Origin of the sequence: Gemmobacter nectariphilus DSM 15620, from assembly GCF_000429765.1 — a bacterium.
Classification (GTDB): Bacteria; Pseudomonadota; Alphaproteobacteria; order Rhodobacterales; family Rhodobacteraceae; genus Wagnerdoeblera; species Wagnerdoeblera nectariphila.
The window spans coordinates 1-55,140 of record NZ_AUCM01000011.1; the positions used below are offsets into that span (position 1 = coordinate 1).

Annotated in this window: 56 protein-coding genes (1 of these 56 only partly in view); 30 read left to right on the forward strand and 26 right to left on the reverse strand. The window is 66.1% G+C overall.

From position 1 onward, the window contains the following. Window positions 1-32 precede the first annotated feature (32 nt). The 4 genes from tuf to rpsL form a co-directional block, all read right to left on the reverse strand. Window positions 33-1,208 carry an elongation factor Tu gene (tuf, locus tag G481_RS0112340; protein WP_028030312.1) on the reverse strand — a complete coding sequence of 392 codons (1,176 nt, stop codon included), beginning with the start codon at window positions 1,206-1,208 and terminating at the stop codon, window positions 33-35. 87 nt (window positions 1,209-1,295) lie between these two features. Next, on the reverse strand, window positions 1,296-3,413 hold the full coding sequence (fusA, locus tag G481_RS0112345; protein WP_028030313.1) for an elongation factor G: 2,118 nt from the start codon (window positions 3,411-3,413) through the stop codon (window positions 1,296-1,298). 9 nt (window positions 3,414-3,422) lie between these two features. Next, on the reverse strand, window positions 3,423-3,893 hold the full coding sequence (gene rpsG, locus G481_RS0112350) for a 30S ribosomal protein S7 (RefSeq protein WP_028030314.1): 471 nt from the start codon (window positions 3,891-3,893) through the stop codon (window positions 3,423-3,425). A gap of 11 nt (window positions 3,894-3,904) precedes the next feature. Further along, a complete protein-coding gene (rpsL, locus tag G481_RS0112355; RefSeq protein WP_028030315.1) occupies window positions 3,905-4,276 on the reverse strand; it encodes a 30S ribosomal protein S12 in 372 nt (123 codons plus the stop codon). A gap of 365 nt (window positions 4,277-4,641) precedes the next feature. Between rpsL and G481_RS0112360 the strand changes: the two genes are divergently transcribed. Beyond that, window positions 4,642-5,259 carry a LolA family protein gene (locus G481_RS0112360; protein ID WP_035025971.1) on the forward strand — a complete coding sequence of 206 codons (618 nt, stop codon included), beginning with the start codon at window positions 4,642-4,644 and terminating at the stop codon, window positions 5,257-5,259. On the opposite strand, the gene G481_RS23690 is transcribed toward G481_RS0112360, so the two are convergent. Further along, entirely contained in the window at window positions 5,256-6,206 is a 951-nt protein-coding gene (locus tag G481_RS23690; RefSeq protein ID WP_051294506.1) for a patatin-like phospholipase family protein, read from the reverse strand. The genes G481_RS0112360 and G481_RS23690 overlap by 4 nt on opposite strands. 95 nt (window positions 6,207-6,301) lie before the next feature. On the opposite strand from G481_RS23690, the gene G481_RS0112370 reads away from it, so the two are divergent. From G481_RS0112370 to G481_RS0112415, 10 genes are all read left to right on the forward strand, one after another. Further along, the gene (locus G481_RS0112370) at window positions 6,302-6,556 is read left to right on the forward strand and encodes a DUF167 domain-containing protein (RefSeq protein ID WP_028030317.1); all 255 of its coding nucleotides are present in this window, start codon (window positions 6,302-6,304) and stop codon (window positions 6,554-6,556) included. Between the two features lie 97 nt (window positions 6,557-6,653). Then, complete coding sequence (locus tag G481_RS0112375; protein ID WP_051294507.1) at window positions 6,654-7,184, forward strand: (2Fe-2S)-binding protein; 531 nt, start codon at window positions 6,654-6,656, stop codon at window positions 7,182-7,184. After that, window positions 7,181-10,561 carry a molybdopterin cofactor-binding domain-containing protein gene (locus tag G481_RS0112380; RefSeq protein ID WP_035025973.1) on the forward strand — a complete coding sequence of 1,127 codons (3,381 nt, stop codon included), beginning with the start codon at window positions 7,181-7,183 and terminating at the stop codon, window positions 10,559-10,561. Before G481_RS0112375 ends, G481_RS0112380 begins: the two co-directional genes overlap by 4 nt. Window positions 10,562-10,798: 237 nt before the next feature. Beyond that, window positions 10,799-12,292, forward strand: coding sequence for a hypothetical protein (locus tag G481_RS0112385; RefSeq protein WP_028030320.1), 1,494 nt, complete (start codon window positions 10,799-10,801; stop codon window positions 12,290-12,292). Next, on the forward strand, window positions 12,293-13,141 hold the full coding sequence (locus G481_RS0112390; RefSeq protein ID WP_028030321.1) for a UPF0280 family protein: 849 nt from the start codon (window positions 12,293-12,295) through the stop codon (window positions 13,139-13,141). After that, window positions 13,142-13,723: an amino acid synthesis family protein gene (locus tag G481_RS0112395; protein WP_028030322.1), complete on the forward strand. Its 582-nt coding sequence runs from the start codon at window positions 13,142-13,144 to the stop codon at window positions 13,721-13,723. Continuing rightward, window positions 13,720-14,304, forward strand: coding sequence for an amino acid synthesis family protein (locus G481_RS0112400; protein WP_028030323.1), 585 nt, complete (start codon window positions 13,720-13,722; stop codon window positions 14,302-14,304). The genes G481_RS0112395 and G481_RS0112400 overlap by 4 nt, the downstream gene beginning before the upstream one ends. A gap of 239 nt (window positions 14,305-14,543) precedes the next feature. Continuing rightward, complete coding sequence (gene rpiB / locus G481_RS0112405; protein ID WP_028030324.1) at window positions 14,544-14,993, forward strand: ribose 5-phosphate isomerase B; 450 nt, start codon at window positions 14,544-14,546, stop codon at window positions 14,991-14,993. A gap of 84 nt (window positions 14,994-15,077) precedes the next feature. Beyond that, a complete protein-coding gene (locus G481_RS0112410) occupies window positions 15,078-15,512 on the forward strand; it encodes a MarR family winged helix-turn-helix transcriptional regulator (protein ID WP_028030325.1) in 435 nt (144 codons plus the stop codon). 83 nt (window positions 15,513-15,595) lie between these two features. Then, window positions 15,596-16,774 carry an amidohydrolase family protein gene (locus G481_RS0112415; RefSeq protein WP_028030326.1) on the forward strand — a complete coding sequence of 393 codons (1,179 nt, stop codon included), beginning with the start codon at window positions 15,596-15,598 and terminating at the stop codon, window positions 16,772-16,774. Between the two features lie 144 nt (window positions 16,775-16,918). On the opposite strand, the gene G481_RS0112420 is transcribed toward G481_RS0112415, so the two are convergent. After that, window positions 16,919-17,632, reverse strand: coding sequence for an RNA methyltransferase (locus tag G481_RS0112420; RefSeq protein WP_035025976.1), 714 nt, complete (start codon window positions 17,630-17,632; stop codon window positions 16,919-16,921). Between the two features lie 73 nt (window positions 17,633-17,705). Here G481_RS0112420 and G481_RS0112425 point away from each other — a divergent pair, with 73 nt between their 5' ends. From G481_RS0112425 to G481_RS0112440, 4 genes are all read left to right on the forward strand, one after another. Next, on the forward strand, window positions 17,706-18,035 hold the full coding sequence (locus G481_RS0112425) for a TfoX/Sxy family protein (protein WP_028030328.1): 330 nt from the start codon (window positions 17,706-17,708) through the stop codon (window positions 18,033-18,035). A 52-nt stretch (window positions 18,036-18,087) separates the two neighbouring features. Then, window positions 18,088-18,711 (forward strand): thiamine phosphate synthase, encoded by a 624-nt coding sequence (locus tag G481_RS0112430; protein WP_028030329.1) that lies wholly within the window; start codon window positions 18,088-18,090, stop codon window positions 18,709-18,711. Beyond that, window positions 18,711-19,640 (forward strand): 2-hydroxyacid dehydrogenase, encoded by a 930-nt coding sequence (locus G481_RS0112435; protein WP_028030330.1) that lies wholly within the window; start codon window positions 18,711-18,713, stop codon window positions 19,638-19,640. Before G481_RS0112430 ends, G481_RS0112435 begins: the two co-directional genes overlap by 1 nt. Window positions 19,641-19,931: 291 nt before the next feature. Further along, window positions 19,932-20,153, forward strand: coding sequence for a DUF2798 domain-containing protein (locus G481_RS0112440; protein WP_028030331.1), 222 nt, complete (start codon window positions 19,932-19,934; stop codon window positions 20,151-20,153). Window positions 20,154-20,174: 21 nt separating this feature from the next. Here G481_RS0112440 and G481_RS23695 read toward each other — a convergent pair whose 3' ends face one another. From G481_RS23695 to G481_RS0112460, 4 genes are all read right to left on the reverse strand, one after another. Beyond that, on the reverse strand, window positions 20,175-21,854 hold the full coding sequence (locus G481_RS23695; RefSeq protein ID WP_051294508.1) for an ATP-binding protein: 1,680 nt from the start codon (window positions 21,852-21,854) through the stop codon (window positions 20,175-20,177). Beyond that, complete coding sequence (locus tag G481_RS0112450; protein WP_161630525.1) at window positions 21,854-22,222, reverse strand: hypothetical protein; 369 nt, start codon at window positions 22,220-22,222, stop codon at window positions 21,854-21,856. The genes G481_RS23695 and G481_RS0112450 overlap by 1 nt, the downstream gene beginning before the upstream one ends. A gap of 105 nt (window positions 22,223-22,327) precedes the next feature. Continuing rightward, window positions 22,328-23,485: an acetylornithine deacetylase gene (gene argE / locus G481_RS0112455; protein WP_028030333.1), complete on the reverse strand. Its 1,158-nt coding sequence runs from the start codon at window positions 23,483-23,485 to the stop codon at window positions 22,328-22,330. Between the two features lie 66 nt (window positions 23,486-23,551). Then, entirely contained in the window at window positions 23,552-25,120 is a 1,569-nt protein-coding gene (locus G481_RS0112460) for an ABC transporter substrate-binding protein (RefSeq protein ID WP_035025979.1), read from the reverse strand. A gap of 177 nt (window positions 25,121-25,297) precedes the next feature. Between G481_RS0112460 and G481_RS0112465 the strand changes: the two genes are divergently transcribed. From G481_RS0112465 to G481_RS0112480, 4 genes are read left to right on the forward strand one after another with little or no spacing between them, the layout of a single operon-like run. Continuing rightward, a complete protein-coding gene (locus G481_RS0112465) occupies window positions 25,298-26,275 on the forward strand; it encodes an ABC transporter permease (protein WP_028030335.1) in 978 nt (325 codons plus the stop codon). Continuing rightward, window positions 26,272-27,186, forward strand: coding sequence for an ABC transporter permease (locus tag G481_RS0112470; protein WP_028030336.1), 915 nt, complete (start codon window positions 26,272-26,274; stop codon window positions 27,184-27,186). The genes G481_RS0112465 and G481_RS0112470 overlap by 4 nt, the downstream gene beginning before the upstream one ends. 11 nt (window positions 27,187-27,197) lie before the next feature. Further along, the gene (locus G481_RS0112475) at window positions 27,198-28,193 is read left to right on the forward strand and encodes an ABC transporter ATP-binding protein (protein WP_028030337.1); all 996 of its coding nucleotides are present in this window, start codon (window positions 27,198-27,200) and stop codon (window positions 28,191-28,193) included. Window positions 28,194-28,209: 16 nt separating this feature from the next. Next, window positions 28,210-29,229, forward strand: coding sequence for an ABC transporter ATP-binding protein (locus G481_RS0112480; protein ID WP_028030338.1), 1,020 nt, complete (start codon window positions 28,210-28,212; stop codon window positions 29,227-29,229). 23 nt (window positions 29,230-29,252) lie between these two features. Here the strand turns inward: G481_RS0112480 and G481_RS0112485 are convergent, their stop codons facing one another. After that, the gene (locus G481_RS0112485) at window positions 29,253-30,488 is read right to left on the reverse strand and encodes an NAD(P)/FAD-dependent oxidoreductase (RefSeq protein WP_028030339.1); all 1,236 of its coding nucleotides are present in this window, start codon (window positions 30,486-30,488) and stop codon (window positions 29,253-29,255) included. Between the two features lie 105 nt (window positions 30,489-30,593). On the opposite strand from G481_RS0112485, the gene argE (G481_RS0112490) reads away from it, so the two are divergent. The 3 genes from argE (G481_RS0112490) (at window position 30,594) to G481_RS0112500 (ending at window position 34,177) form a co-directional block, all read left to right on the forward strand. After that, on the forward strand, window positions 30,594-31,748 hold the full coding sequence (argE, locus tag G481_RS0112490; protein ID WP_028030340.1) for an acetylornithine deacetylase: 1,155 nt from the start codon (window positions 30,594-30,596) through the stop codon (window positions 31,746-31,748). Between the two features lie 93 nt (window positions 31,749-31,841). Further along, on the forward strand, window positions 31,842-32,921 hold the full coding sequence (locus tag G481_RS23700) for an amidohydrolase family protein (protein WP_051294509.1): 1,080 nt from the start codon (window positions 31,842-31,844) through the stop codon (window positions 32,919-32,921). An 86-nt stretch (window positions 32,922-33,007) separates the two neighbouring features. Next, a complete protein-coding gene (locus tag G481_RS0112500; RefSeq protein ID WP_028030341.1) occupies window positions 33,008-34,177 on the forward strand; it encodes a pyridoxal phosphate-dependent aminotransferase in 1,170 nt (389 codons plus the stop codon). Between the two features lie 82 nt (window positions 34,178-34,259). On the opposite strand, the gene G481_RS0112505 is transcribed toward G481_RS0112500, so the two are convergent. From G481_RS0112505 to G481_RS0112515, 3 genes are all read right to left on the reverse strand, one after another. After that, window positions 34,260-35,360: an aminotransferase class V-fold PLP-dependent enzyme gene (locus G481_RS0112505; RefSeq protein WP_028030342.1), complete on the reverse strand. Its 1,101-nt coding sequence runs from the start codon at window positions 35,358-35,360 to the stop codon at window positions 34,260-34,262. Continuing rightward, window positions 35,357-36,733 carry a M20 family metallopeptidase gene (locus G481_RS0112510; protein ID WP_028030343.1) on the reverse strand — a complete coding sequence of 459 codons (1,377 nt, stop codon included), beginning with the start codon at window positions 36,731-36,733 and terminating at the stop codon, window positions 35,357-35,359. Before G481_RS0112510 ends, G481_RS0112505 begins: the two co-directional genes overlap by 4 nt. 95 nt (window positions 36,734-36,828) lie before the next feature. Next, window positions 36,829-37,497 carry a GntR family transcriptional regulator gene (locus G481_RS0112515; RefSeq protein WP_035025981.1) on the reverse strand — a complete coding sequence of 223 codons (669 nt, stop codon included), beginning with the start codon at window positions 37,495-37,497 and terminating at the stop codon, window positions 36,829-36,831. Between the two features lie 201 nt (window positions 37,498-37,698). On the opposite strand from G481_RS0112515, the gene G481_RS0112520 reads away from it, so the two are divergent. Together G481_RS0112520 and G481_RS23705 are read left to right on the forward strand one after the other, a co-directional pair. Then, complete coding sequence (locus tag G481_RS0112520) at window positions 37,699-39,123, forward strand: protein adenylyltransferase SelO (RefSeq protein ID WP_035025983.1); 1,425 nt, start codon at window positions 37,699-37,701, stop codon at window positions 39,121-39,123. A gap of 235 nt (window positions 39,124-39,358) precedes the next feature. Continuing rightward, window positions 39,359-39,805 (forward strand): bactofilin family protein, encoded by a 447-nt coding sequence (locus G481_RS23705; RefSeq protein ID WP_051294510.1) that lies wholly within the window; start codon window positions 39,359-39,361, stop codon window positions 39,803-39,805. 6 nt (window positions 39,806-39,811) lie between these two features. Here the strand turns inward: G481_RS23705 and G481_RS0112530 are convergent, their stop codons facing one another. Beyond that, window positions 39,812-40,234: a PaaI family thioesterase gene (locus tag G481_RS0112530; RefSeq protein WP_028030346.1), complete on the reverse strand. Its 423-nt coding sequence runs from the start codon at window positions 40,232-40,234 to the stop codon at window positions 39,812-39,814. A 56-nt stretch (window positions 40,235-40,290) separates the two neighbouring features. Between G481_RS0112530 and G481_RS0112535 the strand changes: the two genes are divergently transcribed. Next, complete coding sequence (locus G481_RS0112535) at window positions 40,291-41,079, forward strand: enoyl-CoA hydratase (RefSeq protein ID WP_028030347.1); 789 nt, start codon at window positions 40,291-40,293, stop codon at window positions 41,077-41,079. A gap of 79 nt (window positions 41,080-41,158) precedes the next feature. Then, complete coding sequence (locus G481_RS0112540) at window positions 41,159-41,521, forward strand: VanZ family protein (protein ID WP_035025984.1); 363 nt, start codon at window positions 41,159-41,161, stop codon at window positions 41,519-41,521. A gap of 3 nt (window positions 41,522-41,524) precedes the next feature. Here the strand turns inward: G481_RS0112540 and G481_RS0112545 are convergent, their stop codons facing one another. The 3 genes from G481_RS0112545 to G481_RS0112555 are packed head-to-tail and all read right to left on the reverse strand — an operon-like array spanning window position 41,525 to window position 43,404. Then, window positions 41,525-41,926: a hypothetical protein gene (locus tag G481_RS0112545; RefSeq protein ID WP_028030349.1), complete on the reverse strand. Its 402-nt coding sequence runs from the start codon at window positions 41,924-41,926 to the stop codon at window positions 41,525-41,527. 18 nt (window positions 41,927-41,944) lie between these two features. Then, entirely contained in the window at window positions 41,945-42,205 is a 261-nt protein-coding gene (locus tag G481_RS0112550) for a VOC family protein (protein ID WP_028030350.1), read from the reverse strand. Next, entirely contained in the window at window positions 42,202-43,404 is a 1,203-nt protein-coding gene (locus G481_RS0112555; RefSeq protein WP_028030351.1) for a pyridoxal phosphate-dependent aminotransferase, read from the reverse strand. The genes G481_RS0112550 and G481_RS0112555 overlap by 4 nt, the downstream gene beginning before the upstream one ends. A gap of 150 nt (window positions 43,405-43,554) precedes the next feature. Between G481_RS0112555 and G481_RS0112560 the strand changes: the two genes are divergently transcribed. Together G481_RS0112560 and G481_RS0112565 are read left to right on the forward strand one after the other, a co-directional pair. Further along, entirely contained in the window at window positions 43,555-43,830 is a 276-nt protein-coding gene (locus G481_RS0112560) for an FAD assembly factor SdhE (protein ID WP_028030352.1), read from the forward strand. An 80-nt stretch (window positions 43,831-43,910) separates the two neighbouring features. After that, window positions 43,911-44,408: a MarR family winged helix-turn-helix transcriptional regulator gene (locus G481_RS0112565; RefSeq protein ID WP_028030353.1), complete on the forward strand. Its 498-nt coding sequence runs from the start codon at window positions 43,911-43,913 to the stop codon at window positions 44,406-44,408. 281 nt (window positions 44,409-44,689) lie between these two features. On the opposite strand, the gene G481_RS0112570 is transcribed toward G481_RS0112565, so the two are convergent. Both G481_RS0112570 and G481_RS0112575 read right to left on the reverse strand, forming a co-directional pair. Further along, window positions 44,690-45,694 (reverse strand): NAD(P)H-quinone oxidoreductase, encoded by a 1,005-nt coding sequence (locus G481_RS0112570; RefSeq protein WP_245594964.1) that lies wholly within the window; start codon window positions 45,692-45,694, stop codon window positions 44,690-44,692. Further along, window positions 45,691-46,344, reverse strand: coding sequence for a COQ9 family protein (locus G481_RS0112575; protein ID WP_028030355.1), 654 nt, complete (start codon window positions 46,342-46,344; stop codon window positions 45,691-45,693). The genes G481_RS0112570 and G481_RS0112575 overlap by 4 nt, the downstream gene beginning before the upstream one ends. A 111-nt stretch (window positions 46,345-46,455) precedes the next feature. On the opposite strand from G481_RS0112575, the gene rpsU reads away from it, so the two are divergent. Together rpsU and G481_RS0112585 are read left to right on the forward strand one after the other, a co-directional pair. Next, on the forward strand, window positions 46,456-46,662 hold the full coding sequence (gene rpsU / locus G481_RS0112580; protein WP_028030356.1) for a 30S ribosomal protein S21: 207 nt from the start codon (window positions 46,456-46,458) through the stop codon (window positions 46,660-46,662). Window positions 46,663-46,971: 309 nt separating this feature from the next. Beyond that, on the forward strand, window positions 46,972-48,543 hold the full coding sequence (locus tag G481_RS0112585) for a 2-isopropylmalate synthase (RefSeq protein ID WP_028030357.1): 1,572 nt from the start codon (window positions 46,972-46,974) through the stop codon (window positions 48,541-48,543). 71 nt (window positions 48,544-48,614) lie between these two features. Here the strand turns inward: G481_RS0112585 and G481_RS0112590 are convergent, their stop codons facing one another. From G481_RS0112590 to G481_RS0112615, 6 genes are all read right to left on the reverse strand, one after another. Continuing rightward, complete coding sequence (locus G481_RS0112590; RefSeq protein WP_028030358.1) at window positions 48,615-49,577, reverse strand: ABC transporter ATP-binding protein; 963 nt, start codon at window positions 49,575-49,577, stop codon at window positions 48,615-48,617. Next, the gene (locus tag G481_RS0112595) at window positions 49,574-50,476 is read right to left on the reverse strand and encodes an ABC transporter ATP-binding protein (protein ID WP_028030359.1); all 903 of its coding nucleotides are present in this window, start codon (window positions 50,474-50,476) and stop codon (window positions 49,574-49,576) included. The genes G481_RS0112590 and G481_RS0112595 overlap by 4 nt, the downstream gene beginning before the upstream one ends. Continuing rightward, window positions 50,473-51,294, reverse strand: a complete 822-nt coding sequence (locus tag G481_RS0112600) for an ABC transporter permease (RefSeq protein WP_028030360.1) — start codon at window positions 51,292-51,294, stop codon at window positions 50,473-50,475. Before G481_RS0112600 ends, G481_RS0112595 begins: the two co-directional genes overlap by 4 nt. A 6-nt stretch (window positions 51,295-51,300) precedes the next feature. Beyond that, window positions 51,301-52,236: an ABC transporter permease gene (locus G481_RS0112605; RefSeq protein ID WP_028030361.1), complete on the reverse strand. Its 936-nt coding sequence runs from the start codon at window positions 52,234-52,236 to the stop codon at window positions 51,301-51,303. Between the two features lie 97 nt (window positions 52,237-52,333). Beyond that, entirely contained in the window at window positions 52,334-53,923 is a 1,590-nt protein-coding gene (locus G481_RS0112610; RefSeq protein WP_211235202.1) for an ABC transporter substrate-binding protein, read from the reverse strand. Window positions 53,924-54,022: 99 nt separating this feature from the next. After that, window positions 54,023-55,140: the 3' portion of an amidohydrolase gene (locus G481_RS0112615; RefSeq protein ID WP_028030363.1), read on the reverse strand. 508 nt of this gene lie beyond the right edge of the window; the window shows 1,118 of its 1,626 coding nt (coding positions 509-1,626); its start codon lies beyond the right edge, outside the window — the gene reads right to left on this strand; its stop codon occupies window positions 54,023-54,025.

The window sequence follows — 55,140 nt, forward strand, 5'->3', positions numbered from 1 at the left end:
GGGTGGGACCTTAATCCCACCCTACCGCGATATTACTTGAGGATTTTGGAGACGACGCCGGCGCCGACGGTGCGGCCGCCTTCACGGATGGCGAAGCGCAGCTTTTCTTCCATGGCGATCGGGGCGATCAGCTCGACCTCGAACTTCAGGTTGTCGCCCGGCATCACCATCTCGGTGCCTTCCGGCAGCTTCACGGTGCCGGTCACGTCCGTCGTGCGGAAGTAGAACTGCGGGCGGTAGTTCGCAAAGAACGGGGTGTGACGGCCGCCTTCTTCCTTGGTCAGGATGTAGGCTTCGGCTTCGAAGTGGGTGTGCGGCATCACCGATTTCGGCTTGCACAGCACCTGGCCACGTTCCACGCCTTCACGGTCGACGCCGCGCAGCAGCGCGCCGATGTTGTCGCCAGCCTCGCCGCGGTCCAGCAGCTTGCGGAACATTTCCACGCCGGTCACGGTCGACTTGGTGGTCGGGCGGATGCCGACGATCTCGACTTCGTCACCGACGTTGATCACGCCACGTTCCACACGGCCGGTCACCACGGTGCCACGGCCCGAGATCGAGAACACGTCTTCGATCGGCATCAGGAACGGCTGGTCGACAGCGCGCGCCGGGGTCGGGATGTATTCGTCGACAGCGGCCAGCAGCGCGCGGATCGAGTTCTCGCCGATTTCCGGATCACGGCCTTCCATCGCCGCCAGGGCCGAGCCCTTGACGATCGGAATGTCGTCGCCGGGGTAGTCGTACGACGACAGCAGCTCGCGCACTTCCATCTCGACCAGTTCCAGCAGTTCCGGGTCATCCACCTGGTCGACCTTGTTCAGGTAGACGACCATGTAGGGAATGCCGACCTGACGGCCCAGCAGGATGTGCTCGCGCGTTTGCGGCATCGGGCCGTCGGCAGCGTTCACCACCAGGATCGCGCCGTCCATCTGCGCGGCGCCGGTGATCATGTTCTTCACATAGTCGGCGTGGCCGGGGCAGTCGACGTGGGCGTAGTGACGCGCTTCGGTTTCGTATTCGACGTGGGCGGTCGAGATCGTGATCCCGCGAGCCCGCTCTTCCGGCGCGCCGTCGATCTGGTCGTAAGCCTTGAATTCGCCGAAGTATTTCGTGATCGCAGCCGTCAGCGTCGTCTTGCCGTGGTCAACGTGACCGATCGTCCCGATGTTCACGTGCGGTTTCGTACGTTCAAACTTTGCCTTCGCCATGATGGCAACTCCTGTTCTTTTGTCGGTGGCGGCGGGGTGAACCCCGCCCTACGGGGCGGTAGGGCGGGGTTCACCCCGCCACACCGGTCAAGCGTATTTCTTCTGGATCTCGTCCGAGATGTTCTGCGGCACGGCGTCGTAGTGATCGAACAGCATCGTGAACACCGCGCGGCCCGAGGACATCGAGCGCAGGTTGTTGATGTAGCCGAACATGTTCGCCAGCGGCACCATCGCGTTGATCACGTTGGCGTTGCCGCGGGTGTCCTGACCCTGAACCATGCCGCGACGGCTGGTCAGATCGCCAATGATCGAGCCGGTGTATTCTTCCGGGGTGACCACTTCGACCTTCATGATCGGTTCCAGCAGCTTCGCGCCGGCCTTCTTCAGACCTTCACGCATGGCGGCACGCGCGGCGATCTCGAAGGCGAGGACCGACGAGTCGACATCGTGGAACGCACCGTCGATCAGCGCGACCTTGAAGTCGATCACCGGGAAGCCTGCCAGCGGACCCGAGTCCATGACCGACTTGATGCCCTTTTCGACGCCCGGGATGTATTCCTTCGGAACCGTCCCGCCCACGATCTTCGATTCGAACGAATAGCCTTCGCCCGGCTCGGTCGGGGTGATCGTCAGCTTCACGCGCGCGAACTGGCCGGTACCACCGGTCTGCTTCTTGTGCGTGTAGTCGATCTCGGCCGAGGTCGAGATGGTTTCGCGGTAGGCCACCTGCGGAGCACCGATGTTCGCCTCGACCTTGAACTCGCGACGCATACGGTCGACGAGGATGTCGAGGTGAAGTTCGCCCATGCCCTTCATGATGGTCTGGCCGGATTCGAAGTTGGTCTCGACGCGGAACGACGGATCCTCGGCGGCCAGACGTGCCAGCGCGATACCCATCTTTTCCTGGTCGGCCTTCGATTTCGGCTCGACGGCGATCTCGATCACCGGCTCGGGGAAGGTCATGGTTTCCAGAACCACCGGCTTGGCCGGGTCACACAGCGTGTCGCCCGTGGTGGTTTCCTTCAGACCCGCCAGCGCGATGATGTCGCCCGCGAAGGCTTCTTCGATTTCCTCGCGGTTGATGGCGTGCATCATCATCATGCGGCCGACGCGCTCGCGCTTGCCCTTGGTCGCGTTCATCATCGAATCGCCCTTTTTCAGGACGCCCGAGTAGATGCGGGTAAAGGTCAGCGAACCGACGAAGGGGTCGTTCATGATCTTGAACGCCAGCGCCGAGAACGGCTCCGCATCATCGGCGTGACGCTCGATGTTACGGGTTTCGGTCTCGTCGCCCGGAGCGAAGCCGACATAGGCCGGAACGTCCAGCGGGCTGGGCAGATAGTCGATGACCGAGTTCAGGACCAGCTGAACGCCCTTGTTCTTGAACGACGAACCGGCGGTGACCGGAACGAAGGCCATCGACAGGGTGCCCTTGCGGATCAGCGCGCGCAGCTCGTCGATCGACGGCTCGGTGCCTTCCAGGTAGGCTTCCATCGCGGCATCGTCTTGCTCGACGGCCAGTTCGATGAGCTTGCCGCGCCATTCGTCGGCGACATCCTTCAGATCTTCGCGGATCTCGCGGATTTCCCACGAGGCGCCCAGATCTTCACCCAGGTAGACCCATTCCTTCATGGTCACCAGGTCGACGACGCCTTCCAGCTTGTCCTCGGCACCGATCGGCAGGGCGATCGGGCACGGGGTCGCGCCGGTGCGGTCCTTGATCATCTGCACGCACTTGAAGAAGTCCGCGCCGATCTTGTCCATCTTGTTGACGTAGACGATCCGCGGAACCTTGTAGCGGTCAGCCTGACGCCACACGGTTTCGGTCTGCGGCTCGACACCGGCGTTGGCGTCCAGCAGGCAGACTGCACCGTCGAGAACCGCCAACGAACGCTCGACTTCGATGGTGAAGTCGACGTGGCCGGGGGTGTCGATGATGTTGAAGCGGTGCTTCGGCGAAATCGCCGTTTTGCCGTCCTCGGTCTTTTCCCAGAAGGTCGTGGTCGCAGCCGAGGTGATGGTGATCCCCCGCTCCTGCTCCTGCTCCATCCAGTCCATGGTCGCGGCGCCGTCATGGACTTCGCCGATCTTGTGGGACTTGCCGGTGTAGTACAGGATGCGCTCGGTCGTCGTGGTCTTACCCGCGTCGATGTGCGCCATGATCCCGAAGTTGCGGTAGAGGTTCAGCGGATACTCGCGTGCCATGATGCCCTCTTACCAGCGATAATGGCTGAACGCTTTGTTCGCGTCGGCCATCTTGTGGGTGTCTTCGCGCTTTTTCACGGCGGTACCACGGTTGTTCACGGCATCCGAAAGCTCGGCGGCCAGACGCTCTTCCATGGTGTTCTCGTTGCGCTTGCGCGCAGCGGTGATCAGCCAGCGGATCGCCAGCGCCTCGCGGCGCGACGGGCGGACTTCAACCGGAACCTGGTAGGTCGCACCACCAACGCGGCGGCTGCGGACCTCGACGGCCGGTTTCACGTTGTCCAGAGCCTCGTGGAAGGCTTCGATGGGCGAACGCTTCAGACGCTTCTCGACGCGATCGAGAGCGTTGTAGACGATCGATTCGGCAACCGATTTCTTGCCGTCGATCATCAGGTTGTTCATGAACTTGGTCACAACCCGATCGCCATACTTGGCATCGGGAAGGACTTCGCGTTTTTCGGCTGCGTGACGACGCGACATTTCTCAGTTCCTCACTTCGGACGCTTCGCGCCGTATTTCGAGCGGCGCTGACGACGATCTTTGACGCCCTGGGTATCCAGCACACCGCGCAGGATGTGATAACGGACACCCGGAAGGTCTTTCACACGGCCGCCGCGGATCAGCACGACAGAGTGCTCTTGCAGGTTGTGCTTTTCGCCGGGGATATAGCTGATCACCTCGAAGCCGTTGGTCAGGCGCACCTTGGCAACCTTACGCATAGCGGAGTTCGGCTTCTTCGGAGTCGTGGTATACACGCGGGTGCAGACGCCACGCTTTTGGGGGCACTGCTGGAGGTGCTGCGACTTGGAGCGCGTCACCTTGGGCTGCCGCGGTTTGCGGATCAGCTGCTGGATCGTCGGCATATCTCTCGCCTTCTCTTGCAACCCGTTCGTCCTCTGTGCGTCCACAGGGCGTCCGGGGGCAGTCCGTCATTTGGTGCCTTGCGCGTCCGCAAAACACATTTACCGCAGACGCCCATAGACAAGGCGACGCGGTGGAATTCCAGAGGATCGGGGCCCAGGGCCCGGATCATGACCACTTCATTCGTGCAACCCGCACCAAGGGCCTTGGCCCCCGATACAGGTAAGCGGCGTATAAGGGGAGTCGCGGCCCTTGTCAACAAGGCTTGCAGGGGTCTGCCAGGGGCGCCCGGCCCTCACGCAGGGTTGTGAACATCGTGCGCGATCGGGGGATGCGATAGCACCATGCGCGTCCTATATTCAACCGCATGACCCTTTTTCGCGCCCTTGCCGCCCCGCTCGCCGTCCTTGCCCTTGCGCTGCCTGCACAGGCAGACAAGCTGCCGCTTGCCGAACTGTCGCGCTATCTGAACGCGCTGACGACGGCCGAGGCAGAGTTCACCCAGATCAATGCCGATGGCACCATCGCCACGGGCACGATTCGCATCAGCCGGCCAGGCAAGGTGCGCTTTGAATATGCGCCCCCGGACCGCTCGCTGGTCATGTCGGACGGGCAGCAGGTGGCGATCTTCGATCCCAAATCGAACCAGCCCCCCGAACAGTATCCGCTGCGCCGCACGCCGCTGAACCTGATCCTGGCCCCCAAGGTCGATCTGGACACCGCCAAGATGGTCGTGGCCCACCGCGAGGATGGCCCGGCAACCCGCGTGACCGCCCAGGATCCCGAGCATCCCGAATATGGCAGCATCGACATGGTGTTCACCGCCGATCCGACAGAACTGCGCCAGTGGGTCATCACCGATGACAGCGGCAACCAGACAACGCTGATCCTGGGCGAGATGCGCAAGGGCGGCCAGTTCGCGGGCAACCAGTTCGACATCGTCGTCGAGGCAAAGCGGCGCGGCGTGCCTGTGGCCGACCGCTAGGGCTCGCCAGGGACGCCATCTTCGGCGGGGGGTGGGGTGTCCCGCACCCAGTCTGCAAGCAAAGCCGCATGGGCCCGGGCAATCCGCCGGCCTTCGGCGATGGCCTGTTCGGCCTTGTGAAAATCCAGCACCGACATGTCGCTGAGCTTGGCATTCATCAGCAGATCGGGCGCATCGCCAGCCAGACGGCTGCGGCGCAACTGGTCCGTCATGATGTCGATCGTGGTCGTCACCAGATGGACATAGGCCGGGGGGACCGGGCGATCCTCTGCGCTTGTCCTGAAGCGGGCGGGCAAGGCGGCCGGAAGCAGGCCCGACAGCCGCGGGCCACGCGCGGGGCCGGGCGTCCAGAAATTGCCACCGCTGCGCGAGGCAGGGTTCACGGCCAGCACCACATCGGCCCCAAGCGCTCGCGCGGCCGAGACCGGCACAGGGTTCGTCACGCCACCATCAATCAGCCACCGCCCGTCAATTTCCTTTGGTGCGATCACGCCTGGCATGGCGATCGAGGCGCGCACGGCATCATCCAGCTTGCCCTTGCTCAGCCAGACCTCGCGGCCGGTCGAAATATCGGTCGCGATGGCGATGAAGGGCAGCGGCATGTCCTCGATTCGCCCGCTCAGGCCGACACGGTCCAAGAGGCCCAGAATTCCGGCCCCCCCGATCAGCCCGCCACCGGAAAAGCGCACGTCCAGCATCCGCAAGACCCGCGTCCAGGTCATGCTTTGCGCGATGTCCTCCAGCGCATCCAGCTGGCCGACGGCCCAGACGGCCCCGACCAGGGCGCCCATGGAACAGCCCGCAACCACGTCAGGGCGCAGGCCCATCGCCTCCAGTTCGCGCAACACACCGATGTGGCACCACCCGCGCGCGCCGCCCGATCCCAGCGCAAGGCCGATCCTTGGGCGCGGCGGGGTTGGTGACGCCTTGTTGCCTGACCGTGCCATTGCGACCCTCCTCGCCTTGGGCCAGCCTGCCGCCCCGCGCCGGCCTTCGCAAGCCCCGCTTGCCATGCCCCGCCCCCCGGCGCATCCTGCGGCGCATGAGCTCACCCGACCTGTCCCATCTTGCCACCCCCGGAACGGAAATCGCCCTGCGTGTCACGCCGCGGGGCGGGCGCGATGCGCTGGAGCTGACCGACGGCGCCCTGCGCGCCCGCGTCACCGCCCCGCCCGAGGATGGCAAGGCGAACAAGGCGGTGCAAAAGCTGCTGGCCCGCGCGCTTGGCATTGCCCCAAGCCGCCTTGACCTGATCCGGGGCGCAACCGCGCGCGACAAGGTGTTCCGCGTGCTCTGACCCGCGCCGCAGTCGTTATCACGCAAACATGTGGACAGGTGCGGGGTTTTCGGAAACGATGCCCCAAGGGACGAATGTCTGAAGACGGAAGCCGCGCGTGACGACCGACAGGACAACCCGGCAGACCTCGTCTGGGGCAGCGCCGCCACAGGCCCTGACGCTTGACGTCAACGGGCAAACGCACCGGATCGCGGACCCGGGCAACCGAACGCTTCTGGACGTGCTGCGCGGGACGCTTGGGCTGACGGGGCCGAAATACGGCTGCGGCATGGCCCAGTGCGGGGCCTGCACCGTGCTGATCGACGGCGCCCCGGCCCGCGCCTGTGTCATCCGGGCGGTCAAGGCCGCAGGGCACCGGATCGTCACCATCGAAGGGCTGGCCGATCCGCAGACCGGCGCCCTGCACCCCGTGCAACAGGCGTTTCTGGACTGTCAGGGCGCGCAATGCGGCTATTGCCTGAACGGCATGGTGATGACCACCGTGGCGTTGCTGGACCGCGATCCCTCGCCCTCTCGGGCCACCATCCGCGACGTGCTGCGCCATAACCTGTGCCGCTGTGGCAGCCACCTCGAGATCATGGCCTCGGTCGAACGCGCAGCCATGCTGCGACGCCCTGCCGAGCCATGACCGCTCCCGCCGCGCTGACCATCGTTTGCGATGCGGCGGCCGGCTCTGCCACCCTTCTGGCACTTGACCCGCAGGGCAAGGCCACCGCCTGTTGCGGCCATGTCGATCTGGGCACCGGGATCGAGGTCGCGTTGGCGCAGATCGTGGCCGAGGAACTGGACCTGCCGCTGGGCGATGTGCGCGTGGTGCTGGGGGATACGGCCCTGACACCCGATCAGGGGCCGACCATCGCCTCCGAGACGATCCAGATTACCGCCCGCCCCTTGCGCCTTGCCGCCGCACAGGCGCGAATGGAGCTGTTGCGCCTGGGCGGGCAGCGCCTGAACACCGACCCGGCCAGCCTGCGCACCCAGGATGGCGTGGTCCATGGCCCCGATGGCGCGGTGCCCTATGCCGATCTGCTGGCGGGCCGGGGCATCCGGCTGCACCTCGATCCCGACACGCCGCTCAAGGATCCTGCGGCCTACCGCATTGTCGGCCGCCCCCATGGCCGGCGCGACCTGACCGCCAAGCTGACGGGGGACTACCGCTATATCCAGGATATCGCCCTGCCCGGCATGGTGCATGGCCATGTCATCCGCCCGCCCTGTGCCGGGCGCGACAGCGGCGATTTCATCGGGCACAGCCTGATCCGCTTCGACCCGGACTCGGTCGCGCATCTGCCAGGGCTGATCGACATTGTCAGGATTGGCGACTTTCTGGGCGTGGTGGCCGAACAGGACCATCAGGCCCGCGCCATTGCCCAGGCCCTGCACGTCGACTGGCGCCTGCCCCCGCCGCAACCCGACCTGAGCGATCTGCGCGGCACGATCCGCCAGCAACCCGCGACCCCGCGCCGGCTGGCCGAGGAGGGCGATTTCGACACCGCCTATGCCCGGTCCGGCCGGCGGCTCGACCGGCACTATGTCTGGCCCTATCACCTGCATGGCTCCATCGGCCCCTCTTGTGCGGTGGCCGACTGGCAGGGCGGGCGGCCCATCGTCTGGTCGGGCAGCCAGAACCCCCACATGCTGCGCGCCGATCTGGCGGTTCTGGTCGGCCTTGACCCCGAGCAGATCGAGATCCGCCGCTATCAGGCGGCCGGCTGCTATGGCCGCAACTGCGCCGATGATGTGTGCGGCGATGCGCTGCTGCTGGCGCGCGCCGTCGGGCGGCCGGTGCGGGTGCAGCTGACCCGCGCCCAGGAACACCAGTGGGAGCCGCGCGGCGCCGCGCAGGTGATGGACGTGCGCGGGGCACTGGACCGGGGTGGCATGGTCAGCGCCTACAGCTTTGACACATGGTATCCCTCGAACCGCGGGCCGAACCTTGCGCTGCTGCTGACCGGACGCATCACGCCCGAGCCGCGCCCCTCGGACATGGGCGACCGCACGATTATTCCGCCCTATCGCATCCCGAACACCCGCATCACCGTGCATGACATGGCGCCCATCGTGCGCGCCGCCTGGATGCGCGGGGTCTCGGCCCTGCCCAACACCTTTGCCCACGAATGCTTCTTCGACGAAATGGCGCATGAGGCAGGCGCCGATCCGGTCGCCTTTCGCCTGCGCCATATCGACAATCCCCGGCTGGCCGATCTGGTCCGCCGCACCGCCGACGCGGCAGGCTGGACCGAACGCACGGGCCCCCGCCTGCGGCGTGACGGGCGGATGGCCTATGGCCAGGGCTTTGCGGTGGCGACCTATGTGCACGGCACCTTTCCCGGCGTCGCTGCCGCCTCGGCGGCCTGGGTCGTCGATGTCTCGGTCGATCTCGACACGGGCGAAGTCTCGCTGCACCGCGTCTTTGTCGGGCAAGATCAGGGGCTGGTCATCAACCCCGATGGCGTGCGCCAGCAGATCCACGGCAATGTCATCCAGACCGCCAGCCGGGTGCTGGCCGAGGAAGTCACCTTCGACGAGATCACCCTTGGCCCGAAAAGCTGGGCCGCCTACCCGATCCAGACCTTTCCGGCCGTTCCCGAAATCGACACCCTGCTGATCGAACGCCCTGGCGATCCGCCGCTGGGCGTGGGCGAAAGCGCCGCCGTGCCCAGCGCCGCCGCCATAGCCAGCGCGATTTTCGACGCGACCGGCGTGCGGATGCGCGAGGTGCCCTTTACCCCCGAACGGATGCGCGCCGCGCTGGGGATTGCCAGCCCCGCCGCGCCGCCCCCTTGGCAGCGCCGCAAGCGGCTGGCCACACTTGCCGGCGCCTTTGGCGGGGCGCTGATGTTCGGCGCGGTCGGCCTGCCGCTTGCCCGCGCAATCCCGCCCAGCCCCGCCCCTTCGGCCAGCCTCTACAGCGCCGGGACCATCGAGCAAGGCCGGCAGATCTTTGCCCTTGGCGGCTGCCGGTCCTGCCATACCGCCGAGGGCGGCGCGCCCAATGCCGGGGGTCGCCCGATCCAGACCCCCTTTGGCACCGTCCATTCCACCAACCTGACACCCGACCCGGACACCGGCCTTGGCAACTGGAGCTTTCAGGCCTTCGACCGCGCGATGCGCCGCGGGATCAGCCGGGACGGGCATAACCTTTACCCGGCCTTTCCCTATACGTCCTTCGCCCGCATCACGCCGGGGGACATGCAGGCGCTCTATGCCTATCTGCAAACGCTGGCGCCGGTGCGCAGCGCCGCGCCCCCGGCCCGGATGCTGGGGCCGTTCAGCCTGCGGCCGCTGATGGCCGGATGGAACCTGGCCTTTCACGATGCCCGCCCGCAGCCAGACGACCCGATGCAATCTGACGCCTGGAACCGTGGCCGCTATCTGGTCGACTCCGCCGGCCATTGCAGCGCCTGCCACACGCCTCGCAACCCGCTGGGCGCCGAACGCAAGGCGGCAGCCCTTGGCGGGGCGATGGTGGATGGCTGGTTCGCCCCCGCCCTTGCCGGACCCAAGGCCGGACAGCGCGGCTGGACCGAGGCCGCATTGTTCGACTACCTGCGCACCGGCCGGTCCGCCGTGACAGTCGCCGCCGGACCCATGGCCGAGGTCGTCGCCAACCTGCGCGCCCTGCCCGATGCGGATCTGCGGGCAATGTCGGTCTACCTGGCCTCGCTCGCCCCCCCGGCCGCAGCGCCCGCGCCGCTGGCCAGCGCCGCCCCCACGGCCAGCCGCGCCGCCCGGCTGTTCGAGAGCGCCTGCGCCGCCTGCCATGCCCCGACATTCGCGACCAGCCTGCACGCCGCCCAATCCTCGCTTGACCGCTCTGCCGTCCTGCGCGCGCCAACACCCGAGGCGCTGCTGACCCTGCTCGACCATGGGCTGACCGCGCCCGACGGGCTGGACCTGCGCGACATGCCTTCATTTCGCGGCGAATTTTCCGCCCAGGACCACGCGGACCTCGCCCATTGGCTGCGCGCCCGCCACGCCCCCGACCTGCCGCCCTGGCCCTAGCAAGCGCGGCCCCGCCATTGCTCCAGACGTTCCCGTCTTTGCCTTTTTCCAAATACCCATCGACGCCAGGGCCAGGCACGCCGCCGAACCCTCCGGGCGATCGGCCCCGGCACCCCCCCAGCACCCAGTCCCGAGTTGACAGGGCAGGCCAGCCCTCCATACCATTGGCACACTAACAAAGATGCAGACCCGGACAGCCACCCCCACCCGCGCCACCCCGGCGCAAGGGAGAGCGGAATGGAAAACGCCAGCCCCCCGCCCGGCAAGATCCGCTGCGATGCCTGCCCGGTGATGTGCTATATCGCCGACGGCCGGATCGGCGCCTGCGACCGCTATGCCAACCACGATGGCGTTCTGGTCCGCCTTGACCCTCATACGATCATCGAACGCACCGGGCAAAAGCTGGTGCCGTTTCTGACCGGGCCGGATGCCAGCGACTGGGATGGCGACATCGTGCAAGGCGCGCGCCCCTTTGTCACCGCCGTGGGCGCGGGGACCACTTACCCTGACTACAAACCCGCCCCGTTCATCATCAGCCAGCAGGCCGGCGGCGTCGACATGGTCACGGTCGTGACCGAAGGGATCTTTTCCTATTGCGGCGTCAAGGTGAAGATCGACACCGACCGCCACATCGGCGAGGAACGCGACATCGTCCGCGTCAAGGACGAGCCGGTGGGCCATGTGATGACCTCTGAATACGGGTCCAGGATGCTCTCGCTGGGCGGGGTCGAACATCTGACCGGCGGGTCCAAGGCCGAAGGCCGCATCACCTGCGGTACCCTGCTGCGCCTGTGCAACCGCGAGCCAGTGGAAATGACCATCGGGGACGATGGCCACCAGACAACCCTGGTGGTGCAGGCCGGCCAACCCCCGGTCATCAATGGCGAGCAGGAACGCCTGATGCGCGTCGGCTGCGGATCTGCCACCATCGGGATGTTCGCCAAGCAATGGCTGGGCCATGTCGATGATGTCGTCGTGGTGGACGACCACATCACCGGCGTCCTCAGTGAACATCAGGCCGGCAAGCTGCTCGACGTGCCGCCCACCGGCATCCGCATCAAGGGCCGCCGCTCGACCCCCGGGCGCTATTTTCAGGTGGCCAGGCCCGGCACCGGCTGGGGCGGCACCGATATTTCGGATCCGCTGGTGATCCTGGGCGATTTCAACCCCGCCGTGGCCTGGGAGGGGCTGCGGCTCTTCATGATCTCCACCACCGGAGAGCAGTTCGGCTATTATGTGCTGGATGCCGCCCTGCGCCCCCGGCCCGCCCCCCTGCCCGAGGCGCTGGAGCGGTCCGCCCGGATCATCCGCGACAATTGCGAACCCTCCGTCTGTTCCGTGCTGTTCATGGGCGGGGCTGGCGGCAGTCTGCGGGCGGGCGTCACGGAAAACCCGGTAAAGCTGACCCGATCCGTCAAGAACGCCCTGACCCATGTGTCCTGCGGCGGGGCCGAGGCCTATGTCTGGCCGGGCGGCGGCATCACCGTGATGGTCGACGTGATGCAGATGCCCGAGGGCTCGTTCGGCTATGTCCCCACCCCGGCGCTGGTCGCGCCGATCGAATTCACCATGCGGGCCGAGGACTACGCCGCCTTGGGCGGTTACGTCGATGAAATCCGGCCGCTCCACCAGATCCTGACGGACCGCACCCGCCGCGTCGGCCCGGCCGATCGCGAGCCCGACCCGATGTCGCCCTGGAACTACCGCTGGTTCCGGGGCCAGGCGGGCTGAATGGGGCCGCAGGCCGCCATATTGCCCGACGGGGCGCGGCTGCACCTGCATCACGGGCCGATCGACCTTGTGATCGGGGCCGATGGCGAACGTGACCGCGCCTTTCGCGCCGCCACCGCCCGGTTCGCAACCGTGCTGGACGAGCTGGTCGCGGAACTGCCCTTGCTGCGCCAACCCGTGACGCCCGAGGCCCCTCTGCCCCACGGCACCATCGCGCGCCGCATGGATGCCGCCGTTCGCCCCCACTGTGCGGTCTTCATCACCCGCATGGCCGCGGTGGCAGGGGCCGTGGCCGAAACGGTGCTGGAGGCGATGGTATCGGGCGCCCGCCTGTCCCGCGCCTGGGTCAACAATGGCGGCGATATTGCGCTGCATCTGTCACCGGGCACCGAAGTCACCATCGGCATCGCCGGGCTTGACCAGTCGGCGCTTGGCGGGGTCCGCTTGCGCGCGGCGGATCCGGTGCGCGGAATTGCCACCAGCGGCATGGGCGGACGCAGCCAGACCCTTGGCATTGCCGACAGCGTGACGGTGCTGGCCCGCACAGCCGCAAGCGCCGATGCGGCCGCCACGCTGATCGCCAATGCGGTGGACCTGCCGGGCCACCCGGCGATTTCCCGATGCCCCGCGACAGACCTGCGGCCTGACAGCGACCTTGGCGATCTGCCCGTCACCACCCATCGCGGCCCCCTGACGACAGCCGAGATCGACCGCGCCCTTGCCGCAGGCCACGCGCTTGCCCTTGCCATGCACCGCGCCGGGCTGATCGACGGCGCCGCGCTGTTTTTGGCCGGTCGGCACCGCGCCGCCGGCCCTCATTTCCCATCCCTTGCCAAGGAGATCAGCTGAATGCCCGACGTCAGGATCCGCAAGATCGTCACCTCGGTCGAGGAGATCTGGCACGAGGGCGGGCCGGTCGCCGACCAGCCCTATCGCCGTGCCTCGATCCTTGCCATCATCGAGAACCCCTTTGCCGGCCACTATGTCGAGGATGTGCAGGGCTTCATGGAAGACCTCAAGCCGCTGGGCCGCGACATGGCCGAACGGCTGGCGAACCTGCTGGGCGGGCCTGCAAACGTGCAGGGCTATGGCAAGGGCGCCATCGTCGGATCGGCAGGCGAACAGGAACACGGCGCGCTGTGGCATGTGCCCGGCGGCTATGCCATGCGCGAGGTTCTGGGCGAGGCCATGGCCATCGTGCCATCGACCAAGAAGGTCGGCGGGGTGGGGGCGCGGCTGGACGTTCCGGTGACGCATATCAACGCCTCATATGTCCGCTCGCATTTCGACGCGATGGAGGTTGGCTGCAACGATGCCCCGCGCGCGAATGAACTGGCCCTTGCGCTGGTGATGACCAACGGCCCGCGCGTTCATGCCCGCATGGGCGGCCTGCGGGCCGAGGATATCACCGCAAAGGACGGGCTGAGATGAAGGCGCTAATCCGCAAGATCGTTGTCACCGTCGAGGAAACCCACCGCGAGATGGGCCACCAGATTGCCCCGCCCACCCGCAAGGCCGCGGCGGTCGCCATCATCGCCAACCCCTTTGCCGGGCGCTATCAGGAGGATCTGTCCGAGCTGATGGAGATTGGCGCCGAGCTGGGCGGGCTGCTGGGCGAACGATGCGTGGCCGCGCTGGGGATCAGCCCGGCGCAGGCGGAAAGCTATGGCAAGGCGGCCATGGTCGGTGAAAATGGCGAGCTGGAACATGCCGCCGCGATCCTTCACCCCAAACTGGGCGCCCCGCTGCGGGTTGCGGTGGAAAAGGGCGCGGCGCTGGTGCCCTCGTCGAAGAAGATGGGCAGCCCGGGTCAGGTGCTGGACATCCCGCTTGGCCACAAGGACGCTGCCTATGTCCGATCCCATTTCGACGCGATGGAGGTGCAGCTGAACGACGCCCCGCGCGCGAACGAGATCATGGTTGCGGTTGCCGTGACCGACAGCGGCCGCCCGCTGCCGCGCGTTGGCGGGCTGACGACTGCCGAAGTCAAGGGCGAGGACGGGCTGCGCTAGGCGGCCCGGTCCCGCCTTGGCCGATGTCGCAAGGGGGCCGTCTGCCCCCTCTGCGCGCAAGCGCGCATTCACCCCCGAGGATATTTGGATCAAGGCGAAATGGCAGGGGGCAAGACAGAACTGCGCCTCGGGGGGCTGGCGGTGGCTGGAATGCCGGGCAGACACAGGACACTTCGCGCTTTACTGTCGGGGCCGGCCCGGCCATGAACGCCAGGAAAATCTTAACCGAGGCTCGTGCCATGACTGCCAGCAAACGCATCGCCCTGTCCAGCGACCACGCCGCCATTCCGCTTCGCCAGGCCATCGCCGCCCATATCGCGGCGGCAGGCTGGGAGGTGGTGGATATCGGGCCGACGACCCCCGAAAGCACCCATTACCCGAAACACGGCGCGGCGGCGGCGCAGTTGGTCGCCTCGGGCGATTGCCGGCTGGGCATCGTGCTGTGCGGCACCGGGCAGGGCATCATGATGGCGGCGAACAAGGTCAGGGGCATCCGCTGCGGTGTCTGTTCCGACACGTTCTCGGCCCGGATGATCCGCCAGCACAACGATGCCAACATGCTGTCGCTGGGGGCCCGCGTGGTGGGCGAAGGGCTGGCGCTGGATATCGTCGATGCCTTTCTGACTGCCGAATTCGAAGGCGGCCGGCACGCAACGCGGGTCGAGATGATCGAGGCGCTGGAAGGCTGAGCGCCTTTGGCGAGGCCCCCGGGACCGGCCGCCGCCATTGGCAAGGTGGCCGGCGCCCCATGCAGCACAAGGCAGACCTGCCCCATGGCGACCATGACTGATGACCCTGTGGACTACCGGCTTGACGACCAGATCGGCTATCTGCTGCGGCTGGCCAACCAGCGCCACACGACGATCTTTCAGGACCACACGCTGCAGAACCTGACGCCGACGCAGTTTTCGGTGATGGTGCGGCTGGAGGCCGAGGGCAAATCCTCGCAGAACCGGCTGGGCCGGCTGGCGGCGATGGATGTGGCCACCATCAAGGGCGTCGTCGACCGGCTGCGCGAACGCGGCCTGGCGGTGTCGGAACCCGACCCGGACGACCGGCGCCGCAGCGTGATTTCGCTGACCGACGAGGGGCGCGCGCTGCTGGCGCGGATGCGGCCGGTCGGGCTGGCGATCTCGGAACAGACGCTGGCGCCGCTGAACCCAGCCGAGCGGCGCACGCTGTTGCGGCTGATCGCAAAGCTGACCTGAGCGCCCCCAAGCGCAAGCGTGCTTGACCGAAACCGCGTGCTCGTTAGTCTGCTAACAGTGATCACGCAGTCGGGAGCCGCGACATGGGCGAATCGAAACTGGTCATCCGGAACATCGGACTTATCCTTTCCGGCCGCATCGAGGACCCGGTTCTGGACGGCGACTGCCTGATCGCCATCGACGGCCGCATTGCCGCCTGGGGGCGCGAGAAGGATCTGGACACCGAAGGCGCTGCGACGGTGATCGACGCCAAGGGCGTTGCCCTGTCGCCCGGGCTGATCGACAGCCATGTCCACCCGGTCGTGGGCGACTATACCCCCCGCCAGCAACAGCTGCACTGGATCGACAGCACGCTGCATGGCGGCGTCACCACGATGATCTCGGCGGGCGAGGTGCACATGCCCGGCCGGCCCAAGGATATCATCGGGCTGAAGGCCATGGCGATCGCCGCGCAGCGTTGGTACGAAAACTTCCGCCCCTCGGGGGTCAAGGTTCTGGCCGGCGCGCCCGTGATCGAACACGGGATGGAGGAAAACGACTTCAAGGAACTGGCCGCCGCCGGTGTCGGCTATCTTGGCGAGGTGGGCCTTGGCTCCGTCAAGGATGGCAAGACCGCCCGACAGATGGTGGATTGGGCGCGCAAATACGGCATCCAGTCGACCATTCATACCGGCGGGCCGTCGATCCCCGGATCGGGGCTGATTGATGCCGATATGGTGCTGGAAACCGGCACCGATGTCGTGGGGCATATCAACGGGGGCCACACCGCCCTGCCCGACGACCAGATCATCTGCCTGTGCGAGAAATGCCATGCCGCGCTGGAGATCGTGCATAACGGCAACGAACGCGCGGCGCTGCTGACGCTGAACACGGCCCGCGAGCTGAAAAAGCTGGATCAGGTGATCCTGGGCACCGATGGTCCGGCCGGGTCGGGGGTGCAGCCTTTGGGCATTCTGCGGATGGTGGCGATGCTGTCCTCGCTGGGAAACATCCCGGCCGAGATCGCGTTCTGCCTGGCGACCGGCAACACCGCGCGGCGGCGCAATCTGGATTGCGGGCTGATCGAAGTGGGGCGCGCGGCGGATTTCGTCCTGCTGGATCAGGCGCAACACGCACCGGGCAAGACGATGCTGGACTCGATCCAGCTGGGCAACCTGCCGGGCGTCGGCATGACCGTCATCGACGGTGTCGTCCGCAGCGAGCGCAGCCGCAATACGCCCCCCGCGATGCGCGCGCCGGAGATCATCGGGCGCCGGGCCTAGGTCGGATGCGCCAGCGCCCCTGGCTGGCCGCTGGAGGGGTTTCACACCCCTCCAGACCTCCCCGTGGGATATTTGGGGACAGATGAAAGGGGAGAAGGGGTTCAGGGCCCCTTGCGCAGCGGGTTCGCTGGCTGCCGGTCCGTCCTAGCCCAGCCGCCGCACCACCTGGCGCAGCATGCCGTGCAGCATCTGCACATCGGCCCGCGTCAGCGGCAGCCGGGCCCACATGCTGCGCAGGTTGCGCTTCATGTTCGCCGCCTTGGTTTCGGGGAAGAAGAACCCCGCCTTGTCCAGCACATCCTCGTAGTGATCGCCAAGGTGCTGGCGTTCCACGCTGGTGGCAAGGTCGACCTCGGGCACCGGGATCGTGCCGTCGGTCTGGCGGCGCCATTCATAGGCGGTCAGCAGCACGCATTGCGCGAGGTTCAGCGAGGGAAATTCGGGATTCACCGGCACGGTGACGATGGCATTGGCCTGCGCCACCTCGTCGTTTTCCAGCCCGGTGCGTTCGGGGCCGAACAGGATGGCCACCTTCTTGCCTGCGGCAATCAGGGCGCGGGTCTGGGCCATGGCCTCTTCGGGGGTGACCACGGGCTTGGTCAGCTCGCGCGGGCGGGCGGTGGTGGCAAAGACATAATGGCAATCGGCCAGCGCCCCCGGCAGATCGGCAAACAGCCCCGCCCGGTCCAGAAGCCGCCCGGCGCCCGAGGCCATGGCCACCGCCTTGGGGTTCGGCCAGCCATCGCGCGGGGCGACGATCCGCATGCCGTCCAGCCCGAAGTTCAGCATGGCCCGAGCGGCGGCGCCGATATTCTCGCCCATCTGCGGGCGGACAAGGATCATCAGGGGCTGGGTCATCGGGATTCCTGTGGCGGGAAGTCGCGGGGGTGATAGGCTGGGTGGACCCGTCACGCAAGCCAAAGGGGCAGACATGGCCGCCGATCCGGGCCTTCTGGAACTGATGCGCAGCGATATGGCCGACCGGCAGGACGTGCGCGAGCAACGCATGTTCGGCGGCATGGCCTTCATGGTCAGCGGCCACATGGCCTGCGGGCTGATGCCGCGCGGCGCCTTCTACCGTGTCGGACGCGCGCGTCAGGCAGAGGCGCTGGCGCTGGACGGCACGGCGGTGATGAACGTCACCCGCCGCCCGATGCCGGATTTCGTCGAGTTGGCCGCCGATTGCATGGGCGAGGATGCGGCCCGCCTGACCCTGCTGGACATGGCCCTGACGCATATCGCCACGCTGCCGCCCCGGTAGCCAAGCCCGCCCAGCCGCGCTATAGGGCGCGAAACCGCCGAAGGACCGCGCCATGGCCGATACCGAACTCCCGCAGATCTATCTTGTCACGCCGCCCGACTTTGACCTTGAGACCTTCCCGGCCCGACTTGCCTCGGTGCTGGACGCGGCCGAGGTCGCCTGTTTGCGCCTGTCGCTGGCCAGCCGGGATGAAGATCACGTCGCCCGCGCCGCCGATGCGCTGCGTGAAATCGCCCATGCCCGCGATGTCGCGCTGGTGATCGAACGGCATGTCCAGCTGGTCGAGCGGCTGGGGCTGGACGGCGTGCACCTGACCGACGGCGCCCGCCTGGTGCGCAAGGTGCGCAAGGATCTGGGGCAGGATGCGATCATCGGCACCTTCTGCGGCACCACCCGGCACGAGGGGATGAACGCCGCCGAAGCTGGCGCCGATTATGTGGCCTTTGGCCCGGTGGGTGCAACGGCTCTGGGTGATGGCAGCCGCGCCGAGGCCGAGCTGTTCCAGTGGTGGACCGAGATGATCGAGGTGCCGGTGGTGGCCGAAGGCGCGCTGACCGCCGATCTGGTCGCGCAGCTGACGCCGATCACCGATTTCTTCGCCTTTGGCGACGAGGAAATCTGGCGCAGCGACGATCCGGCCGCGGCGCTGCGCGCGCTGGTCAAGGCGATGGGCTGATGCTGACCGTTCTGTTCGCCGCCGGTGCGGCCCGCTGGCCGACCTATGAGCCGCATCTGCGCGCCGCCCTGGCCGAGGCAGGAATTGCCGCGCGGCTGGTCACCGATTGCCCGCCCGATCAGGCGGATTACATCGTCTTCGCCCCCGGTGGGAATATCACCGATTTCACCCCCTACACCCGCTGCAAGGCGGTGCTGAACCTGTGGGCCGGGGTCGAGCGGATCGTCGGCAATCCGACCCTGACGCAGCCGCTGTGCCGGATGGTCGATCCGGCGCTGACGGCGGGCATGGTGGAATGGGTCACGGGTCATGTGCTGCGCCATCATCTGGGGATGGATGCGCATATCGTGAACCCCGATCATCGCTGGATTCCGCTGCCGCCCCCGCTGGCGTCAGAGCGGCCGGTGACGGTGCTGGGGCTGGGCGAGCTGGGCCAGGCCTGCGCGCAGATGCTGGTGCATCTGGGTTTTCCGGTGACCGGCTGGTCGCGCAGCCCGCGCGAGGTCGCGGGGCTGACCTGCCTTTCGGGCGAGGCGGGGCTGTCGGCGGCGCTGGCATCGGCGCAGATCGTCGTGACCTTGCTGCCAGCGACACCGCAGACCGAAAACCTGCTGGATGCCCGCCGCCTGGCGCTGCTGCCGCACGGCGCGGTGATCCTGAACCCCGGCCGCGGCACGCTGATCGACGATTCGGCATTGCTGGCCGCGCTGGACAGCGGGCATCTGGGCCATGCCACGCTGGACGTGTTCCGCACAGAACCGCTGCCGCAAGATCACCCGTTCTGGGGCCATCCGCGGGTGACAGTGACGCCGCATATCGCCGCCGAAACCCGCGCGCCATCGGCCAGCCGGGTGGTGGCCGACAATATCCGGCGCAGCGAGGCGGGCGAGCCGTTGCTGTATCTGGTGGACCGCGCGCGGGGCTATTGACCGCGCGCTCCCGCAGGGCGCTGGCCGCGCAAGGCGCGACCGCTTCCTTTGGGCCAGGCCGCCCCCGGCCGGGGGCGGCGGCGGCTCTGGCAGATGAATTGACATTGCCCTGGCCGCAGGCCACAAGGCCCGTGTCGGAAAGATTCAAGATCGGTCTGGTTATTCCGGTTCCCGCTTTTGCGGGATCGCTCATGCGACAGCATGATCCCTCGGCGTCAACCTGCAATCAGGCTGGTGCTGGATATGGGGCTTTCCTGAACCCGGCACGGTCGACAGAAAAGAGACCTTGTCATGGACAAGAAATCCCTGCTGCTGGCTCAGGCGCTTATCACGCTGATGATGGCCGCCTCGATGTCGGGCATCATGCTGGCGTTCCACCTTGGGCTGACCCGCGAATGGCTGCACGAATGGCCACGCCAGTTCATCATCGCCTGGCCCATCGCCTTTGTGCTGACGCAGGGTGTCGGCCGCCTTGCCTTTGCGATCGTAGGCAAGCTGCGTCCCGTCCGCTGATCACAGCGGACGGGCGGCCAGTCAGGCAACGTCGCGGCCCGCCAGACTGCCAGACTGCGCCAGTTCCAGCATGGTCCGCAGATCGGTCTTTTTGTAGGGCTTGCCCAGAACGGCCGCAAACCCCGCCGCAAGATAGCGGCTGACCTGATCCTCCATCACGTTGGCGGTTGCTGCAATGGCCAGGGGCACCGATGCCCCTGCCGCCTTGTCCCGGATCGCGGCCAGCGTCGAGATGCCGTCAAGTTCCGGCATCGAGATATCCAGCAGCATCAGGTCATAGCGGCCGGGCCGCCAGATCGCCACGGCATCCGTGCCGTCTTCGACGAAATCGGCCGCGACCCCCAGGGATTGCAGCATCGCCTTGAGGATCATCGTGTTCGTCCGATTGTCCTCGGCCACCAGAACGCGCAGTGCGGAGAGGTCGGCCGACTGAGGGAGATCGACCGGGGCTGCGGCCTGACCGGGGCCTTCGCTGATAGGCAAGGGCAACCACAGTTCGACCAGCGTGCCCCGACCAGGGTGAGAGGCCAGCCGCACCTCGCCCCGCATCATGCCGACGAGGCGCTTGACGATGGGCATCCCCAGACCCGACCCACCAAAGCGGCGGGTGATCGAGGTATCGGCCTGTTCGAATTCGTCAAAGACGCGGGCGATCTGGTCTTCGGTCATGCCGATGCCCGTATCGGTGATCACGATGTCCAGCCCGCCGTCCCGCCCCTGATCGACGGCGACATGCACCTCGCCGGAATCGGTGAACTTGACGGCATTGCCGATCAGGTTGTTGAGGATCTGGATCAGCTTGGTTTCATCGCCCCGGCGCATCGCCTGGGCCCGCTCGGCAATGACAAGGTGAAAGCCGATCCCCTTTCGCTCGGCGGTGATGCGGTGCAGCGCCTCGACCTTGCGGAACAGGATCAGCGGATCAAAGGGCTGTTCGTCCAGCGTGGCCTTGCCAGCCTCGATCCTGGCAAGATCGAGGATGTCGTTGATCACGCCCAGCAGGGCCTCGGCCGAATTGCGCATGGTGTCCACCATGCCCTTCTGCTCGGGGGCAAGGCGCGTGTCGCCCAGCAGTTCCGCCATGCCCAGAACCCCGTTCATCGGGGTGCGAATCTCGTGGCTCATGTTGGCAAGGAAGGCTGTCTTGGCGCGGTTGGCCGTATCGGCCTCATTGATTGTCTGGGCCAGCGTTTGCGCCAGCCAGACCAGCGCGACCCCCTGGACGATCACGATCACCGCATGAAGGATAACGCGGCCGAAATCTGCCCCGCCCAGAAACACCGCATTGGGAAGCAGGAAATTCAACAGCAGATGATGCAGGCAGACGATCACGCCATAGACGATGATCGCCCGCGCATTGCAAAACGCGGCAATCGTCGCATAGGCGGCGAAGAAATACATATGCGCATCCGGTTGCCACGGGTGATAGGACAACTGGAAGACGACACAGGACACGATCAGGGCCAGACAGGCGGCAATCGTCAGCTGGGCGCTTTCGCCTGTTGCATCCCGCCACCAATCCAGCGTGGCAAGCCCACAAAGCCCTGCAACGGCAAGCGGCACGGCCACCCCGCCGGCCCCACCTGCCAGCGCGATGGCCGCAGTCAGCGGCACATGCAGCCAGACAAAGACCAGCACGACCCGGCCCATGTAATCGCGCAGGCGATCCAGCCGGCCAAGATCAAGGGTCGGGCCCGACATCAGCCCGATTTCCGGCTTGAAGATTGTTCGTCTATGCATGTCGCCCCACGCGCGCTGACCATGAACAGATCGCCTGGCAACCGGGCCCTGATCTCGCTCAGGCCAAGCCGTTTGCCGTCATATGTCCGGGATGAGATGATGATCAGCCGCCCGCCCAGGCGAATATCGACGATTGGCAAGGACAACTGCCCGATCCGGTGCTGCCCATCGGCCACGCCGTCGGGCGAGGAAATGAAGATGCCAACCTGAGCCGCATCTTCGGCCGGAATCATGGCAATGCCTGCAAGGCCGAAAAGGCCTGCGAAACCAATCAGGCCAGCCGGGACGTAGCGTCGAATTTTCATTCCAGGACAATCATGCATGGCCACAGATTGTCCGAGCTTAGTTTATTTCTGATGAATTGCCATGCCAAGAAAAGGCAGAGCAAACCGGGCCGCCCGTGCGCCAGGCTGTCGGGCGGCCCGCGATGATCGCTAGCCGCGACAGCTGCCCGCAAGGCGTTCCAGGAACGCCACGCAGGCGTCCAGCTGCGCAATGGCGATGCCTTCGTCCGGCTGATGCGCATCGGCAATGTCGCCAGGCCCGCAGACCACCGAAGGGATCCCCGCGGCGGCAAAGATCCCTGCCTCGGTGCCATAGGACACGCCGCGGGGCGCCGACTGGCCCAGAAGACCCAGCAGTTCCGCCTCGAGCCCGGACTCGCCCAGCGGTGCCAGCAGGGGAATGCGCGACATGACGTCGAACCGGATGCCGGCCTCGGGCGAGATGCGCTTCATGGCCGGTTCCAGCACCTCGGCCGCATAGGTCGAAAAGCGCCGGAACACTTCGCGATCGTCGGTGCCGGGCACGACGCGCATTTCCCAGAAAAAGGCGCAATCCTCGGCAACGATATTGCCATGCAGGCCACCGCGGATCTGGTTGACCTGAATGGTGGAATAGGGGGGATCGAACAGATCGAGCCGCGGCCCGTCCTTCATGTCCTGGCGGATGCGGTTGATCTCGGCCACCAGTTCGGCGGCGATCATCACCGCATTGACATACTTGTCAGGCTGCGAGGAATGGCCGGGCACGCCCTTGACATGCGCCCAGCCGATCATGCCGCCCTTGTGCGCGGTGATCAGTTCCATGTTGCTCGGCTCGCCGATCACGGCCAGACGGGGGCGCATCGCACTGGCGCCGATCCATTCGGCCATGGACCCGACGCCGGTGCAGCCGACCTCTTCGTCATAGGAAAAGGCGAAATGCACCGGCCGCTGCAAGGGGGCGGCGGCAATCGCCGGCATCGCGGCAAGACAGCAGGCCAGAAACCCCTTCATGTCGGTTGCGCCCCGGCCGATCACCCGCCCGTCCACATGGCGCAGGGTCCAGGGATCGCCGGTCCAGTCCTGGCCCTCGCAGGGGACGACATCCATATGGCCGCTGAACAGCACCCCGCCGGGCAGCTCGGGTCCGAAGGTGACCAGCAGATTGGCCTTGTCGCCAGTGGCATTCGGGAACCGGCGGCACCGGCCGCCATAGGGGGCGACCATCGCCTCGATCGCGTCGGCCATGGCAAGGTTGCTGACCGCGCTGACGGTGGGAAAGGCCACCAGTCGGGCAAGATAGTCGGTGGCGCTGAGGGGCTGGGTCATGTCGGGCTCCGGTCATGGGTCGGGCGGCCGAAGCCGCCCGAGGGTCGCGTCACGAAAGGACGCGGATCAGTTCTTCGGCGTGAACGACGACGGGCGGGTCTGTTCGTCGGCGCGCGGCAGGATGTCGATGCCCTTGCGCGCCGCCCAGGTCGAGCCCTGCCAGTAGAGCGGCACGATGGCCATGTCGTCATGCACGATCTGCGCCGCTTCGGCCATCAACCCCTTGCGGGCGTCGGTATCCATGGTGGACATGGCCTTCATGGTCACCTCGTCCAGCTTGGGGTTGCAATAGTTGCCCCAGTTGACCGGACCCATGCCCTTGTCCTTGTTCTTGCAGGCAATCATCGCGCGAATGCCGCCGGCCGCATCGGCGGTGTTCCCCCAGGCCATCATGCTGAAGGCGAACTCGCCGCCATTGCCGCGGGTGTTGACCATGGTGAAGGGCATCGCATCGACCTGGGTCTTGATGCCCACGCGGGTCAGCATCTGCGCCACGCCCTGTGCCACCTGTTCATCATTGATCAGGCGGTTGTTCGGGGTCGCCAGCGTGATCTGGAAGCCGTCCGGATACCCCGCCTCGGCCAGCAGCGCCTTGGCCTTGTTGGCATCGAACACCGGGCTGTCCAGCGCCGGGATATTGCCCTCGCCCCCATCGAACACGATGTTCCAGGTCGGATAGGCCAGCCCCGACATCAGCCGGTCACGGATCGCCTCGCGGTTGATGGCATAGCTGATCGCCTGACGCACGCGCACATCCTTGAGCGGGTTCTTGTCCAGCGGCTTGCCGTCATGGCCCATGACGGTCGGGGGCTGGTCGCGGCCGCTGTCGACGAACAGGAACACGACGCGCATAGACTTGGCCGATTCAAAGACCAGATCGGGGTTGGACTTGAAGCGGTCCAGATCGGTGGTCGGCACGTTCTCGATCGCATCGACCGAACCGGACAGCAGCGCCGCAGACCGCGCACCATCATCGGTGATGAAGCGGATGCGCACATTGTCCCACGCCGGCTTGTCGCCCCAGTAGCCGTCAAATCGGGTCATGTTCAGCTGATCGTCCGGCGTGTAGCCCGCGAACTTGTAGGGGCCCGTGCCGATCGCAACCTTGCCGCTGTTGAAATCGGGTGTGCCGGCACCCTCGACCGCGGCTTTCTTGACCACCGCCACGCGCGAGAGGTCGCGCAGGAACTGCGGATAGGGGAAGTTGGTGACAACCCGGATCTTGTGATCGTCGACGATCTGGATCTCTTTCACCGGCCTCGTGTAGATCGTGAAGGACGACGGGCTGTTGGTGATCGTCGCCGGACGCAGCAGAGAAAATTCCACATCCGCCGCCGTGAACGGGCTGCCATCGTGGAACGTGGCATCGACCAGATCGAATTCCCAGGTCACGTCATCGACCAGCCGCCATTCCTTGGCCAGCGAGGGATGAACCATGCCATCGGGGCCGATCACCGTCAGCGCCTCGAAGATATTGCCAAGGGCGGCGTTGTTCGGCGTCGCATTCTGATAGTGGGGATCGACGGCCGTGACGGGCGCGCTGATCGCATAGGTCAGATCCGCCGCCTGAGCCGCGCTGCCCGCCAAGGCAATGGCCAGCGCCGCCGATGACAGAAGCCTGCTGACATAGGTCATGTTGGTGTTTCCCTGTTGTTGAGTGTTTCCTTGATCAAATGATACAACGCTGTTAATTTGAGTTTCAACCATTACTATCGCCGCCGCCCCCCTGGCGCCATCCAATCGGCCACCAGACAAGAAGGACACGCGCTTGAACCACCCAGAGCCCGCCGTTCCGCGCCACGAGATCTGCCCATGACCGCCTACCTGATTCGCCGGATCTTTCAGGCGCTGTTCGTGATGCTGGCCATGGCGGTGCTGGTCTTTGCCGCTGTCTACATGCTGGGCAACCCGGTCGACGCGCTGCTCAGCCCCGATTCCGACCAGATCGAACGCGCAGCGGCGATCCAGCGCCTGGGGCTGGACCGCCCGCTTTACGAACAGTTCGGCCTGTTCCTGTGGAATGCCGTGCGCGGCGATCTGGGCACCTCGTTCGTCTATGGCATCCCGGCGATCGAAGTGCTGATGCTGCGCCTGCCAACCACGCTGGAGCTGGCGGTGTTCGCCATGCTGCTGGCGCTGGCCATCGGGATCCCGCTGGGCATCATCGCCGGGATGCGGCCGGGCAGCTTTGCCGGCAAGACGATCATGGCCGGGTCGATCCTTGGGTTTTCGCTGCCGGCCTTCTGGGTGGGGCTGATGCTGATCCTGATCTTTGCGGTGACGCTGCAACTGCTGCCCTCGGGCGGGCGGGGGGAAACGGTGCAGGTCTTCGGCGCCAATTTCGCATCGCTGACGCTGGACGGGCTCAAGCACATGATCCTGCCGGCCACGACCCTTGCGCTTTACAAGGCGTCGCTGGTGATCCGGGTGTGCGAATCCGGCACGCGCGAGGTGATGTCGCAAGACTACATCCGCTTTGCCCGCGCCAAGGGACTGGGGTTCTGGCGCATCGTCAGCCTGCACATCTTCAAGAACGTGATGATCCCGGTCGTCACCATCATGGGGATGGAATTCGGCGGCCTGCTGGCGTTTTCCGTCGTGGTCGAGACGATCTATGCCTATCAGGGCATGGGCGAGCTGCTGATCAGCTCCATCAACCGGCTCGACCGGCCGGTTGTCGTGACCTACCTGCTGTTCACCACGGTGATGTTCGTCGTGATCAACCTTGTGGTCGATATCCTGTATGCCGTGCTGGATCCGCGGATCCGGCTGTCGGAGGAAAGCGCATGAGCCAGCCGCCCGCCACCCCGGCCCGCGCGCCCTTGCCCAAACAGAACATCCTGCTGATCCAGGCGGCAAAGTTCATCGAAAAGCCCTCGGCGGTGGTCGGGCTGCTGATCCTGCTGGTCGCTGTTGTCGTGGCGCTGCTGGCGCCATGGATCGCGCCGCAGAACCCCTATGACCTGATGCAGATCGACATCATGGACAACATGTTGCCGCCAGGAAGCGAGCTGATGTCGGGCCAGATTGCCTGGCTGGGCACCGACTCGCAGGGACGCGACATGCTGTCGGCCATCCTGTACGGGCTGCGGATCTCGCTGTCGGTCGGCATCACCACGGTGCTGATCGCGGGGGCGATCGGGGCGACGGTCGGCGTCGCCGCCGCCTTCATCGGTGGCCGGTTCGAGGCCGTCGTGATGCGGATCGTCGATCTGCATCTGGCCTTTCCGTCCATCCTGATCGCGCTGGTGCTGCTGTCGGCCTTTGGCCGCGGGATCGACAAGGTGATCTTTGCGCTGGTGATCGTGCAATGGGCCTATTACGCCCGCACCGTGCGCGGATCGGCCCTGGTGGAAACCCGCAAGGATTACATCGCCGCCTGCGAGGTGCTGCAACTGCCGCGCTGGCGGGTGCTGTTCCGCCACCTGCTGCCGAACTGCATTCCGCCGCTGATCGTTGTGGCCACAGTGCAGGTGGCCGGCGCGATCTTGCTGGAATCGACGCTGTCGTTTCTTGGCGCCGGGGTGCCGGTGACGGAACCCTCGCTGGGGATGCTGATCTCGCAGGGCTACAGCTACATGCTGTCGGGCAAATACTGGATCGCGGTGTTCCCCGGCGTGATGCTGGTGGTCGTGATCATCGCCATCAACCTTGTGGGCGACCGGCTGCGCATCGTCCTCAACCCCCGGCTTTCGTCGTGAGCGAGGGACCAATGACCGCACATCCCGCCGCCCCCGCACTTGAGGTGACGAACCTTGCCGTGTCCTTTGGAACCCGCCGCGGCGATCTGGCCGCCGTGCGCGGCATCAGCTTTCAGGTCGCCCCCGGCGAGGTGCTGGGGCTGGTCGGGGAATCCGGTTCCGGCAAGTCGATCACCGGCCTTGCCACCATGGGCCTGATCGACCCGCCGGGACGCATCGTTTCCGGCTCGGTCAAGGTGAACGGGCACGAGATGGTCGGCCGGTCCGAGGCGGATCTGCGCCGGATGCGCGGGCGCGAGATCTCGATAATCTTTCAGGATCCCTCGACCACGCTGAACCCGGTGCTGCGCGTCGATACCCAGATGATCGAGGCCCTGCGCGCCCACGACCCCGCCCTGTCGCACAAGGCGGCGCGGGATCGCTGCGTCACTGCGCTGGCCGCCGTGGGCATCCCCTCGCCCGAAGAACGGCTTCTGGGCTATCCGCACCAGTTTTCCGGCGGGATGCGGCAGCGGCTGGCGATTGCCATTGCCCTCTTGAACCGCCCCGCGGTGCTGATCGCGGATGAACCGACGACGGCCCTTGACGTGACGATCCAGAGCCAGGTTCTGGGCGAGGTGCAGCAACTGGCCGCCGAAACCGGCACGGCGCTGGTCTGGATCACGCATGATCTGTCGGTGGTCGCCGGATTGGCCGACCGCATCGCGGTGATGTACGCCGGCCGGATCGTGGAAACCGGAACCGTGGCCGACATCCTGACCGATGCGCGCCATCCCTATACCGCCGGGCTGATCGCCTCGGTTCCCAGCCGGAACCATCGCGGGGCGCGGCTGGCGCAGATCCCTGGCGCAACGCCTTCGCTGGTTGCCATGCCGACGGGCTGCCCGTTCCATCCGCGCTGCGATCATGCCGATGCGACCTGCCGGGCCGAGGTGCCCGCGCCCCGCCCCGTCGCTGGCCGCGCGGTTGCCTGCCACCACCCCCTGACCGCCACCGCCACGGCCTGAGCCCGGAATGCCCGCCATGACCGAACCCGCCGCCACCCCCATCCTTCAGCTGGACGGCGTTGGCCGGATCTTTGCCCGCAAGCCCGACATTGCCGCGCGCATTGCCCATAAGCTGGTCGGAAGCCCCCTGCCGCCGCGTGTGCGGGCGGTGGACGATGTCAGCTTTGCCGTCCGTCCGGGCGAGGTTCTGGGGCTGGTCGGCGAATCCGGCTGCGGCAAGTCCACGCTGGCCCGCATGATCAGCGGCATCCTGTCGCCATCATCCGGCACGATCCGGTTTCAGGGCGAGGACATGGCCGGCATGTCCGCCAGCCAGCGCCGACAGGCCGGGCTGGATCTGCAGATGGTGTTTCAGGACCCCATGGCCTCGCTCAACCCGCGCCTGCGCGTTGTCGACATCATCGGCGAGGCGCCGGTCGCGCATGGGCTGATCAAGGCGTCGGAACAGGACGGCTATGTCTGCGAGATGATGGAGCGGGTCGGCCTCGACCCCAGCACCCGCTATCTTTACGCCCACCAGTTTTCGGGCGGGCAGCGGGCACGCATCGGCATCGCGCGGGCCTTGGCGGTCAAGCCGCGGGTGCTGATCTGCGACGAATCCACCGCCGCGCTGGATGTGTCGATCCAGTCGCAGATCCTCAACCTGTTCATGGACCTGCGCGAACAGATGGGGCTGACCTATATCTTCGTCAGCCACGACCTGGGCGTCGTTCAACATATCTCGGACCGGATCGCGGTGATGTATCTGGGCCGTGTGGTCGAACTGGCCGGGGCCGAAGAGCTGTTCGCCGATCCCCAGCACCCCTATACCCGCGCCCTTCTGGCCGAAGTGCCAAGGCTGGAGCCGAAGAAGCGCCGGTTCGAGGGGATCAAGGGCGAGATGCCATCGCCGCTCAACCCGCCATCGGGCTGCCATTTCCACCCGCGCTGCGCCATTGCCGTGCCCGCCTGCGCGACGCGCCGCCCGGCTTTGCGCGAATTGCCAGGGGGGCGGCTGGCAGCCTGCGATCTGATCGGCGAGGGCGTCGCGGTCTGACGTGTGGCGGGGTGAACCCCGCCCTACAGCCGATGCGCAGAAAAGGGCGCGGGGTCTATGAACGGGGCCTCGCCCGTCATCAGCTCGGCCAGCAGGCGCCCGCTGGCCGGCCCTTGGGTCAGCCCGTGATGGCCATGGCCGAACAGCAGCCACAGACCCGGATGCGCCGTCGCCTCGCCAATCACCGGCAGCATGTCGGGCATGCAGGGGCGGGTGCCCAGCCAGGGCGGATCCAGCGCCTCGGCCAGCGCCAGATAGGTGCGCGCGGCCGCCTCGGCGGACCTGATCTGCCGCAGATCGGGTGGCGCATCGCGGGGGGCCAGCTCGACCCCGGTCAGCACACGGATCCCCATGTCCATCGGCACGACCAGATGACCGCTGCCCGGAACATGCACAGGGTGGTTCAGCACCGTCCCCTCGGCCGCTGCAAAGTGCCTATGATAGCCCCGCTTGAACAGCATCGGCACCCGCAGACCCAGCGGGCGCAGCACATCCGGGCTCCATGGCCCCAACGCAACCACCACCCGCGCGGCGTGAACCGCACCGCCGGTCGTGGCGATGCGCCAGCCGGCGCCCTGCCGCGTCACGCCCTGGACCTTTGCCGCCATCACCTCGCCGCCCCGCGCAACAAAGGCCGCGGCCAGTCGGGCAACATAGGCCCCCGGATCGGTGATCGACACGGTCGCCTGCCAATGGAACGCCCCGGCAAAGGGCTGGCGCAGATGCGGCTCGGCGCGCTCCAGCGCCGCGCTGTCCAGCCGGGATACGCGAATGCCATGGGGCGCCACCTCGGCCTGCCGATCCACCTCGAGCAGGCGTGGGTCGCGCACCAGTTCCAGCCAGCCGCAGTCACGCAGCAGCCCCGCCGCACCGGCAGGCACGGCCAGGGCACGATGCTCGTCCAGCGCCTTACCCATTAGCGCCCGAAAGCTGGCCCCGATCGGCCCGATCCTGCCTGGACGCGAATTGCGCCAATAGCCGTATAGCCCGCCCGCCATGCCCAACAGCCCGCCCGGCTGCCAGCGCAGATCCGGCGCGCGGTTCAGGGCATAGCGCACCAGCGTGCCAAGATCTTGCGGGCAAGGGTGCGGCAGGGCCGTCGACATCTCGATCAGCCCGGCATTGCCATGGCTTGTGCCGCTGCCCGGCTTTGCGCGATCCAGCAGCAGCACCGACACGCCGCGCTGTTGCAGATGCAGCGCCGCCGACACACCCGCGATGCCTGCGCCCAGAACGACAACCTGCCCGCCTGCGTCCATGTCCACCCCCGAATTCGCGCCCCTGCGGAAGTTTGAACTTGAAAAACCCGGCCGCGCAATATGTGATCAAAAAATCGAATGATGTTTTCACGAGGGGGCGCATCCATGACCGACGTTACCGACCTGCTGGCCAGGATCATTGCATTTCGCAACATCAGCGCAGGGTCGAACCTGCCGATGCTGGACTGGATCGAAGAGGTCGCGCGCCCCTATGGCATGACCGCCCGCCGCTTTCCCGACCCGACCGGGCAAAAGGCCAGCCTGCTTTTGACGCTTGGCCCCGAGGTGCCGGGCGGGGTGCTGTTCAGCGGGCATACCGATGTGGTGCCCTGCGAAGGCCAGGCCTGGTCGGCCGACCCCTGGACGGCGCGGGTGGAAAACGGCCGGCTGATCGGGCGCGGCTCCAGCGACATGCAGGGCTTTCTGGCCTGCTGCCTGGCCGCCCTGCCCGCGCTTGCCGCCAAGAAACTGACCCGCCCGATCCATTTTGCCTTTTCCTATGACGAGGAAGTGGGCTGCACGGGCGTATGGGACATGGCGAAATGGATCGGCGCCAGCGGCATGAAACCCCGCCTTGCGGTGATCGGCGAGCCGACCGAGATGCATGTCGCCAATGCCCACAAGGGCGGGCTGATCGGCTGGTGCAAGGTCAAGGGCGTGCCGGGGCATTCCTCGCAGCCCGACAAATACGTCAATGCGGTGATGATCGCCGCCGAGGTGATCGCCGAGATCAACCGCATCCGCGACGACATGCGCGACGGGCCGCACTATGCTGCCGCCACGCCGCCCTGGTCCACCATTCAGGTCAACCAGATCCGGGGCGGTCTGCATGGCAACATCGTGGCCGAGGATTGCGAATTCTTCTGGGAAATGCGCATCACCCCCGGCAGCCCGCCCGACAGCGATCTGGCCGTGCTGGAGCGGATGAAGGCCTTTGCCCGCACCCTGGAGCCGGCGATGAAGCGGATCAGCCCCGAGGCCGGGATCGAATTCATCGTTCAAGCCCGCATCCCGCCGCTGAACCCGGTCAGCGACCCGGCGATCCTGCGCGAGATGCTCGACCTGACCGGCACCCAGCAGCCATTGACCAAATCGGGCGGCACCGAGGCGGGCATCTTCACCTTGCAGGGCATTCCCGCGCTGGTGATCGGGCCGGGCGACAACAGCCAGCCGCACCAGCCCGACGAATATGTCGAAATCGCCATGCTGGAACGTTGCATCGCCTTTCTTGACCGGCTTGGGGACAGCTGCACCGCATGACCCGCAGGCGCGGCGCCATTTGGCGTCAGGCGGACGGGGCGTCCGCCCCGGAGTTGCCGGATGTTTTCGCACTGTTGCACAGGGAGGATCGGCATGAGCGGGGATTTGGTGCTCAGGGGCGGGCGGGTGATCGACCCGGCCGCCGGGCTGGATACCCAGGCTGACGTCGCGATCACCGATGGACGGATCGCGGCGATCGGGCCGGGTTTGACGGGGCACCGTGTCGAGGATGTCACCGGCCACATCGTGGTGCCGGGGCTGATCGACCTGCACACCCATATCTATCGCGGCGGCACATCGCTGGCGCTGGACCCGCTGGCGATCACCCGAATGAGCGGCGCCACGACGCTGGTGGATGCCGGATCGGCGGGCGCTTCAAACTTTGAAGGGTTCCGCGACCATGTGATCCGCCCGGCGCCCATGCGGATCTTCGCGTTTCTCAACATTTCATACGCCGGGATCTTTGCCTGGAAACCGGGGCTGATGTTCGGAGAATCCTCGGACCTGCGACTGCTGGACATGGCCGAATGCCTGCGCGTGGTGCAGGAAAACCGCGACACCATCGTCGGGGTCAAGGTGCGGCTGGGTTCTTATGCCTCGGGCGCGATGGGACTGGCGCCGCTGGACATGGCGCTGGAGGTGGCCGAGGCCGCGGGCGTGCCGGTCATGGCGCATATCGACTATGTGCCCCCGACCGGGCGCGAGGTGCTGGACCGGCTGCGGCCGGGCGATGTGCTGACCCATGCCTGCAAGGGGTTCCCGAACAGCCTGCTGCGCGGCGACGGTCGCATCCTGCCAGCGGCGCTGGCGGCACGCGCGCGCGGGGTGCTGTTCGACATCGGCCATGGAACGATCTCGTTCGATCAGGACACTGCGGCGCGTCTTGCGGACCTGGGGTTCGTGCCCGATTTCATCTCGTCCGACCTGCACGCGATGTGCGTCGATGGCGAGCGCTTTCATCTGCTGACCGTCATGTCCAAGATGCTGGCGATCGGGGTGCCACTGGCCGAGGTGATCGCACGGGCAACCGCGACCCCGGCGGCCTATTTGCGGCAGGACGATCTTGGCACATTGCGCCCCGGCGCAGTCGCGGATGTGACGGCGCTGGCTCTTGACGGGACAGCCCTGCGCTTGGCCGGGTGCTGGATCGGCGGCAAGCGATTTGACCTCTGATATGCGCCGTTGCTGCGGGGTACAAGCATCTTGACCTTCGGCGGCAAACATGTGATCAAATGATCTACCCTATCTGGTGATATCTCATGCCCTATCTTGCCCGCCGCATCACGGAAACCTCTGGCAAATCCTTTGGAATGTTCGGGCGGGCCGCCGCGCTGGCGGCCACCGGGCGGCCGCTCTTGCGGATGGAAGTCGGGATGCCCCATGCCGATACCCCGGCACATATCAAGGAGGCCACGATTGCCGCCCTGCGCGCGGGCAAGGTGCATTATTCCCACCTGGCCGGCGAGCTGCATTTCCGCGAGGCCGCGCGCGAAAAGCTGCTGCGCAAGAATGCGCTGGATGTGCCGGTGGACCGGATCATCGTCACCAATGGCCTGACCCATGCGTCCTATGCCGCCATCATGGCGCTGATCGACGACGGGGACGAGGCGATCTTGCTGGAGCCCTATTACCCGCAGCATATCGGCAAGATCGAACTGGCGGGCGGCAAGGTGGTCATGGCGCAGCTGGATGCCGGGAACGACTTTGCCATCGACCCGGCGCGGATCGAGGCCAAGATCACCCCGCGCACCAAGATGATCGTGCTGATCAACCCGTGCAACCCGACCGGCCGCGTCTATTCCCGCGCCGAGTTGCAGGGGCTGGCCGATCTGGCGATCAGGCATGACCTGCTGGTGATCTCGGACGAGGTCTATGAGGATATCCTGTTCGACGGCGCCCAGCATATCTCCATCGCCTCGCTGCCGGGGATGGAGGAGCGGACGATCACCATGTTCGCCTTTACCAAAAGCTACGCGATGGACGGCTGGCGTATCGGCTATATGGTCGCGCCGGACTGGGCAATCGGGGCGCTGCTGAAGATCACGGCGAACGATGTGACCCATGTCAACACCTTCATCCAGGATGGCGCCACGGCGGCGCTGACCGGCGATCCGGCCGTGCTGGCCGGGCTGGTGGCCGAGGACAAGGCCAAGCGGGACATCGTGGTCAGCCGCCTGAACCAGATGGCAGGTGTGCGCTGCGCCTGGCCGCAGGGCACGATCTATGCCTTTCCCGACATTCGCCAGACCGGCATGACCTCGCAGGCGGTGGCAGAACGGCTGCTGGAGGAAACCGGCGTCGCGGTCGAGGCGGGCAGCTTTTATGGCCCGGCCGGCGAGGGGCATCTTCGGGTGTGCTTCGGCTCGTTGTCCGAGGCAGATATCACCGAAGCGATGGACCGGATGCAAAGGTTCTTCGGCGGGTTGTGACGCGCGCGGGGTGGACGTCCCGGGGGGCCAGCCCCCCGGACCCCCCGGGGTATTTCCGGCAAGGTGATGATCAGGCCAAGGGTCAGGCGGCGAGTTGCTTCAAGGCGCCAAGCAGATCATGGCATTGATCCGCCGTTGTCACGCTGCCCGGCGACAGCCGCAGCACCGATCCGCGCGCATCGGTGTAGATCCCGCGCCGGCGCAATTCATCGACGACCGCCGCCGCATTGCCGGGCAGGTGCAACATCAGGCTGCCACCGCGCCGGTCGGCCTCGGCGGGCGAGGCCAGGGAAAGGCCAAGGTCCGCGGCGCCTTGGGCGAGCAGTCCGGTCAAGTGCCGATTATGCGCCCCCAGCACCGCAACGCCAGTCTGCAGCACATGATCCAGCCCCGGCTGGCTGGCGATGGCGGGCAACACGTTCGGGGTGCCATTGTCGAACCGCCGCGCATCGGGGGCAAAGGCAAACCCATCCAGATCCCAGGAAAACGGGTTGGCCTGGCTGAACCAGCCCCGGAATTCAGGCTGACATTCGGCCAGCAGATCGGGCATCACCTGAAGCACCCCGGCCCCTGGCACCCCGCACAGCCATTTCAGCGAGGAACCGACCGTGAAGTCGGCCCGCGCCGCATAAGGCCGGATGCCCACGCCTTGCGTGATATCGACGCCCACCAGCGTTCCCATGCGGCGGCCATGATCCAGCAGCCGGTCCAGATCGGCCATATGCGAGGCGGTCGAGGTCACCCAGGTGATCAGCGCCAGCCGCACATCCTGCCCCCAGGCGGCCAGGAAATCATCGTCGCTCACATAGGCGCGCCCTTGCGGGGGCGCGACGGTGCGCAGGGTAAAGCCGATGCGGCGGGCCAGTTCGGCCAGCAGGAAATGCAGGCTGGGAAAGCAGTCCTGCGCCACCAGAACCACACCGCCCGCCAGCCGCTGTTCCGGCAGGCCGCGCATCAGCGCATAGAGCGCGCCGGTCACGCTTTCAGCCAGGGTCAGGCTGCCCGCAGGCGCGCCGATCAGCCGTTGCCAGCTGGCGATGAAGGCGCCGCGGCGGGTCATGGCATCGGGCCACTGGCCATCATCCTCGGCGCACCAATGGCAGGTGAAATCGGACACGGCGCGGGTCACCGCCGCCTCTTTGCCCGCAAAGGTGCCGATGGAGTGATACAGGAAGTAGCTCATGCCCGGTGCCCCAGATCCCAGAACAGCCCCGCCATCATCGCCAGTCCTTGGTGCACGATGGACACCGGCAGGTGTTCATCGGCGCCATGCTGCCCGCAACCGGGGTAGGAGTGCGGGACCCAGATCGTCGGCAGCCGCAGCGTATCGGTAAAGATGGTGTTCGGCAGCGACCCACCCAGATTGGGCAAGATCACTGGCACCTGGCCCAGCGTCTGCGCCAGCGAGTCGGTGGCAAAGCGCACCCATTCATCTTGCAGGTCCGACCGGCTGGCCGGGAAGGCCGCATCGGTGGCTGGCACGATCTTGACTCGATGAAGCCCTGCCGCATCCAGCTTGCGGCGCACGGCTGGCAGCACCGCATCGGTATCTACCCCCACCGGATGGCGCAGCTGCAACCGTGCCCGCGCCCAAGGCGGGATGGCGTAGAGCGGCTTGGCGATGTTGCCGACCTCGATCTCCATCACTTCCAGCGTGGACCAGCCATAGACCCGTTCCGCCTGTGTCAGGCCGGGGGCGCCCCACCAGGGGTCAAGCGCAGGATCGCCGGGCGAGGTCTCGATGGTGCAGCGCGCCAGCGCCGCCTTGACGTCGTCAGGAATGGTGCCAGGCGTCAGCTCCGGCACCAGGCATTCGCCGGTCGGCCCGATCAGCGCGGCAATGGCATGGGCCAGTTCCACGCCCGGATTGGCCAGCAGCCCGCCCCAGTTGCCGGAATGGTGATACCCTTCGCGTGCCACCACCTCGAGGTGGATGTTCAGCCCGCCCCGCGCGCCCAGAAAGATCGTCGGCTGCGCCCGGCCGATCCGCGGCCCGTCAGAGGCGATCAGCATGTCGGCGGCAAACGCGTCACGGTTCTCGGCCACCAGATCGGCCAGGCCAGGAGAGCCGTATTCCTCGCCCATCTCCATCAGGAACTTCAGGTTGAACCCAAGGCGCCCGTTCACCGCCAGCACCGCCTCGATGGCGGCAAGGTTCACGGAATGCTGCCCCTTGTTGTCGGCAGTGCCCCGGCCATACCAGACGCCATCACGTTCGGTCAGCACAAAGGGATCAAGTCCCGGCGACCACATCTCGGGCACGCCGGTCACCACATCGCCATGCCCATACATCAGCACGGTGGGCAGGGCCGGATCCTCGATCCGGCTGGCCAGCAGGAACCCGCCCGGCGCCGGATCGCGGCGGAACTGGCGCTGTTCGAACCCCAGACGGGCAAAGATCGGCGCAAGCTCGTCATCCAGATAGCGTTGCAGGTCGGGCCAGTGCTCTGCCTCGCGCGAGACGGTGGGCATGGCGACGCGGCGCGCCAGATCGGCCTTGAACCGCCCGCTGGTCAGGGTTTCAAGGGCGGCGGCAATGGCGGCATCACGGGTCATGCAAGGCTCCTGTCATTGTGGCCCAGGGGCGCCACGGACCAAGCCATACCGATTATGATTGTTTGATCAACCGCGATTCGACAAGAAGCCGCGCATCACCCTGCCGCTTCGGCGATCAATTGACGCAACAGGCCGTGCGAGGCCTGAATATCCGTCTCCATCGCTGCGCGGAACGCGGCGGCATCGCGCGCCGCCAATGCCTTGCAGGCGGCTTCGTGATGGGCGGTGAAACTGTCGCGCAGCTCTGTCTTGAGCAGTTGCTCCATCCGGTCCGACAGGATGCGCACATAAGGGCCCGACCGCAGCCACAAATTCTCGATCTGGCTCATCAGCACGGGGCTTCGCGCGGCGCGGTAGATATGGAAATGGAACTCGCGGTTGGCGGCGGTCATGGCCGGGGTATCGCCCGCAAGGCCGCTGGCATGGTGGCGCGCCACGATCGCCGTCAGGGTGGCCAGATCGCTGTCATCCAGATGATCGAAGGCGATCATCGAGGCAGCCCCCTCGATGATCACGCGGGCGCGGGTGATATCGTCCAGCTCGTCCGCCGACAGATCGGGCACATAGGCCGTGCCCGACGGCGCGATGCGCAGCGCGTTTTCGGCGGCCAGCCGCCGCAGCGCCTCGCGCACCGGCATGTGCGAGACATGGAACCGCTCGGCCAGACCTGCAATGGTAAAGGCCTCCTTCGCCTCGAAGGCGCCGGCGATCAGCGCCTCGCGCAGCTGGGCATAGACCTGATCCTGAACGGTCTGGCGTTCCATGATCGGCTGCAAGCCTTTTGAACCGGTTCTGGGTGCCATGATCTTCCTCGCAAAGCCGCCGCACACAATCGCGTCAGGGCCAGTCATTTGCAAGCCGCGTCAACCGCCCTGCGGCGGTTTCCTGTGCCGCGACGCCACGGCAAGCCCCTGACAGCCACCCATTCGCGCCCTATATCCCCCCATGATCGCGATGGAGGCCCCATGCAGTTCGACAACTCCTACGCCCGCCTGCCCGCGCATATGTTCGCCCGGCAAGACCCCACGCCTGTCGCCGCGCCGGGGCTGATCGGCCTGAATGCCGGGTTGGCGCAGGACATGGGCCTTGACCCGGACGAACTGTCCTTGCCCGACTGGATCGCGGTGTTCGCCGGCAACCGCGTCCCGCCGGGGGCAGAGCCGCTGGCGCAGGCCTATGCCGGGCACCAGTTCGGCAACTGGGTGCCGCAGCTTGGCGACGGGCGGGCAGTGCTGCTGGGCGAACATGTCGGCCCCGACGGGCGGCGCTGGGATATCCAGCTCAAGGGTGCCGGGCGCACGCCGTTTTCGCGCATGGGCGACGGGCGGGCCTGGGTCGGGCCGGTGATCCGCGAATATATCGTCTCCGAGGCGATGCACGCGCTTGGGGTGCCCACCACCCGCGCGCTGGCCGCCGTCTCCACGGGCGAGCCGGTCTACCGCGAAGGCGCCATGCCGGGCGCGGTGCTGACCCGCGTTGCCTCCAGCCATCTGCGCGTCGGCACCTTCCAGTATTTCGCCGCCCGACAGGACACGGATGCGCTGCGCCGGCTGACCGATATGGCGCTGGGCCGCCACTACCCCGGCACGACCGGCGCCCTTGGCCTGCTGGAACAGGTCACGACGGCCCAGGCGCGTCTGGTCGCGCAATGGATGGCGCTTGGCTTCATCCATGGGGTGATGAATACCGACAATGCCCATGTCGGCGGGCTGACCATCGACTATGGTCCCTGCGCCTTCATGGACGCCTATCATCCGGGCCGGGTGTTTTCCTCGATCGACCAGATGGGGCGCTATGCCTATGGCAACCAGCCACAGATCGCGGTGTGGAACGTCGCGCAACTGGCCAGCAGCCTTCTGCCGCTGATCGACCCCGACGAGGCGGCAGCGGTCGAGGCGGCAACCCCGCTGGTCCATGGCTTTGCCGATATCTATCAGGCCGAATGGCTGACCCGCTTCCGTGCCAAGCTGGGTCTGGTCCGCGCGCTGGATGGTGATCAGGCGCTGATCGAGTCGCTGCTCGACCGCATGGCCCGGCTGGGGGTGGACTTCACCCGCGCCTTCCGCTGTCTTGCCGAAGGCACTGCCGCCGCCGAATTCCCCGAGCCCGAGGCCTTCACCACCTGGCAGGCCGACTGGCACGCCCGCCTTGCCGCCGAAGGCCGCAGCCTGACCGATGCACAGGCCACCATGCGCCGGGTGAACCCCGCGATCATCCCGCGCAACCACCAGATCGAAGCCGCGATCACCGCCGCCGTGGCCGGCGACCTTGTCCCGTTCCACGCGCTGAATGCCGCCCTTGCCGCCCCCTTTGACGCGGCCCCCGACGACCCGCTGCGGGCCGCCCCGGCCCCGGCCGAAATCATCCGCCGCACCTTCTGCGGCACCTGAGCCCCTTCATCTGTCCGCAAATATCCTCGGGGGGATCTCAGGGGGGCAGACGGCCCCCCTGAGCGGGGGGCGCGGGGGGCCAGCCCCCCGCATCCCCCCGCAAACCGGCCGGAAACCGCCCGTTCCGTGGCCCTGCGCGCCTTCCGGGGCTTGACCCGGCCGTCCGCTTGGCCCTTCAATCGCAAACGAATTTCAGGGGATTCCCGGCCTGACGGGACCGCGCAGGGAGAGCCGCATGTTCAGCAAGACCCAGGATGACCGGCCGACCACTGGCCGCGGAGGACAGGTTTCGGTTCTGGCCCCGGATCTGGTGATCACTGGCGTCATCGCCTCGGAAGGCACGATCGAGCTGCACGGCAACGTCGATGGTGAACTCGCCGCCGCCACGTTGGTCATCGGGAACGAAGGCCAGATGAAGGGCAAGGTTCAGGCCGGTCAGGTCGATGTCCGGGGCGAGATGGATGGCTCGGTCAGCTGCGGCTCGCTCACGCTGCGCGCGGCGGCCAAGCTGCATGCCGATTGCCAAAGCAGCCGCCTGGTCATCGAATCCGGCGCCGAGGTCGAGGGCCGGTTCTCGCGCCCTGCCGCTCCGCCGCCGGCTGCCCCTGCCGCACTAGCGCCTGCGGCGGCACCGGCTGACGTGCCTGGCGATGCCACCGCGGAAGACGGCGACACCGCCTGAACCCGGTCAGCCTGCGGGCGGGATCGAATAGGTCAGCCCTGCCCGCGCGACCACCGAATCCGACCCGTCCGAGCGCAGCAGAACATCGCCCACCGCCAGCACGCGGCCCAGCTTGAGCAGCCGCGCCTCGGCGATCAGGTCACGCCCGGACTCGGGCTTGCGCATGAAGTCGATGCTGCAATTCGTGGTGACCGCCAACGCGACCGGCCCGATCCGCGACAGGATCGCCAGATAGATCGCCACATCCGCCAGTGCAAACATCGAGGGGCCCGACACCGTGCCACCGGGCCGCAAGTGGCGATCCCCGATCAGCATCCGCACCGTCAGCCCCTTTGGGTCCAGCCGGTCCACCAGAAAATCATCGGCCACCTGCGGAAAGGCCTGCTGCATGAATTCGTGCAGCGCCGGAATATCCATCGCCAGTGTCACACTTTCCTCCCTGTCTTCCCCGGCGTAAGGTTTCGTCAAAGCGGAGGAATGGCAAGATGGCAGACCCGATCCTGACCCGGCACGATGCCGGTAACGTTGCGACACTTACGCTCAACGCGCCGGACAAGCTGAATGCGCTGTCCGATGCCATGCTGGCGGCGCTGAAGGATGCCTTCGCCGCGCTGGAGACTGACCGCAGCATCCGCGCCGTGATCCTGAAAGGTTCGGGTAAGGCGTTCTGCGCCGGGCATGACCTGCGCGAGATGCAGGCGGCGCGTCAGGCCCCCGATGGCGGTGCGGCGGCCTTTGCCGATCTGTTCGCCCGCTGTGCGCAAGTGATGCAGACCATCCCCCGACTGCCCCAGCCGGTCATCGCGCAGGTCCACGGTATCGCCACCGCCGCCGGATGCCAGCTGGTGGCCAGCTGCGACATGGCCATCGCGGCCGAAGGCACCCGGTTCGGGGTGAACGGGGTGAACATCGGCCTGTTCTGTTCCACCCCCATGGTCGCGCTGACCCGCAACGTGCCGCGCAAACATGCGTTCGAAATGCTGTCCACCGGCACCTTCATCGACGCCAGCCGGGCCGAGGCGCTGGGGCTGGTCAACCGCGTCGTGCCTGCCGAGGCGCTGGAATCGGAAACCCAGGCGCTGGCCGCCACCGTGGCTGCCAAGCTGGACGCGGCCGTGCGCATCGGCAAGCGCGCGTTCTATGATCAGATCCAGATGCCGCTGGCCGAGGCCTATGACTTCACCGGCGCCATCATGGTGGAAAACATGCTGCTGCGCGACACGAACGAGGGCATTTGCGCCTTTCTGGAAAAGCGCAAGCCAGACTGGGCCTGACCGGCGGGCGGGCGCTCACATCTTCGGGAAGGCGGCCTTGGCGATGGACTTGAGGCCAAGAACAGGCCAGAACGGTCGCATGTTCCCCGCCCCCGCCTTTGCCATCGCCATGACCATCGCCCTGGCCGTGCTGACCACAGCATTGACCATGCTGCGGGTGCCGGTGCCTGCGGGCATCGGCGGCACCGACAAGCTGCACCACCTGCTGGCCTTTGCGGCGCTGGCGCTGCCGATCGCGACCGTTCGCCCAAGGTGGAGCCTTGGGCTGGCGCTGATCCTGGCCGGCTATGGCGGGCTGATCGAACTGGTACAGCCCTATGTCGGGCGCTCACGCGAACTGGCAGACTGGACGGCGGATCTGAAGGGGATCGCTGTCGGCACCCTGGCAGGCGTCGGGCTGAACCGGCTGGCCTGGCTGCTGCGCGGGCGGCGGCTGGCCTGAGGCCTAGCCCTTCATCAGCCGTTCTGCCTTGCGCCGCACCAGCACCGTGCGCAGATCGTGCATGGCCAGAAGCAGCCGGTCCGTCACCTCGTCCAGCGCCTCGTCGCTGGCGCGGGACTGCGCCCAGTGCGCCGTCATGTTCAGATGGTCCACGGTGCGGTGAATGTCGTCGATATCGCGGCGGGCCAGCATGGCCTGCCGGTCGGCCAGCCATTCCGCGATGGCGGCCTGATCCGCCTGGGTCAGGGACCGATCGCCATGCGGCTTTATATTGCCGCTCTTGATGTTGACAAAGGCAATCTCGTCCATCTCGATCCGCCGCTGGCGGTTCTCGGTATCGACGCGAAAGACCGCGGCGCCATTCTCGCGAATGCGAAAGTAGTAGTCAGGAAGCTCCGCACCCATTTCACCCCCTGTCATCGATCACTGGCAACACCGACCTGCGCGGGCAACCATCCGCTGCACCGAAAATAATACCCCGATCCGCCGCGCTATGGCCTTGCGATCCAAGGTTAGCCCGAGGCTCCGCTGTTCGTCCAGCAGGGCATCGGGATCGTCCAGGCGAAGACAGGCCGGGAACCGGCCGTCCTTGCAGGCGCCCACCGCGAACCCAAGGCGCCCGTGGACTTCGGCCATGATGGCGAAATCGCGGGGTGGCAGGTTCGCGGTGCCGCTCTCTGTCACTTCAGACCTTTGCAGAAGGTCTGGATGCGGGTGCAGGCATCGACCAGCACCTCGTCCGAGGTGGCATAGCTGACGCGGAACGCCGGGCTCAGGCCAAAGGCCGCGCCGAACACCACGGCAACGCCGGTTTCTTCCAGCAGCGCATTGGCGAAGTCTTCGTCATTGGTGATCTTGATGCCGCTGGCAGAGGTCTTGCCGATGCAATCCGCGATGGTCGGATAGACATAGAACGCGCCTTCCGGCACGGGGCAGCGCACGCCCGGCGCCTCGTTCAGCATCTTCACCACCAGATCGCGGCGGCGCTGGAAGACAAGGCGGGATTCGTGGATATAGTCCTGCGGCCCGTTCAGCGCCTCGGTCGCGGCCCATTGGCTGATCGACGACGGGTTCGAGGTGGATTGCGACTGCACCTTGGCCATGGCCTTGATCAGCACCTCGGGACCCGCGGCATAGCCGATGCGCCAGCCGGTCATCGCATAGGCCTTGCTGACGCCGTTGCAGGTCAGCGTGCGGTCGTAAAGGCCGGGTTCGACCTGCGCCGGGGTGACGAATTCGAAATCGTCGAACACCAGATGTTCATACATGTCGTCGGTCATCACCCAGACATGCGGATGCTTCATCAGCACATCGGTCAGCGCCTTCAGTTCGGCCCGGGTATAGCCGGCGCCCGTCGGGTTCGAGGGGCTGTTGAAGATGAACCACTTGGTCTTGGGGGTGATCGCCGCCTCAAGCTGCTCGGGCGTCAGCTTGTAGCCGGTCTGCGCCGGGCATTCGACCGCAACGGGCGTGCCGCCAGCCAGATAGACCATGTCCGGGTAGCTGACCCAGTAGGGCGCGGGAATGATCACCTCATCCCCCGGGTTCAGCGTGGCCATCAGGGCATTATACAGGATCTGCTTGCCGCCCGTTCCGACCGTGACTTGCGAGGGTTTGTAGTCCAGCCCGTTCTCGCGCTTGAACTTGGCGCAGATCGCCGCCTTCAGCTGCGGGGTGCCGTCGACGTTGGTATACTTGGTCTTGCCTTCGTCGATCGCGCGCTTGGCCGCATCCTTGATGTTCTGCGGCGTGTCGAAATCGGGCTCGCCCGCCGACAGGGCGATGATGTCGCGCCCCTGTTCGGCCAGTTCACGGGCCTTGTTGGAAATCGCGATGGTCGGCGAGGGTTTGACGCGGGCAAGCGTGTCGGACAGGAAGGGCATGTCGGCCTCGGGGGTTTGAAACGGCAGGCGGGCCCGTCTTAGGGTGGGGGGCAAGGTCGTTCAAGCGATATCCGCCCGATGCGCCGAAACGCCTTGCGAATATGGCGCTGCGGCGCGAAAAGCGGCGTTGAAACGGTCAGGAGCAAACCCATGAGCGAAACCCCCGAAGCGCGACTGAAGCGGATGCGGATGCGGTCCTGGCGGCGCGGCACCAAGGAAATGGATCTGGTGATGGGCCCCTTTGCCGACGAGCGCCTTGCCAGCATGGATATCGCCGCGCTGGACGCCTATGACGCCTTGCTGGAAGAAAACGATCAGGACCTGATGAAGTGGGTTCTGGGCCAGTCCGAGGCGCCCGAGGTCCATGCCCCGCTGATCGCCGAACTGGCCGAATTTGCCCGCGCCCGGCTGGCCGGCGGCGTCTGACAGCATTTTCGCGGGAATTTACGCGATCTTGGGGAATTGCGCCGATTCTCTGGTGACACGATGGGTTGCCGGAGAACGACATGACCATTCAGACCAGACTGTCCGCGCCCGGCGCGCGGGGCCTGATGCCGGGCTATCTGGAAAACCTTGCCTTGCTGGAACGGCTGCACCGGCTGTTGCTGGATGTCATCAAGGATGAATTCGAACGCGTGACCTTGCTGGAGATCAATCCGGTTCAGGCGCTGCTGCTGTTCAACATCGGCGACAACGAGGTGACGGCGGGCGAGCTGAAATCACGCGGCTACTATCAGGGCTCGAACGTGAGCTACAACCTGAAGAAGCTGGTGGAACTGGGCTACATGCACCACCAGCGGTCGGAGATCGACCGCCGCTCGGTGCGGGTGCGGCTGACGGAAAAGGGCCGCAAGGTGCGCGCCCTGCTGGCCGAACTGTTCGCCCGCCAGGCCGAAGGTCTGATGGAGCGCAACCTGATCGACACTGAGGGGATGGAGGCGATGAACTCGGCCCTGCGGCGGATGGAACGCTACTGGACGGAACAGATCCGGTATATCTACTGACGTCGGGTTGCCGGTTTGCCAGAGGGCGCATGGGGCGGCACCGGCGGCCAAAGGGGGCCGTCTGCCCCCTTTGGAAACCCCCGAGGATATTTTCGGACAGATGAAGAGGCGGGCCGAAGGTTTGCAGCAGCGGTGACGGCGGTGCTTGCGGCAACTTGCCGGGATGTCGGCCCAATCGCTCCGGCGCCAGAGCCATGCAGCGGGTCCGCCTGCCGGCTCAGGCGCTCAGGCGCTCAGGCGCTCAGGCGCTCAGGCGCTCAGGCGCTCAGGCGCTCAGGCGCTCAGGCGACGCGCAGCACGATCTTGCCGATATGACCATTGCTTTCCAGGCGGGCATGGGCCTGAGCGGCCTTGTCCAGCGGGAACTCGCTGTCCATCACCGGCGCGATCTGGCCAGAGGCCAGCAGGGGCCAGACCTGACGTTCCAGTTCGGCAGCAATCCCCGCCTTCACCTCGACCGAACGGGGGCGCAGGGTGGATCCGGTGATCGTCAGGCGGCGGGTCATCACCTCGGCAAAGTTCAGCTCGACCTTGGGGCCGGTCAGAAAGGCGATCTGCACCAGCCGCCCGTCATCGGCCAGCGCCTTGATGTTGCGTGGCAGATAGCTGCCCCCGACCATGTCCAGGATCAGATCGGCGCCGCCTTCGGCCTTGAGCACCTCGACGAAATCCTCGGCGCGGTAGTTGATCGCCCGTTCGGCGCCCAGCTTCAGGCAGGCCTCGCATTTCACATCGGACCCGGCCGTCGTGAAGACCCGCGCGCCCAGGGCGTTCGCCAGCTGGATCGCCGTGGTCCCGATGCCCGACGTGCCACCATGAACCAGAAACCGCTCGCCCGCCTTCAGACGGCCACGCTGGACCACATTGGTCCAGACGGTGAAGAAGGTTTCGGGCAGGCAGGCCGCCTCGCGCAGCGCCATTCCGGCGGGAACCGGCAGCGCATGATCGGCCGGGCACAGCACATATTCCGCGTAACCACCGCCCGGCAGCAGCGCGCAAACCGCATCGCCCAGGCGCCAGCGGGTGACACCGGCCCCCATGGCGACGACATGGCCTGACGCCTCGAGCCCCGGCAAGGGCGAGGCGCCCGGCGGCGGGGCATAGTTGCCCGCGCGTTGCAGCGCGTCGGGCCGGTTGACCCCGGCAAAGGCCACGCGGATCAGGATCTCGCCATGTCCCGGCACCGGCAGCGGGCGGGTGGAGGGCACCAGAACCTCGGGCCCGCCGGGGGCCGAGATTTCGACCACGCGCATGGTCTCGGGCAGGTCGGTCATCATCTGGGTCATGCGGCAGGTCCGGTCTGGGGGGCTTTCACACAGGCCGCCATGCGGGCCTGAAGGGTCATCAGCGGCTTGGTCAGCGGGTTCTGCCGCAGCCTGGCCTTGGTTTCCTCAAACGCCATGACGCCCGCAATGCGGCGTTCGACGAAATCGCGGGTGGCCGAGGCATCGGGCGTCTCGTCCCCCAGCCAATACAGCACGGTGGCACCATAGATGCCCGACAGGATGGCGCGCTTGGAATACCAGTTCAGATCGTCGGACGTGTCGCCAAGCGCCGTCCAGATCGCATCGGACGTCTGCCAGATCGCACGCGCGCCCTCGGCCGCATGTTGCGGCAGGGCGAACAGGGCCGAGGCGCGGCGCACGACCTCGCGGTCGCCGGCCGCATCCAGCCGCAGCATGATCGCGTGAACCACCCGCTCGCGAAAGCGCATCCCGGCAAGGTCGGCCGCAGCCAGCCGGACACGCATTTCATCATCGCCCAACTGGTGCGCCGCCAGTGCCAGATCGACAGCCCCGCGCGGGCAATGCACCCGCGCCAGCGATTCGGCCACGCCCGCATCGGAACATGCGGCGCGGAAGGTCACATCGGACCAGCCGTCAAAGGGCACATGCGGCAGCGCCGCGCGGGCAAGTCTTTCGGTGATCTCGTGCATCATGGCCTCCTTTCACCAGTGGCAAAGGTAGACAACCCCGGCCCGGTTTGCTATAGCCCGCGCGCCTGCACATTCAGTGCAACTTCAACTTAGAAAGGTGGTGAAAACCACATGCAGGTCAGCGTTCGCGACAACAACGTCGATCAGGCCCTCCGGGCTCTGAAGAAAAAGCTCCAGCGCGAAGGCGTCTTCCGTGAAATGAAGCTCAAGCAGCATTTCGAGAAGCCGTCGGTCAAGAAAGCGCGCGAGAAAGCCGAAGCGATCCGCCGTGCGCGTAAGCTCGCGCGCAAGAAGGCGCAGCGCGAAGGCGCTCTCTGAGCGATTTCGAACGACTGGGCAGGGCAACCTGCCGATGGTGAACCCCCGGGGCCAGGCCCGCGGGGGTTTTTCATTGCGCGGATGCTGCGATGCGGCGGGATTTTTCGCTTTTCAACGGCAGAGTCATTCGTATAGTGCGGACCCATGACACGGGATGCACATATCGCCATCGCTTGCAGGGTTGCTGCCCTGCCCGGCCCCCGTGGCCTGCTTCTCCTTACGCGCCTCTGAGCGTGCCCTTGGGCGCGACCGCTCGGAGGTAGCCAGCGCCCAAGCCCAGGACAAGCAGAACAGCGAAGGATGATTCCGATGACCGATACCGCAACGCAAGACCGCGTGCTGATTTTCGACACCACCCTGCGTGATGGCGAACAATCGCCCGGCGCCACCATGACCCATGACGAAAAGCTGGAAATTGCCGGCCTGCTGGACGAGATGGGCGTCGACATCATTGAAGCCGGGTTCCCGATCGCTTCGGAAGGCGATTTTCAGGCGGTGTCCGAAATTGCCCGCGCCTCGCGCAATTCCACGATCTGCGGCCTGTCGCGCGCCAACGTCAAGGACATCGACCGCTGCTGGGAAGCGGTGCGCCACGCGAAATCGCCGCGCATCCACACGTTCATCGGCACCTCGCCGCTGCACCGGGCGATTCCGAACCTGTCGATGGACCAGATGGCCGATCTGATCCACCAGACCGTCACCCATGCGCGCAACCTGTGCGACAACGTGCAATGGTCGGCGATGGACGCGACGCGGACGGAACATGATTATCTGTGCCGGGTGGTCGAGATCGCGATCAAGGCCGGGGCCAGCACGATCAACATTCCCGATACGGTCGGCTATACCTATCCGTTCGAATCCGCCAACCTGATCCGCATGTTGCGCGAACGCGTGCCCGGGGCGGATACGGTGATCTTCTCGACCCATTGCCACAACGACCTGGGCATGGCGACGGCGAATTCGCTGGCGGCCGTCGAGGCTGGCGCGCGCCAGATCGAATGCACCATCAACGGTCTGGGCGAGCGCGCCGGCAATGCCGCGCTGGAGGAAGTGGTGATGGCGATGCGCGTGCGCAACGACATCCTGCCCTATCGCACCCAGATCGACACCACCAAGATCATGCACCTCAGCCGCCGGGTTTCGACCGTCTCGGGCTTTGTGGTGCAGCCGAACAAGGCCATCGTCGGCAAGAACGCGTTCCTGCACGAATCGGGCATCCATCAGGATGGCGTGCTGAAGAACGTCGAAACCTTTGAAATCATGAAGCCCGAGGATATCGGCCTGACGGCGAAGAACATCGCCATGGGCAAGCACTCGGGCCGCGCCGCCCTGCGGGCCAAGCTGAACGAGCTGGGCTATGATCTGGGCCAGAACCAGCTGAACGACGTGTTTGTCCGCTTCAAGGCGCTGGCCGACCGCAAGAAGGAAGTCTACGACGATGACCTGCTGGCGCTGGTCGCCGATCAGGCCGCGAATGCCGAGAACGATACCCTGCAACTCAAGCGCCTGCGGGTGATCTGCGGCACCGATGGTCCGCAAGAGGCCGAAATGACCCTGACGGTCGATGGCGTGGACAAGGTGATCGACGCCACCGGCGATGGTCCGGTCGATGCGGCCTTCAACTGCGTCAAGATGCTGTTCCCGCACAAGGCGCGGCTGCAGCTCTATCAGGTGCATGCCGTGACCGAGGGCACCGACGCTCAGGCCACCGTCACCGTCCGGCTGGAAGAGGACGGGCGCATCGTGACCGGCCAGTCGGCCGACACCGATACCATCGTCGCCAGCGTCAAGGCCTATATCAACGCGCTGAACCGTCTTGTCGTGCGCCGCGCCAAGACGGCGCCGGGCGAGGATGTGAAGACGATCAAGTATCACAGCTGATCGGCATCCCCAGATGCGACACGGCCCGCCAAGAACTGGCGGGCCGTTGTCATTCATGGGGGGCGGCGGCCCTATGCCCGCGCCAGACGCACGAAATGGCCCGGCTCGACCTCGACCAGTTCTGACGGAACCGGCGGTTTCGTCAGATCGGGCGCATTCAGCCCGTCATCGGCAAAGCGCCAGCCGGCGGGCGGTTCAGGCTGCGCCCCATCGGTCGGTTTGCGGCTGCGGCCAAGGATCACCTCGGGGTCGGGGATCGTTGCGATCAACCGGCGGCAATAGGGATGGATCGGATTGGCAAAGATCGCCTGCCATGGCCCGGATTCGACGATCTGGCCAAAGAACATCACCGCGACCCGGTCGCTCATATGTTCGACGACGCTCAGATCGTGGCTGATCATCAGATAGGACAGGCCGAACTGATCCTGCAAATCCAGCAACAGGTTGATGATCTGCGCCCGGATCGACACATCCAGCGCCGAAACCGGCTCGTCCAGCACGACGATCTCCGGCCCAAGGATCAGCGCCCGTGCAATGCCGATGCGCTGGCGTTGCCCGCCCGAGAATTCATGCGGGAACCGCCGCCCCTGTTCCGATGAGAGGCCGACGCTTTTCAGCAAGGCCTCGATCCGGTCGTCCACTTCGGACTTGGCCGTCACCCCATGCAGCCGCAGCGGGGCGGCCAGCGCGCCCCACACGGTCTGGCGCGGGTTCAGCGAGGCATAGGGGTCCTGGAACACGATCTGCGCCGCCTTGGCACGATCCATCCGCGCCGGGGCCTGAGGGCCGGAAAACGGCTGACCCCGAAAGCGGATGCTGCCCGAGGTCGGTTCCTGCAGCCCCATGACCGCCAGCGCAGTCGTGGACTTGCCGCAGCCGGATTCGCCCACCAGCGACAGGCATTCCCCCTTGTGCAAATCCAGCGACAGACCGTTGACCGCATGAAGGATCTTGCGACCCGCCCCCAGAAAGCCACCGCCCGAGACCGGGAACTGCACATGAAGATCGTCGATTTCCAGAATGGGCGCGCTCATTGGGTCACCTCCGGCCGCGGGGCGATGAATCGCGTCTGGGTCAGGACAGACCGATCCGGGATGATGCTGTCAATATCGACCAGCCGCGTCCGGCCATGTTCCAGCCGGCTGCCCAGCCGGGGCAGCGCACCCAGAAGACCCTTGGTGTAGGTATGCTGAGGGTTCAGGAACAGCTCGCGCGTCTCGTTTTCCTCGACCAGACAGCCGGAATACATGACGCCGACGCGCTGGCACATTTCCGCAATCACCCCAAGGTCATGCGAGATCAGCAGCACCGCCGTGCCGCGTTCGGCGCAGAGCTCGCGGATCAGCTTCAGCACCTCGGCCTGAACGGTGACGTCCAGCGCGGTGGTGGGCTCATCCGCGATCAGAAGGTCAGGGTTGCACGCAAGCGCCATGGCGATCATCACGCGCTGGCGCAGGCCCCCCGACATCTGGTGCGGATAGTTCGTTGCCCGCCGGTCCGGGTTGGGCACCCGCACCGAGGCCAGCGCCTCGATCGCCAGCTTGCCAGCCTCGTCCCAGCTTTTCCCCTGATGCAGCACATACATTTCCGCGATCTGGCGCCCGACGGTCGCCAGCGGGTTCAGCGCCGTCATCGGTTCCTGAAAGATCATGGCGATGCGGTCGCCGCGCAGCTTTCGCATCTCGCGCCGCCCCAGTTTCAGCAGATCGCGACCCTGGAACAGGATCTCGCCCCCCGTCACCTTCAGCGGCTTTTTCAAAAGCCCCATGGTGGCCAGCGAGGTGACGGATTTGCCCGACCCGGATTCCCCGACCAGCCCATAGGCTTCGCCGGGCATGATCTGAAAGGAAACCTCGCGCAGGATCGGGAATGACGACCGCCCATGCGGCACCGCCAGCGAAAGATTGCGGATGTCGAGAAGCGGGGCCGTCATAGCTTGCGCGTCCTCATATGGGGGTCAAGACTGTCGCGCAGCCCGTCGCCCAGCAGGTTGAAGCCCAGCACCGACAGGAAGATCGCAACACCGGGGAAAATCGCCGCCCAGGGGGCGACACGGATCATCTCGCGCGCGTCGGTCAGCATCGAGCCCCACGACGGGAACGGCGGCTGGATGCCAAGGCCCAGGAAGGACAGCGCCGCCTCGGACAGCACGGCGCCGCCCATGCCCAGCGTGGCCATCACCAGGATCGGCCCCATCATGTTGGGCAGGATCTGGGTGAACATGATGCGCAGGTCCGAATAGCCCAGCGTCTGTGCCGCCTGCACATAGCCCTGCGATTTCAGCGACAGGGTGGACGAGCGCGCGATCCGGCAAGTCCAGCTCCAGTTCGTCAGGCCAAGCGCGATCAGCAGCGACACAAGGCCCGGCCCCAGCACCGCCATGACGGCCAGCGCAAAGATCAGCGAGGGGATGGCCAGCATCACATTGGTCAGCCCGTTGACGAAATCGTCCCACCAGCCGCCCCAATAGCCGGCGGTCATGCCCAGCACGACCCCGATCACCGTGTTGATCAGCTGCGAGACGATCCCCACCGTCAGCGAGATCTGCGCGCCATAGAGGATGCGGCTATAGACATCGCGGCCCTGTGCATCGGTGCCGAACCAGAATTCGGTGTCAGGCGGCATTTCCGCGTTCATCAGGTTCGCGTCCAGCACCGGATCGAACGGCGCCAGCCAATGGGCGAACAGACCGCCAAAGACCACCAGCAGCGTCAGGAAGCCGCCAAGGAAAATGTTGAAACCCAGCTTCATTGCCGCTCACCCCTGCTTGATGCGCGGGTCGATCGCCGCATAGATCAGGTCCACCGCCGTGTTGATCACCAGAAACCACAGCACGATCACCAGAATGGTGCCCTGCACGACCGGGATGTCCCGGATCGCCACACTGTCCACCAGCAGCGAGCCGATACCCGGCCAGGCGAACAGTTTCTCGATCACCACGGCCTGCCCGATCAGGGATCCGAATTGCAGGCCAACGGTTGTCACGATCAGCACCAGCGCGTTGCGGGCGACGTGCCAGCGCACCACCTGCGGCTCGCTCATGCCCTTGGCATGGGCGGTGCGGATGAAATCGGCGTTCATCACGTCCAGCACCCCGGCCCGCGTGGTGCGGGCCAGCAGCGCAAGGGGCGTCACCCCCAGCGCCATCGCGGGCAGCACCAGGTTTCGGAAAGCCCCGTCGCCATAGCCGAAACTGGGCAACCAGTTCAGTTGCAGCGCGAACAGCATCATCATCAGAAGACCCAGCCAGAACTGCGGCAGCGACAGGCCGGACACCGCGCCGATCATCGTGACCGTATCCAGCACCGAGCCGGGGCGCATCGCGGCCATGAAGCCCAGCGGAACCCCGATCACGATGGCAAAGACCATCGCGGCAATGGCCAGCTTGAGGCTGGCCCAGATCCGGTCGTTGATCATGTCGATCACCGGCAGGCGCGTGCGGAAACTGGTGCCCAGATCGAACCGCGCCAGATCCCACATATAGGTGAAGAAGCGTTCATGCAGCGGCTTGTTCAACCCGAACTGTTCGTTCAGCTGCGCGATCAGCTTGGGGTCGGCATTGGTCTTGCCATCGGAAAACAGGCTGGCTGCGAAACTTCCGGGGACGACGCTGAAGATCACGAAGATCAGCAGGGCCACCACGATGACGGTCGGAATGATCTGAAAGATCCGGCGGATGGTAAAGCGAAGCATTCGGTCTTTCCGGTTGCAGCCCCATGGGACGCGCGGACCCGCCGGGTCCGCGCGCTGGCGAAGGGTGGCCGCGGGCCCTCACCCGCGGCCGTCCGGATCATTTACGCGACGCGGGGGCCGTGTCGTCAATCCAGACGTCTTCATAGGGCTGCAGCGCCAGCTCGGTCGCGTTCGGCACCAGACCATGCACCCAGGGCTGATAGGCCATGACGGCCTTGTTGTAGTTGAAGAACCAGACCGGCGCTTCTTCCTGGATGAAGTTGTTGGCCTGCTTGAGCAGTTCGGTCTGCTTGGCCGGATCCTTCTCGGCGCGGGCGGCCTCGTAGATCTTGTCATACTCGGGGTTCGAGTAGTTGGTGTAGTTGCAGGCCGACTGGGCCGTCTTGGACCAGAAGCAGCGCATCACCGTCAGCGGATCGGGGCCGGTCAGGTTCGACCAGATATAGGCCTGGAAGTTGCCCGAGGACACCGTGCCCCCCAGCGCCGCCGATTCGACCGGACGCGGCCGGACCGTGATGCCGACCTGTTTCAGCATCGGCAGGATCGCCTCGACGATCGGCACGCCCCAGCTTTCGTTGGGGGTGGCGGTCACTTCGAACTCGAACCCGTTCTCATAGCCGGCTTCCTTCAGCAGGGCCTTGGCCTTTTCCGGGTCATAGGGATAGGGCTTGGCGCTGTCGTCGAACGCCGGCGAGCCGACCGGCAGCCAGCCGACCGCGCGCACGGCCTTGTTCTTGACCAGCTTCTGGATGATCAGGTCCGAGTTGATCGCATAGTTGACGGCCTGACGGACGCGCTTGTCCTTGAACGCCTCGACCTGGGTCTGGCTGAAGCCGATGTTGCGGGTGAAGGTTTCCGCGACTTCAAGGATATGGTCCTTCAGCGCAGGATCGGCCTGGTATTCCGAATATTGCACCGGCCCCAGGATCGAGGCGTCGATTTCCTTGTTGCGGAAGGCCACGTCGCGGGCCGACCCTTCGGCCATGACGATGATGTTCACGCGGTCCAGGTAGGGCTTGCCTTCCTCGTAATACTTGTCGAACTTCTCGACCACGATCTGCGAGCCGGGGACATGTTCCTTGAACACGAAGGCGCCCAGACCGACCGGCTTGATCGCCTGCTGTGCCACATCGACGTTCGACGGATAGATCGAGGTGGTGGCCTCCATCAGGTTGTAGCCGGGGTTGCCGGCCGCCGACAGGGTAATGGCCAGCGTGTGATCGTCGATCTTCTTCAGGCCTTCGATCTCGGGCGCGGCGCCAGAGTTGTATTCGGCCATGCCCTTGATGATGTTCAGATAGCTGGCACCCGGCAGCGCGTTCGACCCAAGGCCGATGCGCTTGTAGCTGAAGATGATGTCATCTGCGGTGAACGGCTTGTCGTTGTGGAAGACCGCGTTCTTCTTCAGGTGATAGGTATAGGTCAGGCCGTCATCCGACACATCGACCGAATCCGCCAGTTCCAGCACCGGCTTGTTGCCGATCGAATCCCACGAATACAGGCTGCGGTGGATCGCAAAGGTCAGGAAGTGTTCCTGGATGTTCGGGCTGGCCTGCGTATCCAGCGTCGAGAAGCTGGAGCCATAGGGCGCAGTGAAATTGAAGGTGCCGCCGTGGCGCGGCTCTTGCGCCAGCGCGGCGCTGGCCACCCCAAGGCTGAGCATCGCGGCAAGTGAAAGGCTTTTCATCATATTCTTATACTCCCGTTGGTTTGGGCCTGCGGTTTTTCCGCAGGGCCCGGTGGTCTTGGCGTGCCGGGGCGGCCGGTCGGGCCGCCCCGGCAAGTCTTATCGCGCGTCATGCACCACGCGGCCGCCCAAAAGGGTCAGCACACAGCGGGTGCCTGTCTTGATCGTGTCCAGCGGCGCCTCAAGCAGGTCGTTGTCAAAGACGGCGATGTCGGCCCATTGGCCCGGCACCAGCCGGCCCTTGACCGTTTCGGCGCTTTGCGAATAGGCGCCAAATTCGGTATAGGCCTGCAAGGCTTCCTCGCGCGTCAGGCATTCGTTCGCGTCCATCACCGTGCCCCGCCAGGTCTGGCGCGTCACCATGGAATGGAAATCCGGGAACGGGTTGGGCGAACAGACCGGCGAATCCGACCCGGTCGAAGGCTTCATCCCCATGCGCATCCAGGTGCCGGCCGGATAGGACGACAAGGCGCGTTCTTCGTCCATCACGGCGATATAGCTGTCGCCGAAATCATGGATGAAGGCCTGCTGGCCCGCCGGATAGATGCCCGCCGCCTTCATGCGCGCATTGTGATCGGGCGCCAGAAAGCCGCAATGTTCGATCCGGTGGCGCCGGTCGGGGGCCGGCGTTTTCGCCAGCGCCTTTTCATAGGCGGTGATGATCTGTTCGATTGCCGCATCGCCGATGGCATGGCAGGCCATCTGATAGCCGCGGTCGTGGAAATCCTGCACCAGCGCCTCGACCTGATCGGTCGGCAACATCTGCACGCCCAGGTTGTCCGGCTCGTCCCGATAGGGCTTGCTGACCCAGGCGGTGCGCCCGCCGGCCGAGCCATCCAGGAACAGCTTGACCCCGCCGATGCGCAGCATGTCATCGCCCGCGCCGGTCACAAGGCCCATGGCGTGGCATTCGTCAACGATGGACCGGCCCGGATCGCCCATCAGCGTCAGCCAGACCCGCACCGGCAGGCGCCCGGTCAGCTTGGCGATCTCGTAGGCGCGGATTTCGCGCAGCCCGCCGATCTGGCCGACGGCCGCATCCATGCAGCTGGTGATGCCGAAGGACAGAAGATGCTGGCCGCCCGCCTCGATGGCATCGACCAGCTGATCCTCGGACAGGGCGGGGATCGCGCGGCGCACAAGGCCGATGGCGTTTTCGGCCAGCAGACCGTTCAGCCGGTTGCCGGTCATGCCGATCACGCTGCCCTCGGGCACCG

What these genes read in the sequence shown, in the direction of transcription:
- tuf (WP_028030312.1), bottom strand. Translation starts at nt 1,208, where the DNA reads ATGGCGAAGGCAAAGTTTGAACGTACGAAACCGCACGTGAACATCGGG.
- fusA (WP_028030313.1), bottom strand. Translation starts at nt 3,413, where the DNA reads ATGGCACGCGAGTATCCGCTGAACCTCTACCGCAACTTCGGGATCATG.
- rpsG (WP_028030314.1), bottom strand. Translation starts at nt 3,893, where the DNA reads ATGTCGCGTCGTCACGCAGCCGAAAAACGCGAAGTCCTTCCCGATGCC.
- rpsL (WP_028030315.1), bottom strand. Translation starts at nt 4,276, where the DNA reads ATGCCGACGATCCAGCAGCTGATCCGCAAACCGCGGCAGCCCAAGGTG.
- G481_RS0112360 (WP_035025971.1), top strand. Translation starts at nt 4,642, where the DNA reads ATGACCCTTTTTCGCGCCCTTGCCGCCCCGCTCGCCGTCCTTGCCCTT.
- G481_RS23690 (WP_051294506.1), bottom strand. Translation starts at nt 6,206, where the DNA reads ATGGCACGGTCAGGCAACAAGGCGTCACCAACCCCGCCGCGCCCAAGG.
- G481_RS0112370 (WP_028030317.1), top strand. Translation starts at nt 6,302, where the DNA reads ATGAGCTCACCCGACCTGTCCCATCTTGCCACCCCCGGAACGGAAATC.
- G481_RS0112380 (WP_035025973.1), top strand. Translation starts at nt 7,181, where the DNA reads ATGACCGCTCCCGCCGCGCTGACCATCGTTTGCGATGCGGCGGCCGGC.
- G481_RS0112385 (WP_028030320.1), top strand. Translation starts at nt 10,799, where the DNA reads ATGGAAAACGCCAGCCCCCCGCCCGGCAAGATCCGCTGCGATGCCTGC.
- G481_RS0112390 (WP_028030321.1), top strand. Translation starts at nt 12,293, where the DNA reads ATGGGGCCGCAGGCCGCCATATTGCCCGACGGGGCGCGGCTGCACCTG.
- G481_RS0112395 (WP_028030322.1), top strand. Translation starts at nt 13,142, where the DNA reads ATGCCCGACGTCAGGATCCGCAAGATCGTCACCTCGGTCGAGGAGATC.
- G481_RS0112400 (WP_028030323.1), top strand. Translation starts at nt 13,720, where the DNA reads ATGAAGGCGCTAATCCGCAAGATCGTTGTCACCGTCGAGGAAACCCAC.
- rpiB (WP_028030324.1), top strand. Translation starts at nt 14,544, where the DNA reads ATGACTGCCAGCAAACGCATCGCCCTGTCCAGCGACCACGCCGCCATT.
- G481_RS0112410 (WP_028030325.1), top strand. Translation starts at nt 15,078, where the DNA reads ATGGCGACCATGACTGATGACCCTGTGGACTACCGGCTTGACGACCAG.
- G481_RS0112415 (WP_028030326.1), top strand. Translation starts at nt 15,596, where the DNA reads ATGGGCGAATCGAAACTGGTCATCCGGAACATCGGACTTATCCTTTCC.
- G481_RS0112420 (WP_035025976.1), bottom strand. Translation starts at nt 17,632, where the DNA reads ATGACCCAGCCCCTGATGATCCTTGTCCGCCCGCAGATGGGCGAGAAT.
- G481_RS0112425 (WP_028030328.1), top strand. Translation starts at nt 17,706, where the DNA reads ATGGCCGCCGATCCGGGCCTTCTGGAACTGATGCGCAGCGATATGGCC.
- G481_RS0112430 (WP_028030329.1), top strand. Translation starts at nt 18,088, where the DNA reads ATGGCCGATACCGAACTCCCGCAGATCTATCTTGTCACGCCGCCCGAC.
- G481_RS0112435 (WP_028030330.1), top strand. Translation starts at nt 18,711, where the DNA reads ATGCTGACCGTTCTGTTCGCCGCCGGTGCGGCCCGCTGGCCGACCTAT.
- G481_RS0112440 (WP_028030331.1), top strand. Translation starts at nt 19,932, where the DNA reads ATGGACAAGAAATCCCTGCTGCTGGCTCAGGCGCTTATCACGCTGATG.
- G481_RS23695 (WP_051294508.1), bottom strand. Translation starts at nt 21,854, where the DNA reads ATGTCGGGCCCGACCCTTGATCTTGGCCGGCTGGATCGCCTGCGCGAT.
- argE (WP_028030333.1), bottom strand. Translation starts at nt 23,485, where the DNA reads ATGACCCAGCCCCTCAGCGCCACCGACTATCTTGCCCGACTGGTGGCC.
- G481_RS0112460 (WP_035025979.1), bottom strand. Translation starts at nt 25,120, where the DNA reads ATGACCTATGTCAGCAGGCTTCTGTCATCGGCGGCGCTGGCCATTGCC.
- G481_RS0112465 (WP_028030335.1), top strand. Translation starts at nt 25,298, where the DNA reads ATGACCGCCTACCTGATTCGCCGGATCTTTCAGGCGCTGTTCGTGATG.
- G481_RS0112470 (WP_028030336.1), top strand. Translation starts at nt 26,272, where the DNA reads ATGAGCCAGCCGCCCGCCACCCCGGCCCGCGCGCCCTTGCCCAAACAG.
- G481_RS0112475 (WP_028030337.1), top strand. Translation starts at nt 27,198, where the DNA reads ATGACCGCACATCCCGCCGCCCCCGCACTTGAGGTGACGAACCTTGCC.
- G481_RS0112480 (WP_028030338.1), top strand. Translation starts at nt 28,210, where the DNA reads ATGACCGAACCCGCCGCCACCCCCATCCTTCAGCTGGACGGCGTTGGC.
- G481_RS0112485 (WP_028030339.1), bottom strand. Translation starts at nt 30,488, where the DNA reads ATGGACGCAGGCGGGCAGGTTGTCGTTCTGGGCGCAGGCATCGCGGGT.
- argE (WP_028030340.1), top strand. Translation starts at nt 30,594, where the DNA reads ATGACCGACGTTACCGACCTGCTGGCCAGGATCATTGCATTTCGCAAC.
- G481_RS23700 (WP_051294509.1), top strand. Translation starts at nt 31,842, where the DNA reads ATGAGCGGGGATTTGGTGCTCAGGGGCGGGCGGGTGATCGACCCGGCC.
- G481_RS0112500 (WP_028030341.1), top strand. Translation starts at nt 33,008, where the DNA reads ATGCCCTATCTTGCCCGCCGCATCACGGAAACCTCTGGCAAATCCTTT.
- G481_RS0112505 (WP_028030342.1), bottom strand. Translation starts at nt 35,360, where the DNA reads ATGAGCTACTTCCTGTATCACTCCATCGGCACCTTTGCGGGCAAAGAG.
- G481_RS0112510 (WP_028030343.1), bottom strand. Translation starts at nt 36,733, where the DNA reads ATGACCCGTGATGCCGCCATTGCCGCCGCCCTTGAAACCCTGACCAGC.
- G481_RS0112515 (WP_035025981.1), bottom strand. Translation starts at nt 37,497, where the DNA reads ATGGAACGCCAGACCGTTCAGGATCAGGTCTATGCCCAGCTGCGCGAG.
- G481_RS0112520 (WP_035025983.1), top strand. Translation starts at nt 37,699, where the DNA reads ATGCAGTTCGACAACTCCTACGCCCGCCTGCCCGCGCATATGTTCGCC.
- G481_RS23705 (WP_051294510.1), top strand. Translation starts at nt 39,359, where the DNA reads ATGTTCAGCAAGACCCAGGATGACCGGCCGACCACTGGCCGCGGAGGA.
- G481_RS0112535 (WP_028030347.1), top strand. Translation starts at nt 40,291, where the DNA reads ATGGCAGACCCGATCCTGACCCGGCACGATGCCGGTAACGTTGCGACA.
- G481_RS0112540 (WP_035025984.1), top strand. Translation starts at nt 41,159, where the DNA reads ATGTTCCCCGCCCCCGCCTTTGCCATCGCCATGACCATCGCCCTGGCC.
- G481_RS0112545 (WP_028030349.1), bottom strand. Translation starts at nt 41,926, where the DNA reads ATGGGTGCGGAGCTTCCTGACTACTACTTTCGCATTCGCGAGAATGGC.
- G481_RS0112555 (WP_028030351.1), bottom strand. Translation starts at nt 43,404, where the DNA reads ATGCCCTTCCTGTCCGACACGCTTGCCCGCGTCAAACCCTCGCCGACC.
- G481_RS0112560 (WP_028030352.1), top strand. Translation starts at nt 43,555, where the DNA reads ATGAGCGAAACCCCCGAAGCGCGACTGAAGCGGATGCGGATGCGGTCC.
- G481_RS0112565 (WP_028030353.1), top strand. Translation starts at nt 43,911, where the DNA reads ATGACCATTCAGACCAGACTGTCCGCGCCCGGCGCGCGGGGCCTGATG.
- G481_RS0112570 (WP_245594964.1), bottom strand. Translation starts at nt 45,694, where the DNA reads ATGACCCAGATGATGACCGACCTGCCCGAGACCATGCGCGTGGTCGAA.
- G481_RS0112575 (WP_028030355.1), bottom strand. Translation starts at nt 46,344, where the DNA reads ATGCACGAGATCACCGAAAGACTTGCCCGCGCGGCGCTGCCGCATGTG.
- rpsU (WP_028030356.1), top strand. Translation starts at nt 46,456, where the DNA reads ATGCAGGTCAGCGTTCGCGACAACAACGTCGATCAGGCCCTCCGGGCT.
- G481_RS0112585 (WP_028030357.1), top strand. Translation starts at nt 46,972, where the DNA reads ATGACCGATACCGCAACGCAAGACCGCGTGCTGATTTTCGACACCACC.
- G481_RS0112590 (WP_028030358.1), bottom strand. Translation starts at nt 49,577, where the DNA reads ATGAGCGCGCCCATTCTGGAAATCGACGATCTTCATGTGCAGTTCCCG.
- G481_RS0112595 (WP_028030359.1), bottom strand. Translation starts at nt 50,476, where the DNA reads ATGACGGCCCCGCTTCTCGACATCCGCAATCTTTCGCTGGCGGTGCCG.
- G481_RS0112600 (WP_028030360.1), bottom strand. Translation starts at nt 51,294, where the DNA reads ATGAAGCTGGGTTTCAACATTTTCCTTGGCGGCTTCCTGACGCTGCTG.
- G481_RS0112605 (WP_028030361.1), bottom strand. Translation starts at nt 52,236, where the DNA reads ATGCTTCGCTTTACCATCCGCCGGATCTTTCAGATCATTCCGACCGTC.
- G481_RS0112610 (WP_211235202.1), bottom strand. Translation starts at nt 53,923, where the DNA reads ATGAAAAGCCTTTCACTTGCCGCGATGCTCAGCCTTGGGGTGGCCAGC.